Raw genomic sequence first — 56,704 nt, forward strand, 5'->3', positions numbered from 1 at the left:
CCGGAGGCGCGCCGTCCGGGAAGGGGTGTCCCTACCGGACGGCGAGCGTCAACTTGAAGGCACTCCGCTCCTCGCAGCGGCGCTCCCGCTTCCCCGCGGCGGGGGCCTTCAAACCGAACGACGCAAAGGAGGCCTCACCATGTCTCTTCTGAGCAGCATCCTCGGCGGCCGTGGCCGCGGCTCCCAGGGCTTCGGCCACTGGAATCGCGGGCGCACCCGCTATGGCCGCCATCCCATCGGCTATGGCTACGGTGGGCGCGGCAGGGCACCGTCGGGCAGCCTCCTGGGCCGCATGCTCATTGGCGGCCTGACGGCGTATGGCCTGCGCCGCATCTTCGGCGGCCGCCGCTCATACGGGTACTGACCGGACGAAGCGATACAGGAACTCGCCTGTCCGGCCCCCGGGCTGGGGTAGGTTCCTCCCAACTGCCGTCTGCCGTTGGGAGGACTCACCCCATGCCGAAGGCGAAGTACGTGCTGGCCCTGGACCAGGGCACCACCGGAACCCACGTCTCCATCCTCGACTCGAAGCTCCAGGTGGTGGGCCGCTCCTACAAGGAGTTCACCCAGCACTTCCCCAAGCCCTCTTGGGTGGAGCACGACCTGGACGAAATCTGGGCCACCAGCGAGTGGTGCATCGCCCGCGCGCTGAAGGACGCGGGCCTCAACGGCCGAGACATCTCCGCGGTGGGCATCACCAACCAGCGCGAGACGACGGGCCTGTGGATGCGCGCCACCGGCAAGCCGCTGGCGAAGGCGATTGTGTGGCAGGACCGGCGCACGTCGGAGATGTGCCGGCGGCTCAAGGAGCAGGGCGTGGAGCCGCGCGTGCGCGAGGTGACGGGCCTCGTGGTGGACCCGTACTTCTCCGGCACCAAGCTCACCTGGTTCTTCGAGCACCTCAAGGGCGCGCGCGCCCGCGCGGAGAAGGGCGACGTGTGCTTCGGCACCATCGACACGTGGCTCGTCTACAAGCTCACCGGCGGCTCCGCGCACGTCACCGACGTGTCCAATGCCAGCCGCACGCTGCTGATGGATTTGACGACGCTGCAGTGGAGCGACGACATGCGCTCGCTGCTGAACGTGCCGGCCGCGTGCCTGCCGCAGATTCGCGGCTCCGCGGAGGTGTACGGCACCACGCGCGGCATGCGCAGCCTGCCGGACGGCGTGCCCGTGGCGGGCATGGCGGGAGACCAGCAGGCCGCCCTCTTCGGGCAGGCGTGCTTCGAGCCCGGTGAGTCCAAGTGCACGTATGGCACCGGCGCCTTCCTGCTGATGAACACCGGCAGCACGCCGGTGCGCTCCAACTCCGGCCTGCTCACCACGGTGGCGTGGCGGCTGGGCGGAACCGGCACCACCACGTACGCGCTGGAGGGCAGCAGCTTCATCGCCGGCGCCGCGGTGCAGTGGATGCGCGACGGGCTCAAGGTCATCAAGAAGGCACCGGACATCGAGGCGCTCGCGGCCAGCGTGAAGGACTCCGGCGACGTCGTCTTCGTGCCCGCGCTGGCGGGCCTGGGAGCGCCGCACTGGCGCCCCGAGGCGCGCGGCCTCTTCGCCGGTATGGACCGCTCCACCACGGTGGCCCACCTCGCGCGGGCGCTGCTGGAGGGAATCGCATTGCAGATTCACGACCTCGCGGACGCCATGCGCCGGGACAGCGGACGAGACATCCCCGTGTTCAAGGCGGACGGCGGCGCGGCGGCCAACAACCTCCTCATGCAGTACCAGGCGGACATCCTCGGCGTGCCGGTGGTACGGCCGCGCAACCTCGAGACGACGAGCCTGGGCGCGGCGTTCCTCGGCGGCCTGGGCGCGGGTGTCTGGGACAGCACGGACGCCATCCGCCGCGCGTGGAAGGCGGACAAGACATTCAAACCGAAGATGAAGGCCGAGGTGCGCGAGCGACACCTGACCAAGTGGAAGCGGGCCGTGGAGCGGGCGTGATGAAGGCGCGGCACTGGCCCGTCCTCGTGGCCGCCCTGCTCTCGCTGGGCGGCGGCACCGGCTGCCCGGGCAACCCCCAGCCCTGCTTCAGCGGCGGGTCGGCGCAGCGGCCGGAGGGGCACGTCTTCGGCGTGGGCCGGGAGGCGGTGTTCGACGTCGCCCCCAACATCGTCCAGCCGTGCACGGAAGATGGCACCCAGGTGCCCCCGAGGCCGGAGTCCGTCACCGTGGAGGTGAAGGACCCGGAGAACCGGCCCGTGCCCGCCACGGCGGTCCTGAATCCGAGCGGCACGGCGGCCACCATCCGCTTCACGTCCCAGGTGGAGGGGCGCCACCACGTCATCGTCTCCTTCGCGCCGGTGGGCAGCCTCCAGCAGCTGGGTGTCTTCGTGCTGCCGGACCGCCGCAACGAGGCGGCCATGGCGCGACTTCCCGGTGTCCAGGCGTGCCCGCACCTGGACCGCACCACCCGGGGCACCTGGGTGTGCGGAAGCCAGGCCTGGAGGGATACGGGCGCGGTGGCGCAGGTGCTCGGCACCTTGGTGAAGGCCACGGCAGTGGCTGGGGACGTGGTGTGGGTGGTGGATGGCGACCGGGTGCTCCGCTACGTGGACTCGGGCGCCGGCGCGCTCGAGCTCACCGGCACCGAGCCCTACCCTCCCGGCGTGGGGCAGGGCGCGAGCTTCCCGGGGCCACATGCACGGCTCGTGGCTCCGGACGAGTTGGTAGTGCTGAGCGACCGACTGCTGCACCGCTATACCTTCACCGAGGCTGGCGGCATTGCCACCGCGCCCACGACGGCGTGGGTGCGTTCGACGGAGATGGTCCCCTTCGGCAATGACCTGGCGGGCGGGCTGCTGGTGCGCGCGGGCTCGCGGCTGTTCCTCGTGGTCATCGTCCGCGACCGAAACACCTTCGAGCAGCGCACGGAGGCGTGCCCGTACGAGCCGGGCACCGACGGAGCGTACCTGCGCGTCACATCCGAGGCCTGCCACACGCTGGTGGGAGTGCCGGTGGGCTACGAGGACGGCGTGGTGTGGACGAGCACCTTCGACGCCTCGTCGGGATTCTCGATGGAGGTGCTCCACCGCTTCGCGGTCCAGGGCGAGCGGCTGGTGGAGTCGGGAACGCTGGCCCTGGAGGGACAGCTCGTCAGCAATGCCCCCCTGCTGCGCCCGGGCCCCGCGTTGCCGTACCTCTCGGCGATGGGGCTGGGCTCCCTCCAGCCCTTCGCGGTGCCGCGCTGGAATGCCGGGACGGGACGGGTGGAGATGGAGCTGGCGCCGGCCCCGTTGGCAACGGAGCCGCCGCATGTCGGGGAGGACTTCATCTGGCTGAATACCTCCAATGGGAGCGGCCTGGCGGTGTACCCGCGGGCATCCACCCGCTGACGGCTCGGCACAGACGGCTGTCCTCGGGCGCGGGAGCGGGTAGAAAGCGGGCATGGCCTATGACCGCACGCTGCTCGCTCCCGAGGCGCTCCAGTCCTTCCTCGCCCAGCATCCCGAGTGGAAGCACGAGGGCGGGATGATTCGCCGCACGTACGAGGCGCCGTCCTTCCTCGCCGGCATCGCCTTCGTGGAGAAGGTGGCGCAGGCGGCGGAGAAGGCGGACCACCACCCGGACATCGACATCCGCTGGAGGAAGGTGACGCTGGCGCTCGTCACGCACGACGCCGGGGGCCTCACCTTCCGCGACACCGCCCTGGCCGCCGAGGCCGACCGCCTCTTCGCGGAGGTGGTGCGGGCGAAGTGAGGACCAGGACACGCGGAAGACATCGGGAGATGAGCGTGCGTGCGCGGTATGCGATGGCGCTCCTCTGCGCGGCGCTGCTGTGCGGCGCTCCGGCGGCGTGGGCGCAGGAGACGGAGCCGACGGAGGCGCGACCGGAGCGGCTGTACTTCAACCCCGGCTCGCTGCTGGGCTCGGCGCGCGTGGTGGCGCTGGGAGGCGCGTACGTGGGCCTCGCCGAGGGCGCCGCGGGCCTGCCCAGCAACCTGTCCTCGCTGGCGCACCGGAGCCCCACGCTGGAGAAGGACTGGGACTTGGGCGTCACCCTGTCCTGGTTGGATTTGCCCTTCGCCACGGGGCGCAACCGCGACGTGGACAACGACGGGCGGCCGGACGAGTCCGAGGACAGCCGGCAGCTCCTCGGCGGCCTGCTTTTGCAATACAAGCGCTTCGGCATCGGCTTCGCGCTGCGCAACGCCTCGGTGTCCTACTGCGCCACCGTGACGTGCTCCGGAGACTCCGAGCGCATCCGCGTGTCCCTGACGCAGACGGTGCTGGCGGGGGCGGTGGCCTTCGGTCAGGACGACTTCATCCTCGCCATGGGCATCTACGCGGCGCAGGCGTCCTTCCGCCTCTCCTCGGGCGGTGACGACCTGCGCTACGGCGACACGGGCGTGGAGGTGGACATGCTGTACCGGCCCCACGGGCGCGCGTGGCGGCTGGGCGTGACGGTGCGGCCGGAGGTGGTGGCGGACCTGCGGGACGAGGGCGCGGCGCCGGTGCTGGCGGGCCGGCCCCTCTTCAGCGGGGTGGTGGCGCCCGCGGTGCTGTCGGTGGGCGCGAGCTGGCGCTTCGGCGAGGGCGCGGAGCTCTACAACCGCCTGTCTCCCGCGGCGCGGCGGCAGTTGATTATCGAAGGAGATGCGCTGCCGGTGCCGGACGAGGTGCCGAAGGGAGCGCTCGCTGGGCGGTGGCTCGTCACCGCGCAGGTGGACCTCATCTCCGGCGTGGACAACGCGGTGCCGGTGCGCTCGTTCGCGTCCACGGCGGAGCCGGAGCTGGTGGGCGGCTCGGCGGAGTTCGCCCCGCGCCTCGGCGTGGAACACGACACGATTCCCGGCATGGTGCGTCTGCGCGCGGGCGTCTACGTAGAGCCCTCGCCCTTCGACGGCCGGCCGGCGCGGCCCCATGTCACGGGAGGCTTCGAGGTGTTCGTGCTGCGTTACTGGGAGGACTGGGCGATTACGGCGTCCTTCGACCTGGCGCGCCGCTACACCAACGTGGGTCTGTCCGTGGGGTTCTGGCGGTGATGCGGACGGGACTGCTCACGGTGCTGGCGCTGGTGGGCTTCGCGGCCAACTCGCTGCTGTGCCGCGCGGCGCTGGCGGGTGGTGGCCGGCTCATCGACGCGGCGTCCTTCACGGGCGTGCGGCTGGTATCCGGCGCGCTGGTGCTGGCGGTGTTGCTGCGGGCGCGGGGTGGGAAGCACACGGGGGGCTCGTGGCCCTCGGCGCTGGCGCTCTTCGCGTACGCGGCGGGCTTCTCGCTGGCGTATGTGCGCATTCCGGCCGGCGTCGGTGCGCTGCTGCTGTTCGGCTGCGTGCAGGCGACGATGCTGGGAACGGGGCTGGCGCGTGGCGAGCGTCCCAAGGCGCGCGAGGTGGCGGGGCTGGTGCTCGCGCTGGGCGGGCTGGTGGGGCTGACGGCGCCGGGAGTCTCCGCGCCGGACCCGGTGGGCGCGGCGCTGATGGCGGGCGCGGGTGTGGCGTGGGGCGTGTACTCGCTGCGAGGGCGCGGCAACCGCAATCCGCTGGCGGCGACGGCGGACAACTTCCTGCGCTCCGTGCCCATGGCGGCGGCGCTGTCGGGCGTGGGGCTGCTGGTGCGGGGCGCGCCGCATGCGACGGGGCATGGAGTGGCGCTGGCGGTGGGCTCCGGGGCGCTGGCGTCGGGCGTGGGCTACAGCCTGTGGTACGCGGCGCTGCCGCACCTGACGGCGACACGCGCCGCCATCGTCCAGCTCTGCGTGCCGGTGCTGGCGGCGGTGGGCGGGGTGCTGCTGCTCGGGGAGACGGTGACGCAGCGCCTGGTGCTCGCGGGAGCGGCGCTGCTGACGGGCGTGCTGCTGGCACTCTCCGCGAAGGCACCACCCCGCGCGCCCGCGACGGCTGCTTCGCCGAAGTGAGTCACAGAGGTCAGGGCTCTTTCATTTCCCACAAGGCCCCGAGCTCCAACTCCATGGCTTCGAACGGCTCGGCGCGGACGCGGGCATCACCGGACCAGGTGCCCCGCTCCACCCACCGTCCACCGTGCAACTGGAACACCTCCAGCGTCCGCGCGTCCGGGTCCACGAGCCACACGTGCGCGATGCCCTCGCGTGCGTAGATTTCCTGCTTCCGCGTGCGGTCCAGCTTCGAGGTGGACGGAGAGAGCACCTCGCAGACCCAGTCCGGCGCCTGGGTGACGTAAGGGGCTCGGGGCATCGAGGGCATGCGCTCGCGACGCCAGCCCCCGATGTCCGGCACCAGGACATCCCGGCCGAAGTGCAGCTCCGGTTCATCCATGATCCACCAGCCACCGGGCCCGAGCCTCCCACGATGGAAAGCGGTGCCGAGGTCCATGAGCAGTACGGAATGCGCCATGCCATGCGGAGTCATGGGCCGCGGCATGACGATGAGCTCCCCGTCGATGAGCTGCCCGACCACGTTCTCGGGCAGCGCCTCCAGGTCGGCGTACGTCGCCGGGCGCTTCGTCTCCTTGCTCATCTCGGAACTCCCCAGGCCACCAACACCCCACCCTTCCATCATCGACCCTGTCTCCCTGGAGTGGAACCCCACCCTCTACTGCGTGTCCACTACTTCCTACCCGCAGGGTCTGACATCGAAACGCACCCGCCCTCCTCCTCACGTCGGGAAGAAGCACGGGCACTGGCGTTCATGACGTGTCCGGCATCGCCGGCTCGCCTTGCTCCATCAGGCCGTGCCAGCGTCACGCCCATTCGCGCAGGAGGAACCCGTGGAACGACGCACGACGATGCACCGGGGCTGCAACCTGAGCTGGTTCGTGGAGGGCCAGGGGACTCCGGTCGTGCTCATCCAGGGCTCAGGCGTTGGCGCGAATGGGTGGAGGCCTCAGCTCGACGCGCTGACGTCTCGCTTCCAGTGCCTGTGCTTCGACAACCGCGCCTATGGCCGGAGCGTTCCGTCCGCCGAGCCGCTGTCACTGGAGCTCATGGCCGAGGACACCCTCGCGCTGATGGACGCGCAGGGCTGGCAGAGCGCACACCTCGTCGGGCACTCGATGGGTGGGCTCATCGCGCAGTACGTGGCCCGGCGAGCACCGGCGCGCGTACGCAGCCTCGCGCTCCTGTGCACGTTCGCGAATGGCAAGGCGCCGTCACGGCTGACGCCGTGGCTGGTGCGTGTCGGCCTGAGGACTCGCATCGGCACGCGGCGCATGCGGCAGCGCGCCTTCATGGAGATGGTGCTCACCCACGAAGAGCTGGCGGCCGTCGACCCCGATGCCATGGCGAAGAAGCTGGGTACGCTCTTCGACCGGGACCTCGCGGAGTCTCCGCCCATCCTGATGCGGCAGGTGAAGACCATGGCCCGCGCGGACGCACGACCCTTCCTCTCCGCGCTGTCCGCCATCCCCACGCTCGTCGCGAGCGCGGAGCACGACCGCATCGCCACGACCGCATCCGGCCGCGAGCTCGCCCGGGGCATCCCCGGCGCGCGCTACATCGAACTGGGTAACACCGCCCACGCCATGACCCTCACCCGCGCGGCGGAGGTCAACGCCCTGCTCCAGGAGCACCTGGAACGCGCGGAGCAGTCCTTCCGCTCCGCCGCGCGCGCCGCACAGGGCTGACGACGCCCCTCAGCCGCCCTGCTCGCAATAGCCGTAGTTGCAGGACGGCGCCGAGGACGGGCAGTCCCCGGGGCCTCCGCACGGCGTGCAGGACGTGGCGCCGTTGGCCACCTTGTCGAAGAAGCAGCCGCAGCGCAGGCCCGAGGTGACGGGCGACAGCGGCCCCATCTCCGCCGTGCGCTTCACCTTCATCGCGCACTTGGGCACCAGGTGCTTGTTGATGATGGCCTCCAGCAGCCCCTGCTCGAGCTGCGGAGCGGCGAAGCGGCTCACCAGCGCGCCCGACGCCGCCGTGGGCAGCCCGTTCTCCACCCGCGTGTAGAAGTGCACCGGCCCCCAGATGGGGTAGTGCCCGTCGCGCACGTTCGCCTTGTCCTTCGCGAACGGCGTCGAGTCCGGAAGGAAGCCACACTTCTGCCCCCGCGCCTGGAAGGCGAGAATTCGCAGGTTGGAGCGCTCCTCGTCCGCCACGTCCGTGGACAGGATGCCGATGGCCTTCTCTGACGACGTCGCATCCAACAGCAGCTTCATGTTCTTGCGCACGCCGTCACTGCCGCCACGGTCCACGCCCCACCACTTCTCCGCCGGCACGCTGATGGCCCGGGCAATCATCTGCTGCGTACCGGAGCTCGCGTTGCGCACGAAGAAGAGGGACTGGTCCACCCAGGGCGACGCCTTGCCCTGGTTGCCGCCCATGCCGAACGCCATGTACGCCGCCTCGGCGCTGATGCTCTTCTGCGTGGAGTTCACCGGCACCACGAAGGTCATCGGCTGGATGGGGCCCTCGTAGTCGGCAATCTGCACCCCGGCGGGAACGTCGACGCCGCACGTGGAGGCGAAGACGTCCGACACGCCCACGTCCACCAGCACACCGTCCGTCGGCAGCGAGCACTCCTGCGCCGAGCCGTCCGCCTTGAGCAGGATGGCGTAGTTCGCGGCCCGTCCCCCCGAGGCGGGAATGTCCTTCAACACCCGCTTCGACGGGTCCGTGCTGTAGATGGCGGTGACGCCCGTGCACGAGCCCTGGGCCTGGTAGACGATGCTGTACGCGGGCGTGTCCTGGGCGAGCAGCGGCGCCACCACCGAGAGGAACGAGCGGACCGCCGACGAGCCCGCCACGTAGACGACCTGCGTGGTGGGACAGGAGATGGTGGGTGTGTTCGTCTGCGCGTGAGCAGCGGGGACAGCGAGCGCGGCGAGGACGGCCAGCGCGCGCGCCAGGCCGCCAGTGAGCGTGGGAAGTCTCATGGGAGTTCGCAAGAGGAGCGGAAGGAAGAGAACAGAGCGGCTCAGGGAGACCGGGGAACGAGGTCGGGCAGCGGCGCGCTGGAGTTGCACAACCCCAGGCGCGCGCAGTTGTCGAAGGGGATGCATTCGGCCCGCGTGCACTGGTTGAGGAACTGCTCCTCGGTGGAGGCGCTACCGCGGAAGCAGCCCTGCGGCCCGAGCCCCGAGGGCACGCACACGCCCTCCTGGCAGACGGGATAGGTGCCGAAGCGCTCGCAGTCCGTGTCCGTGGAGCACTGCGCGGACTCGGTATCCAGCGCCAGCGAACAGCCCGCGAGCGCCAACAGCAGCGCCGGGACGAGAAGGAGGACGCGAAGCCGGGCGGGGCCTCGCGAGGCGGGAGGAAGGGAAGGCATGGGTGTGTCGCTCGTGAAAAGGTCGATGGCTAGAAGGCACCGGCGACGCCGACGCTGCCGGGGCCCACGCCCAGCGTCACGGACGGGCCGGGAGCCTCGTCGGAGGAGCCGCCGGAGAAGGTCATGAACGCGGAGATGCCGGCCGCCACCACCGTGGCCCCGGTGAAGATGTCGCTGGTGAGCGCCAGCGTCTTCGCCTTGCTGCTGGCGTCATCCAACTGGGCGCGCGTCACGCCGAAGGTGCCCCGCTTCTCCTTCAAGTCGCTGGACGCGCTGCTGGCCATGATGGCGGTGACGCCCGCGCCCACCGCCAGCACGCCGGTGGCCGTCCACATCTTCCAGGGGACGCCACGCGGCTCGGCCTTGGCCGACAGGCCGGGCGTTGGCGACACGGAGGCGGGCACGGGCTCGGCGACGGCGGCGGGCTTCGGCGTGGGCGGCGGCGCGAAGTCGAGCTGCACCCGCACGTTGTCCGTGCCGGCCACGTCCACCATGCGCGTCACCGGCGGCTCACCGGGAAGCTCGGCCGTCACCTTGCGCCGGCCGGCGCTCACCAGGACGGGCTCGGACAGCGGCGTGCGGCCCACGGGCTGGTCGTCCACGGACACCGTCGCGCCGACGGGCTGGGTGACGATGTCCAGCGTCGCCACGCGCGAGCGCAGCCGCTCCACCTCGCGCTGCACCTCGTCGCGGCGCTGGGCGGGGATGTCCGCCTGGCCCTCCTGCAGGTACTGCTGGAAGCTGCGCAGCGAACCCGCGTAGTCCTGAAGCTGATACTGGACCTGGGCGATGCTGTAGAGGAGCCGGTAGCTGGGCGCCAGCTCGTAGGCGCGCTGGAACTCCACCAGCGCCGCGCGGAAGTCGTTCTCCTCGTAGAACTCCTTGCCGCGCTCGTAGCGGCGCTGCGCCTCCTCCATCTGCTGGTTGCGCGCGGAGGGAGTCTTCTTGGCGGGGGCAGCGGCACTGGCGCTGCCCGCGGCCATCGCCACCAGGAGCACCAGGGCGAGCCGCTTGGGATGACACATCGGGATGGGAGTCATGGCTTTTCCGGGGAAGGGTTCTCGCCCTGCTCGGCCCAGGGGTTGTCCGAGTCGAGGGTGCGCCGGGGTGGCTTGCGGGGAGTCGACTTCGCGGGCACTTCGGCGAAGTCCGGCTCCTGCGCCTGGACCTCGGCCGCCTCGCGAGGGGTGCTCTCCACGACGGCGGGACGGCGCGATTCCTGGCCGCGTCGCGAGAGGGTGATGTCGAGCGCCAGGTCGCGGTCGAAGCGCACTTCCTTCACCACGGGCGCGTAGCCGGGAGCGGTGACGCGCAGCGTGTGCACGCTGCCATCCCGGGGGAAGGTGTCCGAGAAGGGATTGCCCGACAGCGGCTTGTTGTCCAGGCGGAGCGAGGCCTTGCGCGGCGTCACCGTCACTTGAAGCTCCACCTCCGTCGGCTCGGCCGAGGCCCGCGGTGCCGCGCCACCGCCGCGCGGAATGACGGTTCCTTCCGCGCGCATCCCCTGCACGGCCGAGGCGGCGACACCCGTGGGCGGAATGAGCGTTCCTTCCGCGGTAGCCCCCTGCGCGGCCTGGGTGCCGACCCCGTTGGGTGGAATGACGGTTCCTTCCGCGGTGGTGCCCTGCCCTGCCTGGGTGCCGGCACCATTGGGTGGAATGACGGTTCCTTCCACACGCGCGCCCTGCGCGGCCTGGGCGCCGACACCGTTGGGCGGAACGGCCGTTCCAACAACCTGGCCCCCGGGCGCGGCGGGCGGAACGTCCCTGTCGCCAGGGCGCAGCGCCACGGCGACGCCTCCCGCCAGCAGGGCTCCAACTCCCATGGCCGCGAGCAGCGCGCCCCGGCCTCGCATCAGCAACCCGGGACGCGTGGGCCCCGTGGGCTGCGGCCCCGGGTCCACGGCCGTTGGCATCTGCGCGAATGCGCCGGTGGTGGGCCGCAACGGACCGGAGCCACGGGACTGCTCGCGCGGAGGGCTGACGCCGCTGGACACGGGAGTGCCCACGACGGGGTTCCCACCGGTGGGCACGGCGGCGCGGCTGATGAGCTGGGACACGTGCTGCGTGCCCACCGGATGCCCGCAGCTCAGCAGGTAGCGGTCCAGGTCCGCCTGCATCTGCCGGCAGCTCGCGTAGCGCGTCGCACGGTCCTTGGCGAGCGCGCGCTGGATGATGCGCTCCAGGGCCTCGGGGACGTCCTCGCGCCGCGCGGCCACGGGGATGAACGGGTCGAAGAGGATGGCGTGCATCAACGCCGCCTCGTTGCTGGCCTCGAAGGGCTTGGCCCCCGCCACCATCTCGTAGAGCACCACGCCCAGCGCGTACACGTCCGTGCGCGCGTCCAGCGGCTCGTTGCGGAGCTGCTCGGGCGCCATGTACGGCACCTTGCCCTTGAGCGTGCCCACCTGCGTCTGCGGCGCCTGGCTCGTGGCCTTGGCGATGCCGAAGTCCACCAGCTTCACGTTCCCGCTGCGCGACAGCAGGATGTTGTCCGGGCTGACGTCGCGGTGGATCATCCGCAGCGCCTCGCCGGTGTCCGGGTCACTGAACTCGTGCGCGAACGTGAGGCCCTCGCACACCGCCGAGGCGATGCGCGCGCACAGGGGATAGGGCACCGTCTGGCCCTGCGCCGTCAGCCGCCGCAAGAGCGCGCGCAGCGTGGGCCCGTCGATGTACTCCATCGCCAGGAAGTACGCGCCGTCCGCCTCGCCGAAGTCGAAAATCTGCACGAGGTTGGGATGGTTGAGCCGCGCCGCGAGCCGCGCCTCGGCGAGGAACATCTCGACGAACTGCGGGTCCTTCGCCAGGTGCGGGAGGATGCACTTCACGACCAGCGTCTTCTCGAAACCACCAGGGCCCGCGGCTCGCGCCCGGTACACCCTCGCCATTCCGCCGTGCCCCAGCTCCGAGACGAGCTCGTATCTCCCCAGCAGGGCCGCGCTGGTTACCGCATCACGAGGGGCCGACACTGTTACCTCTCCGTAAAAATCGCAGATCTGGAATTGGCTGCTTTTTACAGAGTCGTGGCGCGTCAGGGCCAGTCCGTGACTGATGTGTTTACACGCTCGTGACGTTTACACTTTCGTGACAAACACATATCCATCCGCGTGACTGTGTTGTGACATTCGAACCGGATGCGAGTCATTGCACGGATGATCCGCGAGGACGCTGAGCCGCGGGCGCCCGCTCGCCCGCCTGCCGTAAGGCCTCGTAACCCCTTGCCTTTCCTCCGTTCTTCCTGAAGAAGCGACCTCCCATGCCTGCTGAGCCCGCGCACGCCCCGCCCCCCTCATCGCAGGAGGCCGGCGGCCCACCCTTCGACACGGACCGCGCGCTGCTCGCGTGGCTGCGGGCCCATGGTATCGAGCACGTCACGCGCCTGAGCCTCGTCATGCTCGGCCCCCGGGTGGAGGCCCCGCTCGTCCCACAGTTCCGCATGGCTATCGCGGGACGCCGGCTCGTGGAGCTCGCCAGCGCCGAGTCCCAGGCGCGGTGGGCCGCCGAAGTCCAGCCGTCCCCGAAGATGAAGGACGTCCTCCCCCGCCTCGCCTGCCGCTTCCTGGAGGACGAGCGCGCCGCCGCCGAGGACGCCCGCGCCTCCGTCCCCGAGCGCCTGCGCCCCCCCGAGGACGTACGCACCCACACCCTCCACCGCCTCCTCACCGAGCTGCGCGCCCGCCTCCCGGACTCCATTGCTCCCCGCCCGCGCCGCTGGCTGTCCGCGGAGACGCTCCAGCTCGACACCGTGCTGCCGGGCTTCAAGCTCAAGGAGACGCGCTGCTCGGAGCTGCCGCTGGGCGCCGTGGTGGGCTTCATCCTCCCCGAGGCGCGCCTCACGTTCTCGCCCACGGAGGTGAAGGCGGACTGCACCTGCGGCGCGACGGCGTGCGTCCACGTCCTCGCCGCCATCGACAGCGCCCTCCTCTGGCTGCGCCAACCCTGGACGGACGAGTTCGGCGACGTGCTCGAGGAGCTGGTCCGCCCCGCCTGGGAGCGCACCCTGCGGGCCCTGGAGCGCGCCGTCGAGGAGAGCCCCAGCGGCGCATCGGGCGCGGAGCTGACGTGGCGCCTGGAGGTCATCCCCAGCTACGGCGTCGAGCTCGCCCCGTACCTCCACCGGCGCAACAAGAAGGGCCAGCTCAGCGCGGGCTCGCGGCTGACGCGCAAGCGGCTCCTCCAGGAGTACGGCTCGCTGCTCACCCCCACCGACGCGCGCCTCGCCGCGCTGCTACCGGAGACCGCGGCCCCCGCCTCGCGCGAGCTGCTCTTCGAGCTGGCCAACCACCCGCGCATCTTCCTGGAGGACACGGACCAGCTCGTGCGCGTCGAGCGCGCCAGGGTGGGCCTCGTCGCGGAGGACCGGGACGGCACCGTCATCATCGCCGCCGGCGTCGATGGCGCGACCCTGCCTCCCACGCTGCTGGACCGGGTGCGCAAGTCGAAGCCCGAGGAGGCCCTCTTCCTCTGGGACGAGGGCGCGCGCCGGCTCACCGTGCTCGACGTCAGCGCGGAGGTGCGCTCCGTGCTCGGCGTGCTCCAGCGCCACGGCAACGCCTTCCCTCCGGAGAGCCACGGCGCGCTGCTGGACCGCCTCTCGAAATTCTCCCAGCGCCTGCCCGTGGCCATGCCCCGCAGCGTCATGGGCGAGGCCCTGCCCACGCAGAGCCGCCCGGTGCTCCGGCTGGAAGCGCTGCCCGGGGGCAACGTGCGCCTGGAGGTCCGCACGCGCCCGCTGCCCGACAGCCCGGCCTTCATCCCCGGCGAGGGCTCGCGCGACGTGCACATCCGTCGCGGCACCACGCCCTTCCACGCCGTGCGCGACTTCATCCAGGAGCGCGAGGCCGCCGAGCTTCTCCTCACCCGGCTGCCGCTCGACACCGCCCGGCCGGACGAGCTCTTCCCCTATACCTTCATCTTCACCGGCCCCCAGTACGCGCTCACGCTGCTCAAGGTCTGCGCGGCCATGGAGCCCAAACCCGAGCTGGAGTGGACGGGCACGCCCATGCGCCTCGTCTCCGCGCGCGGGCCCGGCGCGCTCAAGGTGACAGTGGAGCGCAAGCGCCACTGGTTCGGCGTGCTGGGCTCGCTGTCCGTGGAGGGCGAGCGCGTGGAGCTGGCGCGGCTGTTGGACGCGGCCCGCCGCAAGGAGCGCTTCGTCCACGTCGCCGCGCAGACCTACGTGGAAGTCGAGGACGCCCTGCGCCAGCACCTGGAGCGGCTGTCGGACCACGCGTACCTCTCGCGCCACGGCCTGGAGGTGGGCCCGTCCGCCGCGGAGGCGCTCAGTGCACTTGGAAGCGCGGGCGCGAAGGTGGAGTCGGACGCCGCGTGGCAGAAGCTGGTGGAGCGCATCTTCGCCGCGAAGGAGCTGCGCCCCCGAGTGCCCTCGGGGCTGAAGACGGAGCTGCGCGACTATCAGCTCGAGGGCTTTCGCTGGCTCACGCGGCTGGCGTCGTGGAACGCGGGCGGCGTGCTCGCGGACGACATGGGCCTGGGCAAGACGGTGCAGGCGCTGGCCGTGCTGCTGGAGCGGAGCAAGCTCGGGCCCGCGCTGGTGCTGGCGCCCACGTCGGTGGCCTTCAACTGGGTGGACGAGGCGAAGCGCTTCGCTCCGTCCCTGCGCATGCACCTGTACGCGGACGCGGAGGACCGTGGCGGCACGCTGGAGCGCCTGGGGCCGAAGGACGTCCTCGTGCTCAGCTACGGCCTGCTCACGCGCGACATCGAGCGGCTCTCCAAGCTGCACTTCGCCACCGCCGTCTTCGACGAGGCGCAGACGCTGAAGAACGCCGCCACGCACCGCTTCCGCGCCGCGCGGGCGCTCCAGGCGGACTTCCGCTTCGCCCTCTCCGGCACGCCGCTGGAGAACCACCTCGGCGAGCTGTGGGCCCTCTTCGCCGTCGTCTTCCCCGAGCTGCTCGGGAGCTGGGAGGCCTTCCGCGAGCGCTTCGCCGCGCCGATTGAGAAGGGCATCGACCCCACGGCCGCACCCGCGCTGGCCCGCGTGCTGCAACCCTTCCTCCTGCGGCGCACCAAGGCGCAGGTAGAGGCGCAGCTCCCGCCGCGCACGGACGTGCGGGTGCCCGTGGTCCTCTCGTCGGCGGAGTGGCAGCTCTACGAGGACGCGCGGCTCGCGGCCCTGTCGGATTTGGAGACGAACAAGGCGAAGCTGCGCGAGCAGGAGCGTCGCATCGAGGTCCTGGCCGCGCTCACCCGGCTGCGCCTGCTGGCCTCGCACCCGCGCCTCCATGACCCGTCCTCCCGGCTGGAGTCCTCCAAGCTGGAGCGCTTCATGGAGCTGGTGCAGGAGCTGCGCGCGGAAGGGCAGCGGACGCTCGTCTTCAGCCAGTTCACCTCGCACCTGTCACTGGTGCGCGAGGTGCTGGACGCGCAGGGCATCCGGTACGAGTACCTGGACGGACAGACGCCGCAGGGCGCGCGGGCGGAGCGGGTGAAGGCCTTCCAGGAGGGGGACGCGCCGCTGTTCCTCATCTCGCTCAAGGCCGGAGGCTTCGGCCTCAACCTCACCGCCGCGACGAGCGTCATCCACCTGGACCCGTGGTGGAACCCGGCCGTGGAGGACCAGGCGTCCGACCGCGCCCACCGCATCGGCCAGGAGCGCCCCGTCACCGTGTACCGGCTGGTGGCGCGCGGCACGCTGGAGGAGCAGATGCTCGCGCTGCACGAGCACAAGCGCGCGCTGGTGGCCGGCGTGCTGGACGGGAAGGACCAGGCGGGCCGGCTCACCACGAAGGAGCTGCTCGCCCTCCTCTCGCAGAAGCTCGCCCCTCCCGCCCCGACGGAGGACGAGCCGACTCCCACGCGGCACTGAGGGAAGGCCGAGGCAACCGCGGCCCGTGGATGGGGAGCGCGCGGGCCCTGCGTGTGGCGCGGCGAGGAGCCGTGAAAGGAACGTTCGTTCCACTCGCATGCGGCGGCTTTGCGCACCGGAGCGGGCAGGCGGGCAGACGGCGCGCAACCCGTTGCTGGCACCGTGTGGCATGCGGACCCTCATGCTCGGCGGAGGGGGTTTTCATCATGCGTCTGGGTGGGCGATGGGCCCGGACCGTCATCGGGATGACGGTGCTGGGTTGGGTGGGGATGGTGACCGGGTGCGGCAGCGGCGAGGTGCAGGAGCCGCCCGACACCGGGGGCTGCATGGGCGTGGATGACTGCTCCGGGAGGCCCGAGCCGCCTCCCGATGAGGACGACGTCCCGCCTCCTTCGGATGAACAACCGCAGGAGGAGGAGCCACAGGACACCAGCCAGGAGCCGACACCGGAGCCACCGCCACCTCCGCCGGGACCTGGCGCCACGCTGTGGCTGGCGCGCGAGGGCACGCCGCAGGACGACCTGGCGCTGGACGCGGCCACGGACGCGAGCGGCGACATCTTCACCGCGTCCGTCCAGGGCATCGATGACCTCGACACGCGCGACCCGACGGACAACAAGGTGTCGCTGGTCATCACCCGGCGCTCGGCGGACGGCGAGACGCGCTGGCAACGCACCTTCGAGGTGCGCGCCCCCGAGACGCCCGCCGAGCTGCGCGCCGACGTCCGCGCCCACGTCGCCGTGGACCCCGCGGGAGGCGTCTACCTGGCCGGCAAGGTGGCCGGGGTCCTGGACCTCGAGACGCGCGAACTGGGCAACACCGCCTTCGTGGCCCGGCTGGATGCGAACGGCAGCCTCGTCTGGGTGAGCACACCCAACGGGACAGGCCTCACCGTGGCGGACCTCGCGGTGGACGCGCAGGGCCACGCGCTGGTGGCCTTCAACGCGCCCGGCTCCACGGACTTCGGCGGAGGCACGCGCGGCTCCGGCGCCGTGGTGGTGACGTACTCGACGGAGGGAGGGGCGGAGCGCGTCCTCGCCATCGGCCGGCCCGAGGGCAAGGAGGACGCCGTCGAGCTACGCACGCTCGCGGTAGATGGACGCGGGCGGATGGCGGTGGGCGGCCGCTACGTGGGCGCGGTGCGCTTCGGCGGCCAGCCCGTGCAGTCCACGCGCGACGGAAGCCCCTTCCTCGCGCTCTACACGGACGGCGCGCTGACGTGGGCCAAGGCGCTGAAGCACGCGCAGGGCACCGTGACGTCGGTGGGCCTGGACGGCCAGGGTGAGGTGGTGGCCACCGGCCCCTTCCTCGGCACCGTGGACTGGGCGGGAAAGAAGCTCCAGGGCCACCCGTACCGCTACAGTCCCTTCCTCCTCTCCGCGCGGCAGGGAGGCCAGGAGCGCTGGAGCCGCAACCTCGGTGACGGGCTCCAGGTGGGCGCGCTCGCGGTGGACACGGCCACGGGCGAGGTGGTGGTGGGCGCCTTCACCTACAACCGCATCGAGGACGGTACGGCCGGCTCGGATGGCCTGGGCTCCTCGCAGCCGGTGGCGCTGCGCTACGACACCACCGGCGCGGCGGTGGCAACACGCCTCTACCTGTCGGACCCGCCCGAGCCCCGAGGCGAACTGGCCGGACTGGAGGCCATGCCCTCCGTGGTGGTGCTGCCCGGAGGCGACGCCGTCCTCTTCGGCCACACGGACCGCGACAGCGACTTCGGCCTGGGCCGCCGCTCCGCCGTGCGAGGCGACGTCTTCCTCTTCCGCGTGAAGCGCTGACCCGCACGCTCGGAGTCAAAGCGCGAGTCCGTCCGGGTCGGAGAGCACCCTCCGCCCGGCACCGGACTCCCGTGGAATTTGCGACAACGGTGGACACGCGACGTTCTTCTCCGCGAGAACCCACGGACCCGCAGGCCTGTTTTGGGGAGGCCGGCAGGGGCCGCAATTCCGTGAAGGAGAAGTCATGTCGAAGAGGTTCACGCTCGTCGCCGGCGCGCTGGCGGGTATGGCCGCGTTGCTGGCGGCCTGCTCGTCCGGAAGCAACACCGAGGGGACTGACGAGCAGTCCGGTATCGAGGGTCAGGCGCAGATCTCCGTGAAGGGGCTGTCCGCCTACGAAATCCAGTCCATGGTGGTGACGGCCTTCCCGGCCAATGTCACCAGGTCGCTGGCGTACTCGCCCGGCGCGGGCGCGTTCACCGGCACGCTGGTGCTGCCCACCGGCACGCAGACGCTGACGGCCAACGGCTATGCCCATGTGGGCAGCGACGGCGGCACGCCGGATGGCGGCCCGGGCCAGGACGCGGGCGGCGCCATGACGGTGGTGGCCACCGGCACCGTGACGGTCGACATCGTGGCGAACACGACGACGGCCGTCTCCATGCGCATCTATGACCAGACGCCGCCGGAGCCGCAGCCGGACATCATGCCGTACATCTACTCGGTGACGGCTTCCAACTCGAACGTGCAGACGAACCAGGCCATCACCCTGTCCGTGGTGGCGGAGGACCTGGACGGGGACCCGCTGTCCTACCAGTGGTCGAGCGAAGACTGCCCCACCAGCTCCTTCTCCAACCCCAACTCGACCACGACGTCCTGGGCGTCCAGCACGTCGGGCGCGTGCACGCTGTCGGTGGCTGTGACGGCGCGCGACCGGACGGTGTCGGACTCCGTGTCGGTGGTGGTCTTCGCGGGCGGCGCGGACGGCGGCAGCACGGGCGGCGCGCAGGTGACGGGTGAGTACATCCAGCGGCCCGAGGTCTACTCCATCACCATCTACGGTGGCGGCGTGCCCTACTCCCAGGTGTACCGCTATGGGCCGTGGGCGAACCTGCCCGACGTGAGCCCGAACCAGCAGTACACCCTGGAGTTCGCCACGGACTTCGGCACGCGCCTGGGCGTCCAGAGCATGAACATGACGGCGTCGTGCGGCAGCCTGACGAGGAACTACGACTCGTGCCCGACCAACACGAACTGTTACAGCAACTACACGTGGACCACGCCGACCGTGACCTCGGGCGGCACGGGCTGCAAGGTGACGGCGACCGCCGCCAACGAGATGCTGACGGACACCTTCTCCGTCGGCGTCCTCGTGCGGTAGCCGGCTGACATCACCGGGCGCTCCTGCAGGAGCGCTCGCGTGCTCGAGGGCCACGGTGCGCGGAGACAATCCGCCCCCCGTGGCCCTCTGTGTTTGGAGCGGGAGTCGAAGCGCCGAGCCGAGGCGTGGCCCCGGCCCCGTGCGCCCGGGATTCAGCGGCGCGAGGTGCGGCGCGTCGAGGTACGCCGAGCGCCACCGCGAGCGGCGCCCCGCTTCACGCCACCACGAGCAGAGGTCTTCCGAGCAGTCCTTCCGGCGGCGGCGGTCTTCCGCGTGGTGGCCTTGCGAGCGCCCCGGGTGGCCTTGCGCGCCCCCGTCTTGCGGACGCCCTTCTTGGCGCGAGCGGTCGTCTTCCCACGCGTGGAGGCGCGCTTCGCGGAGGTCTTCCGCGCGCCCTTCCGGACACCACCAGCGCGAGTGGAGGTCTTGCGGCGCGTCGAGGTGCGGCGCCGAGGAGTCGCGGCGCCGCCCGTGGTGGCGGCGCCAATCGAGGGAGTCGACGCCAGCGCGTCGGTGATCTGCGCATTCACGGAGGTCTCAAAGGCCATGCATTCAGCTCCTGAAGTGAGGACAGCGGGCGATGCATGAACAGGGTACGCCCATTCCCTCACGCGCAGTGCAATGCCTTCCACGCAGATGAACGACAGCGGACGAATGGCAGTCGCACGCCGCTCAGCGCAGCGCGATGCCGTGCTCGCGTCCGAGCTGCTCCACGTCCTCGAAGATGACGCTCAGCCCGCGCTGGTTGGCGAGCTCCCACGCGCGGCGGAGCCACTCCTCGACGCGCGCCTTCTCGCCCCGCAGGGCATATGCCCGCGCCAGGCCGAGCTGCACATCCGCCACCGTGAGCCAGTCCTGGTGGGCCTCGGCGTTGGTCATGGCCTGCTCCAGGTGCGAGAGCGCGGACGCGGAGTCGCCACGTCGGACGTACACATGGCCCAGGGCGGCGTGGGCCTCACGCACGCTCGCCGGGTCCTTCGACTCCTCGGCCATGCGCAGTGCCCGCTGCGAGGCATCGAGCGCCTCGTCGCTTCGGGGCTCGCGCACGGTGAGGACGTGGGCCACGGCGAGCAGCGCGAACACCTGTCCGGTACGGAAGCCCACCTGCTCGCGCAGGCGCAGGCACTCGCGGTGGTACGCGAGCGCCGTGTCCAGGTCCCCGTCCTTCTCGACGAGGTCGGCCAGGTGCCGCAGGGCATACGACTGCATGAGGGCGTCCCCCGACTCCCGCGCGTGCTTCAGGGAGCGCTCGAAGAAGCCACGAGCCCCGGCGGCATCGCCCTGGAACTGGCGGGAGAGGCCCAGGTGGAAGAGCGTCTCCGAGACACCGCGCGCGTCTCCCGCTTCCGAGGCCAGCGTGTGGGCCCGCTCGAAGAGGGCGACCAGGGGCTCCCACTCCCCGCGACCGGCGGACACCTTGTTCCAGTAGTGGAACATGCCCTCCGCATCGAGCGCGGCGGCCAGCGAGCCCCGGTCTCCCGAGGCCTCCGCGAGCTGCCGCGCGCGCTGGAGGACAGCAAGCACGTCGGCCTCGCTCATCTTCGGCTCATGTCGAAGCTGGCGGGTGAGGACACGGCCCAGCTCGGCGGTGAGGCGCGCCTCGCCCGGGGCGTCCTTCAGCAGCCGGGCCCGCTCGATGGCGTAGCGTCCCAGGTCCGCGGCCTCCTGGAAGCGGCTCTCCAAATCGTACGCCTGCATGACGGCGACAGCGGACACGGCGAAGGACGCGGGTTCCGTCGCGCGCCGCGTGCCCCCCTGCTCCGCGCGTCCGGCCGCGCAGGCGGTGATGAACCCCAACAGTGCCACGAAGATACCGCGCCCCATGTCTTCCTCCCCGAGGAGGCACTTCGGCCTCCCATCACCGGGAAGCTACGGAGGTGCGCAGTAGAAAGGACGCTGCTGGGACGAAGCGCGGAACGAAGGGACGAGCCGCGGCCGTTCGGTGACGGAACGCGGCGGGGGCCTCACAGCGGATGGCCGAGCACCTGCTCCAGCCGGGCCCGGTACGTCCGGCTCAGCGTCAGCTCCTGCCCGTCACGCAACACCAGACGGTGGTCCCCGGACAGCGTGGGCGACAGCGAGTGGATGCGGTCCACGTTGACGAGCGCCGAGCGGTGGATGCGCGCGAAGCGCCGCGAGCCCAGCCGCGCCTCCAACTCCGCCATCGTCTCGCGCAGCAGGTGCTCCTCGCGGCCCACGTGCAGGGTGACGTAGTTGCCGGCGGACTCCACCCAGTCGATGTCCTCCACCGGCACCAGCAACGTCTGCGCCCCGGACTTCACCACCAGGCGCTCGGAGGCCGCGGGCGCCGGGCGCAACTCCTGGAGCAGATGCTGGAGCTGCTGCCGCAGGTCCACCGGAGGCGAAGCCAATCGCTCACGGACGCGAGTCAGCGTGCGCTGGAAGCGCTCCACCGTGAACGGCTTGAGCAGGTAATCCACCGCGGCGGCATCGAATGCGCGCACCGCGTGCTGAGGCCACGCCGTGACGAAGACCACCACCGGCGGAGGCGACACGGCCGTCTCCGCGAGCACGCCAAACCCATCCAGCTCCGGCATCTCCACGTCGAGGAACACCAGCGCCGGGCGCTCGCGGGCCATGACGGACAGCGCCTCCTGTCCATCGCCACACTCAGCCAGCGGGTGCAAATCCTTCTCCGGCGCCAGCAGAGCGCGCAGCCGCTCACGGGCCAATGGCTCGTCATCGACGATGAGCGTGCGGACCGTCATGACCGGACGCTCCGGTACGGCAGCGAGAGGGACACGGCGAATCCGCGCGGCGCATTGGCCTCCAGCGTCAGCGCGTGCGCATTCCCATACAACCGCTCCAGCCGAGCGCGCGTGCTCCCCAGGCCGATGCCCTCGCGCAGTCCCTCCACTCCCGAGGACGGAGGACCGACGCCATCATCACGAACCTCCACGGCCAGCCGCTCACCGGAGCGGGCCGCGCGGACCCACACCCGTCCCGGCCCCCGGCGCGGAGCAATGCCGTGGCGAATGGCATTCTCCACCAGCGGCTGGAGCAGCAGCGGTGGCACCAATGCGTCCCGCACCTCGGGCGCCACGTCCACCTCCACCTGGAGCCGGTCGGAGAAGCGGGTGCGCTCGATGTCGAGGTACGGCGTCAGCAGCTCCAGCTCCTCGGACAGGGGCACCTCCTGCCGGCCATCCCGCTCCAGGCTCGCGCGCAGCAACTCACTGAGCTGTCCCACCATGCGGTCCGCCGCATTCACGTCGCGGTGCATGAGCGCGGAGATGGCGTGCAGCGTGTTGAAGAGGAAGTGCGGCCGGAGCTGGCTGCGCAGCAGTTGGAGCTGCGCCTGCGCGAGCTGTGCTTCGAGCTGCGAGGCGCGCACGGCCTCCTCGCGCACCTGCCGCGAGTAGCGCAGGGCCGCGTCCAGCCCCACCACGGAGAGGTACATGAGCAGGTCGAAGTCCGTCGTCTTCGACAGCATGTACGTGAAGTACGTCCACGCGGCGGGCCACCCGCCCGGGGGCGAAATCAGCAACTGGCGCAGGCTCGCGTGCAGCGCCATGTGCGCCGCCGCGAACAGCAGACCCGGAGGGATGTGCAGCGCGAGCTGGACGGGCCAGGGACGTCCGGTGGCGCGCACGCGGCGGGCGACGGCGAGGATGAGCGGAGTGAGGACGGCCCAGCCGTACCACTCGATGGCGCCGACGAGGAACGTCTCGCCGAAGCTGGAGGGCTCGCCCCGCGACGCGCGGTACACGGACAACTGCGCGCCGTAGACGAGCGCCAGCACCGTGTACCCGGCCAGCACCAGCGCGGGCCCGAGCCACCGCCTTGAATCGGCCACCCGCGCCATGTCTCTCAGCCCGCGCGCTGGAGGAACGCGGCGAGCTTCTCGTACGCCACGGCCAGCGGAGGAATGGGCGCGCTCTCGTTGGCCTGGTGGGCCTGGGCCGTCTCACCGGGCCCGTAGTTCACCGCGTCCACGCCCCACTCGCCGAAGCGGGCCACGTCCGTCCACGCCTGCTTGGACGCGGCGGGCAGCCCCGTGAGCTGGAGCAGCTTCTGGAACAGCGGATTGCCGGCCGCCACGGGGCCGCTGGGAGACGCGTCGATGACCTCCACCTCCGCGCGGCCCGCGACGAGCTCGCGCACGTCCGCCTTCGCCTGCTCGATGCTCTTGCCCGGCGCGAAGCGGTAGTTGAGGTTCAGCTCGAACGCCTCGGGGATGACGTTGCGCGCCCGCCCGCCCTTGGCCAGCGTGGCGTTGATGACCTCGTAGAAGGGGAAGCCCGCGACATCCACCTCCACGCGCTGGCGGCCCAGCAGCTCCGCGAGGAACGGCCCCGCCTTGTGGATGGCGTTCTCGCCCTGCCACGGCCGCGCCGAGTGCGCGCTGCGTCCGGTGAAGCGCACCGTCACCTGCATGGAGCCGACGCAGCCCACCTGCACCACGCTGTCTGTGGGCTCCATGGCGATGCCGAACTTCACCTTCGCGAGGTCCGGCCGCTGGGCGAACAGTGGAATGAGGCCGCTCTCCGCGTAGGCGCCCTCCTCGCGCTCGTAGAAGAGGAAGGCGAGGTTGACGGGGAGCGTGTCGCGGCGGAGGTCCTCGGCCAGCGCCATCATCACCGCGAGGCCGCCCTTCATGTCCGAAGCGCCGAGCCCGAAGACGCGCTCACCCTCGATGCGAGGCTCGCGGCCCTGGTCGCTGGGGTGCGCGGGCACGGTGTCCAGGTGGCCGATGAGCGCCACCGTGGGACGCGAGTCCTCCAGGCGTCCGAGGAGCAGCGTGTGCCCCACGCGGAACACCTCCTCGCGCTTGAAGTGCTGGAGGGCCCAACGTTCGACGTGGTCGGCGATGAGGCCCTCGTGGGTGATGGGGCTGGGGATGCGGCACAGCTCGAGCGTGGTGCGAGCGAGCCGGGTGGCCAGTTCGGTGGAAGACATGCGCCGGGCACCATAACCTCATGCCCCCACGAATGCAGTGGCCCTCCCTGGCCGGGGTACGCCAGTGAGCGGACCCTGCCCGCCCACGCCTGACGCATCTCAACGGACGGTGTCGTTCACGTCCTCGAAGAGGGGTGTGTCACGGGGCCTGTTGGCATGTGACAAGGAGTGCGCTGCTGGCATAAAGCCCAGGGCATGTCCGAGACCGCGACCCAGGCCCTGCTGTCCCTCTGCGAGGACCGCCGACGTTGGAAGGCGGAGCTGACCGCGGACGCCGTCCGCAAGCTGCTGGCCGAGGGCGCCGATGTGAAGGCGCGCGACACCACGTATGGCCGGACGGCGCTGCACTTCGCCGTGCAGGCGCCCTACGCGAAGTCCGACCCGCGCCCAGACGTCGAGGTGGTGCGCGTGCTGCTCGAAGCGGGCGCGGACCCCAATGCCCGCGATGCCAATGCCCAGACGCCGCTCCTCCAGGCCATCCCCTACAACGAGGACGAACCCTATGAGGCACACGCGCTGGAGCTCATCCACCTGCTGCGAGCAGCCGGGGCGCGGGTGCCCGACGACGTGACGGACAAAAACGCGGGCGCGTTCTGCATGGGCGGGACACCCCGCATCTACCAGGAGGTGCTCGACGCGGGTGCTCGTGTCGACGTGCGCGGCTACGGAGGGGCGACTCCGCTCCACAAGGCGGCCGGGTACGGGAACGCACCCGTGACGGAGCTGCTGCTCGCGCGAGGCGCCGAGGTGAATCCCACCGATGAGCTCGGCCGCACTCCGCTCGGCCTCGCGCTTCGCGAGCTTCCGAAGCCCTGGGTCAAGGCCAACAGCCGCACCGCGGGCTTCAACGCCGTCATCGCCCTGCTGAAGGGTGCTGGAGGCCAGCCCCACGTCCCCTATGCCCGGAACGAGGCCGACCCCTTCGCGCCCCTCCCCGTCGACAGCGCCGCGCTGCGCGCCGCTTTGCCGAAGGGCCAATTCCCCTTCGAGCACGACGTGGACTCCGCGCAGGAATTCGTCACCGGGATTCAGGCCTACGGCGAGCCCGAGAAGGCCCTGGCCCTCGTCGCGGCGCTGAGGGACACCGTCGGCATTCCTCCCAGGCACCTGCGCCTCGCGGGCCCGCTGGAGCTGAAGCAGCCCTTCTTCCACCACGGCGACCTGGAGGTGGATGGGAACCTCGACATCGACCGGCCCTTCGCCGTGACGGGCAACCTCATCGTCCACGGCTTACTGCAGGACAACGCCAACGACTCGAAGGTCAACGTCCTCGGGGACGTGCGCTGCCACTCGCTCTACACGGATGGGGAGATCAACATCCGGGGCAACCTCCACGCGCGGGACGTCGTCTACACCTACTACAACGACCACACGCTGGCCGCCGATACCATCCACACGCGCGTCGTCATCGAGGACGACCACGGCTTCCTGGCCACCATCAAGGCCGAGCACCACTTCGACCTGACGGCGCACGACCAGGACTACCGCGAGCGCATGGGCGAGCACATCAAGGCGCTGTTCATCGACGAGGTCCTCGAGCCCGAGGAGGAGGGAGAGCCGCTCCGGATTGAAAGGGGCGAGCTCATCGGCCGGCTCAGGCAGGGCCTGCCCGTCTTCCGCGAGAAGGCCTGATACCGGAGACCTCCGCTCACGCGTGCGGAGCCATCTCCTCCTCGAAGCTCGTCACCCCCTCCAGCAGGGACGCGCAGAGGCACGCTGGGCCCTCCAGCGCGGTGAAGCCGTGCGAGCTGTCCTCGGGCTTCATCAACTCCTCGCCCGGCCACACCTCGTGGCCGCCGTCCTCGCGGAAGCCGCCCTCCAGCACGAGGTTCCACTCGCGGCCGTGGTGCGTGTGGCGCGGGTAGCGCACGCCCGGGTTCAGCCGGAGGATGCCGGCCAGCGTCCCCTCGCGCGCGGGGCCCGCCTCCACCGGCATGAGCTCCGAGCCCTCCACCGGCCCCGGCATCCACACCGAGGGGTCGCTGATGGACTCCAGCACCTGGAGCGCCTTCTCCCGAGTCAGGTCGAAGAACGCGGCCACGCGGTCCGCGAACCGGGCCAGCCGTCCGGGGCCCTCCATCCGGGCCATCACCCGCGCGAGCACCTCGGGCGGCGGCTCCACGGGGACGACCAGCGCGGCGAGCCCGTCACGCACGGGCTGCAGCCGCGCCGCCTCTGTCCGGCAGCGGGCACACCCGGCCAGATGCTGCTCGGCCGCCTCGTGGGCCTGAGCATCCAGGGTGCCTAGCGCCCACTCCGGCAGGATGTCGTCCAGGTGCTTCATCGTCACATTCCACCCCACTCCACCCTATCTACGGAATGCGGGTGCGTTTGGATTTCCACCGCCTAGACGGCCACCGCGAAGTCGCGCAGGGCGGCGTTGAGGCTGGTCTTCTGGTCGGTGGACTGCTTGCGCTGACCGATGATGAGCGCGCAAGGCACCATGTACTTCCCGGCGGGGAACTGCTTCTCCCGCATGCCCGGAATCACCACGCTGCGTGCGGGCACCCTCCCCTTGTAGACCTTCTCCTCGAGGCCCGTGACGTCGATGATTTGCGTGGAGGCGGTGAGCACCACGTTGGCGCCCAGCACCGCCTCCTCCTCCACCACCACGCCCTCCACCACGATGGAGCGGCTGCCCAGGAAGGCGCCGTCCTCGATGATGACCGGAGACGCCGTGGGCGGCTCGAGCACGCCGCCCAGCCCCACGCCGCCAGACAGGTGGACGTTCTTCCCCACCTGGGCGCAGCTGCCCACCGTGGCCCAGGTGTCCACCATGGTGCCCGAGCCCACGCGCGCGCCGATGTTGACGTAGCCCGGCATCACCACCGCGCCGCGCTCCACGAAGGCGCCGTAGCGCACCGTGCCCGGAGGCACCACGCGCACGCCCGCCGCCTCCAGCCCCTTCTTCAGCGGCACCTTGTCGTAGAACTCGAAGGGGCCCACCTCCATCACCTGCATCTCCGACACCGCGAAGAACAGGAGGATGGCCTCCTTCACCCAGGCGTTGACCTTCCACCCATCCGCGCCCTTCTCCGCGACGCGCAGCTCGCCCGAGTCCAGCCGCGCCAGCGTCTCGCGCACGGCGGCCACGTGGGCCGCATCCTTCAGCTTCGTCCGGTCCACGAACGCGGCGGACACCCTCTGCGACAGCTCTTCAATGGGCGACAGGGAGGAAGACATGGCGGCCCCTTGAATCACACTTCGTCGCGGCGCGCCGCACCCTCGTGAGGGCGGCCGCGGATGCAACACACGACAGATGCGGCCTCATGGGCGGGCTTCACCCAAACCCACCGGCTCCGCCAGCGGGTGGGTCAGCGTGGGAATCTCTCCGCGCAACCCTCTTTCCGCCTCCACCCGCCGGCCCGCGGCGCGTCCCTCCAGCAACACCTCGCCCCGGGACACGTGCCGCACCCGCGACAACGGCACCTCCACCCAGTGCGGGCTGAAGGGCCAGCGCCGCACGTACAGGTGCTCCTGCCCGATGAGCGCCACGTGTCCCAGCTTCTTCCCGTCCTCGTCCCGCACCCGCATGCCCTGGACGATGGAGCGCCGCTCGTACGGCGACGCCGACTCCGGCCACGCCATGGATGTCTCCTCCCGCACCCTCAAGCTGGGGCCCCACCCGCCCGGAGGCGAGCGCGCGGCCAGCGCCCGTCCCCCTACTTGTGGGACATGCTTGCAACCGAAAATTTTCAAGCTACTTGCGGGAATTACTTACCTTTCGACGCAACCGGCTGGTTCTCCATTCGACAATCATGAGACCCTTGGGTCACCCCCCACCCCCTTCCCGGAGGGCTCATGCGCGCATCCCCCCTGCGCCCGTGGTGCCGTGCCCTCGCTGTGCTCTCGTTGTCCCTTGCCGGCTGCTACGGCCAGGCCTCCCGCGACATGCCAGGCGGCGGCGAGGAAGACCCGCCGATTCAGCAGGACGGCTCGCTCCTGTGCGACACGGACGCCGTTCCGGAGAGCGTGACGCTGCAGGGCATTGCCGAGGACTTCGCGCGGACGGTGCACCCGGCCATGCTGCGCGAGACGTCCGGCTGCATCTCCTGCCACGCCACCACCAGCGGCCGCCTCTTCAAGGTGAGCACCGAGGGCGTGGAGACGTTCTACGCCGCGCGCGCGGGCGGCTTCATGAAGCCGGAGTCCGGCTCGCTGCTGTCGCGCCTCGTCACCCTCGATGAATCGGTGCGCATGCCCAAGGGGCAGCCGGAATGGAGCAAGGAGGAGATCTCCAACGTCGCCCGCATCACCTGCCAGCTCGCGGCGGTGGAGACGCGCCAGCCCCAGACGAAGTCGGACGAGGAGTTCCCCCTCGCCCTCCTCCAGCCCTACACCGGCCCGTCCGTCGCCACGTACGACAACCCCTTCATCGGCTTCGACCAGCTCAAGGGGAAGGTGAAGTCCATCTTCAACGAAGCCTGGGTGCGCAACGGCGAGGACCGCTTCGCCCAGAACGTGGGCCTCTTCGGCGGCGTGGACTACAAGGACCACTTCGTCGAGGCACGCGCGGCCACCGCGGACTTCTTCCTCGGCCTGGATGACCTGTCCCGCGACGTGTGCCTCGTGGCGGCCACCAACAAGACGGGCCCCTTCGCCGGATTGGATTTGGCGCAGCCGCTGGTGGACGTGCCCGCGCCCACCTCGAAGCAGTACGAGATGGAATTGGCCGTGCGCGCGGACGCCACCTCCATCCCCGCCGGGACGCAAATCATCGCCAGCACCGGCCAGAAGTCGGGCACGACGGGCTGGGACCTCTACACCACCGGCAGCCTCGCCACCGCGCAGCCCCACCCCTTCGCCACCAGCAACACGTACCGCTTCACGGTGAAGGCGAAGGGGGACTTGTGCGGCCCGGACCTGCCGCACATGCAGCTCAAGGTGGACGGCGTCGTCGTGAAGGAGTGGGACGTCTCCAACGGCACGGCCTACGCGGACTTCGTGCACAACCAGGTGGTGGCAGCCGGCGGCCACGTGCTGTCGGTGCACTTCACCAACGACTACAACGAGTCCGGCGTCTGCGACCGCAACCTGCACGTGGACGCGCTCAACGTCTACGGCCCCACGGAAGCCTCCACCGGCACGCAGCGCGCGGACGCGGCGAAGGCCAAGGTGGACACCCTCTACCGGCGCATGCTGTACCGCGCCGCCACCGCGCAGGAGCGCGACAACGGCTACGCGCTGGTGAAGGACCTCAACGACATCGAGGTCAACCTCTCCAAGGCGTGGAGCGGCCTGTGCGAGGGCCTCATGCGCGCCCCCGACTTCCTCTTCACCCTGCCGCCTTCCTACGAGGCGCTGAGCGGCAAGGAGCGCGACAGGCTGCTGCTGGTGAAGCTGGCGCAGGACCTCACCGGCCGCCCGCCCACCGCCGCCGAATTCACCGCGCTGGAAGGCGGCACGAAGTCCTGGGAGCAGCTGGTCGACGCGTACCTCGAGTCGCCCGACTTCAAGACGTACTACTTCCAGCGCATGCGGGTGCGGACGGAGAGCGAGGGCACGCCCGACACGGACGAGCCCGCGCGCCTGTGGACGCACCTCGCCCTGGAGGGCAAGCCGTTCCAGGAGCTGCTCACCGGCGACTACTCGGTGGATGACACCTTCAAGCAGGTGGCGCGCGCGCCGGAGCACGGGAAGACGGGCGTGCTCACCATGAAGGGCTTCATCAAGAACAAGCCCGGCCTGCCGCACTACAACTACGCGGCGCGCGTCATGACGGACTTCATGGGCGCCATGTACGAGGTGCCCTCGGAGGTCTTCGACATGCGCGGCGCCGCGACGGCCGCGTCCACGGTGGACCCCACCAGCATCTGCTTCGCGTGCCACCAGACGCTGACGCCGCTGGCGCACCAGCGCCTGCGCTGGGACGACGAGGGCAACTACCGCACCACCGACGTGGACGGGGCGATGCTGGACGACAGCGACCGCGGGCTGGTGGGTGTCTACGCGTACAAGGGCCAGGGCATGGAGGCCTTCGCCACGCAGGCGGTGAAGAAGGAGGCCTTCGTGCGCCGCACCCTCAACGCGCAGTTCGCCCTCTTCTTCGGCCGGGAGATGCGCCACACGCTGGACGAGCGCACCGTCTACAAGCGCCTGTGGGACGTCTCCGCGGAGAGCCAGAGCAACCTGAAGGCCGTGCTCAAGACCATCGCCACCTCGCCCGAGTACCTGCGCCGCTGACCGGAAAGGACTGCCATGAACCGCCGCCAATTCCTCGTGGGCGCCGCCGCCGGTACCGCCATCAGCGCGCTGGACTGGCTCCGCTTCTTCCGGGCCTTCGGTGTCCCGGGAACGAAGAAGGAGCTGGGCATCGCCGAGGCCGCCGCCGCCGAGGCCGCCGAGCCGCACTTCCTCATCTACTGGTTCCAGGAGGGAGGCTGGGACGGGTACAGCATGTTCAACCCCGCCCACACGCCCAACGACGGCATCCGCGTCATCCCCGCGGGCGAGCTGCGCCCCGTGCCCTCGTGGAGCCAGCACCGCTACCGCCCCAAGGGCTACGCCACCTCGCCGCTGGACCCGCCGAAGACGCAGGGCAACATCCAGTACGGCTACCTCGCGCAGGACGGGCTGGAGCTCTTCCCGGACCTCGCGGTGGTGTCCAGCCACAACGGCAACACGTTCCACTCGGGCGGCCGGTGGGAGTACCACTACGGCAGGTACAGCTATTCCCTGTCCGGCAAGCGCGCCCCGGACGAGCGCACCGTCATGCAGGCCTTCTGCGAGGCCTACGGCAACGGCTTCCTGCTGCCGCACGTGTCGTGGCACCGGTGGCTCGCGGACGGTGAGCTGTCCATTCCGTCGTACCCGGACGGCACCGGCTACTACGAGCGGCTGGGCCCGGTGCACGCGCACACCATCTACGGCAAGACGCCGGCCGCCATGCGCGAGCGCCTATCCTCGTTGGGCAGCGTGACGCAGGGCCAGCGCGACTCGCGCATCCGCCAGTTCACCGACAACCTGCAGCAGAACTTCCTCGACTCGAAGAACAGCGAGTCGGTGAAGGCCTTCGCCTCGGCGCTGGAAATCCACCGCTCGCTCACCGCGGGCGGCACCATCAACCTGGACCCGAAGACGCTCTTCACCAACACCGCGCTGAGAAGCGAATTCGGCATCACCGCCGCGGACGAGAACACGGACTCCTCGTCCATCAACGGCAACCCCGCCCGCTCGAAGGAGACGCCCAACACCAACGTGCAGGCGCTGATGACCTACGAGCTGATGACGAAGGGGCTGTCCATCGGCTTCTTCATCGAGAACCGGGGCCTGCGCCACTTCGACACGCACCGGGACCGGCGCTTCATCATGAACAACAAGGGCCAGTCGGACCAGCGCGACATCATGAAGAAGAACCTGTGGGCGCCGCTGAAGACGCTGGTGTCCAAGCTCAAGTCCACGCCGTACGGGACGACGGGGAAGAGCTACTACGACTTCACCACCATCGTCCTCGCCTCGGAGATGGGGCGCACCATCTCCGGCGACGTGGAGTCCATCATCGCCAACGCCACCATCACGGACGCGCAGAAGTACACCGACATCATGGCGCAGGACTGCTGCCAGCACTGGCGCGTCAGCAGCGCGGCGTTCCTCGGCGGCACGGTGCTCGGGAACAGGCAGTATGGGCGCGTGGGCGGCACGTCGCTCGAGGGCATCCCCATCATGCCGGACGGCACGCTGGACCCGGCGTATGCCCCGGACACCGGCCTGCTCATCCCCGGCCGCACGAAGAGCGCGAGCAGCTTCATCACCGACTCGGGCCACGTGTACTCGACGGCGCTGTACCTCTCCGGGCTGGACCCGGCCGCGCTCAAGGCCGCGGGCAAGGGACGCAACGACAGGCCGGCGCTGAAGTTCATCAAGCGCTGAAACGCAACGCGGCCGGCAGCCCGGGCGGGGCGTGCCGGCCGCGAGCCTGGAGTCCTTCAGCGGATTACCTCCCCAGCGCCTTCGCCACGGCGTCCACGACTTCCTGCTCGGTGGGGAACGCCAGCGTCTCCTTTCGGATGACCACCTTGCCGTCGACAGAGACTTCGTAGCTTCCCGACGGTCCTGTCTTCAGCTCCGCATCCAGGTCCAACTCGTCCTTCAGTACGGCCGCCGCACGGGCGGCCCGGGGCTTGTAGCCTCAGGAATTGCAGTACGTAATCGACACCTTCGGGTCGGCCATGAGGGCCTCCTTTGCGTGTGCAGGGAGCGCACGGCGCGTGCGCTCCCGGGTTTGAATTAGTGCACAGCCGGACGTCGTGCCAACCCGCCTGCCTGCCAGGCCACTCCGGCGGACTCCGTGCGGCGGGGCGATGCGCAGGTCCTCCTACTGGGAGAATCCCGGAGTCTTGGAAACGGACTGAGGGTGGATTCCCCCGGCGGTGGGGCCGCGGCTAGGTTGCGCCGCGTCATGACGGACTTCCGTGAGCGCGTAGCCGCTGTGTACGACGCAGAGACGTTCCGCCGCGAGGGCCACAGACTGGTGGACACCCTGGCGGGCTATCTCGCCGGGACGGAGCGCGGCGAGGGGCCGGTGCTTCCATGGGCCGCGCCCGCCGTGAATGTGGACCGCTTCGCCGCCGCCTTTCCGGAGGAGCCTCACGGCGAGTTCTCCGACCTGGTGGCGCGAGTGCTGTCGGGCTCGAACCACCTGCACCACCCGCGCTACGTGGGCCACCAGGTGACGGCGCCGGTGCCGCTGGCGGCGCTGTGCGACGCGGTGTCATCGCTGCTCAACAACGGCATGGCCGTGTACGAGATGGGCCCGGTCTCCACCGCGATGGAGCGCAACGTGCTGCGGTGGATGGCGGCGCGGCTGGGGCTGCCGGAGGGCACGGATGGTGTGCTCACCTCGGGAGGCTCGCTGGGCAATCTCACGGCGCTGCTCGCCGCGCGGCAGGCGAAGGCGGGCTACGACGCGTGGAACCAGGGCGCGCACGCGGGCCCGCCGCTCACGGTGCTGGTGCCGAAGACGACGCACTACTGCGTCTCGCGAGCCACGCGCATCATGGGCTGGGGCGAGGGTGGCGTGACACCCGTCGCGGTGGACGAGAAGTTCCGCTTGCGTCCGGAGTCGCTGGACGCGGCCTTCAAGACGGCGACGCTGGCGGGGCGCAAGGTGATTGCGGTGGTGGCGAGCGCGGGCTCCACGGCGACAGGAGCGTTCGACCCGCTGGAGCCGGTGGCGGACTTCTGTGAGAAGCACGGGCTGTGGTTCCACGTGGATGGGGCACACGGTGCGTCCGCGGTGCTGAGCCCCATGCACCGGCACCTCGTGCGCGGCATCGACCGGGCGGACTCGGTGGTGTGGGACGCGCACAAGGGACTGCTGATGCCGGCGCTGGTGACGGCGGTGCTGTTCCGCGACGGGGCGCGCTCGTTCGAGGCCTTCGCGCAGGAGGCGAGCTACCTGTTCCACGGCGACGGTGAGCTTCCCTGGAGCGACGTGGCCCAGCGCACGATGGAGTGCACCAAGGAGATGATGGCGCTGAAGGTGTACGCCTGCCTCGCGGTGCTGGGGACGCGGCTGTTCTCCGACGCGGTGACGGAGTCGTATGAGCAGGCGAAGCGGTTCGCGAAGCGCCTGACGGCGGCAGGGGACTTCGAGGTGGCGGTGGCGCCGGACTGCAACATCCTCTGCTTCCGGCACACGCCGTCACACGTGCCGCCGGAGGAGTGGGACGCGTTGCAGGCGCGGCTGCGCGAGCGATTGGTGACGCGCGGGGACTTCTACCTCGTGCAGACGAAGCTGCCGAAGGGCGTGTACCTGCGGGTGACGCTCATCAACCCGCTCACCACGGATGCGGACCTGGACGCGTTGATGGAGGCCCTGCGGGCAGCGGCGCGGCGGTGAACCTGCTGTCCTTTCATCCGCGGATGCGGGCTCTGGGCACCGGGCCTCGGGTTTGCCTGAAATCGCTCCGCGAAAACGGGCAACTCCACTGCCCATCTGGACTCGCTGACGCGGCCCTACGCGTGCTTCCCGGAGATCGGCGGGCGCGCAGCAGCGCGGGCAGCAGCACAGGGCCTGGCCAGCCGAGCGAGCGTGTCACCGGAACGCATCGACGATGAACGCGGCTGCGACAGAGCCGTCGAGAATCGCGGTTCCAGGCTTGGACTCGGGCAGCTTCCTCATCTGGTCATAGCCGAGCCGCGCCACCGCGCAGATGGGGACTTTCTCTCCATTTGGTGACTGCGCCTCGTAGTACCGGATGACGGCCTGCGGGCCGCCCGTCCAGACCTGCCCGTACAAGCGGCTCGTCGCGGCGAACGGGCCGAACTCCTCCCTCGTGACACTCTCAATCGGTCCGTCGTAGAGCGTGACGCGCCGGCTCTCGGTCTGGTTCGCGTCGAGGTCCACCATCACGCTGTCCCCCACGCGCAGCCCCATGTAGCGAATTGCCTTCTTTGATTCTTCCGGGCACTCCTGCGGACCTGGACTGCCGTCGGGGCGCAACGCGACGCCGCTCCCCGTGCAGCCGGGCGACGTAGCGAACAGGACGATGGCGCTGAACAGGAGGGCTCTGGGGGTCGGCATGAGCGGCACTTCTACTTCTGGACGAGCGTGCGTTCCAACTTCACGAACACCTGGAGGAGGCCGTCTCCTCGGAAGATCTGGAGCGCGAGGTCAGTGAGCTGCCCGTCGTCCGTCAGAAAAGCGCTCTTGTCCGCGACGACCGCGATCCGGCCCGTTTCCCCAGGAACAATCGTGGCCCGGTCCATGCGGAGCGCGAAGGGTCGAGCCGTAGAGAGGGTGAAGTCACGGGTCAGGTAGGCACCGTCGAACTCCCACGGACCGCCGTAGTACATGTTCTTCAAGGTGACGAGCGCCGCCGCCTTGCCGGGGCCTTCGAAGACTTCGACGACCATGTCCATGTCCTGATTCTTCGGCCGGTAGACGAACCTGCGGCGAAAGGGCGTCTTCTTCCGCTGTTCGTTGACGAGGAGCGTCGCGTAGGCGTGATCGACGGAGTTCTCTTCCTTGCGGTAGCGCTCATTCTCTTCGTCTTGCTCGCGTCGACGAGCTGCTCGAATCGCAGCGTCGTGACGAGCTGCCCCTTCACGTAGATGGAGTGCGTGCCATCGCTCGGGTGCTCGGAGAGCATGATGGGGCGCACGGCGGGCTTGTCGCGCTCATCGCTGGCGCGAGCGGCTGATGACGCCACGAGGACAGCAAGCACGCCATACCTCAAAAGTGGGATGGGACTCATAGTCCAGCCAACCTACCAAGGTGGGTTTGAGCGCGGCAATCTCTGTGCATCTCGCCTGAGGGGTGTCGGTGTTGCCCTGTTCTGGCGGACCAAAGAATCGCTGGACCGCTCGTGCACCCGGCGCAATCTCTACTGGCGCGGAGAGTAAAAGGCTGACGTGCGGCGGAGCCAATCCGGCCGGATTGAGGCGACAACCCGCCAGTGACTTCTTCGAGATTTCCGTGAGCGGAATTTTCAGCGAAAATCGGCGCACGCTGCCGACGCCCGAAGCTGCTGCCCGCGAGAACATTGACGCCGCGCTCCAGCGTGCTGGTTGGCACGTCCAGGACTTCGCCAAGCTCAACCACACCGCCGGGCTCGGCGTGGCCGTCCGCGAGTTCCCCCTGGCACGCGGCCACGGCAAGGCCGACTACGCCCTCTACGTGGCCGGAAAGCTGGCCGGTGTCATCGAGGCCAAGAAGGAGGGCACCCTCCTCACCGGCATCGAGGTGCAGTCGGAGAAGTACGCGAGCGGCGTGCCTCCCCTCATCCCCGCGCACGTCGTCCCGCTGCCGTTCCTCTACGAGAGCACGGGCGTGGAGACGCAGTTCACCAACCGCCTGGACCCGGAGCCGCTACCAGAACCGGAGCCCGGCGAGGCCGAGACGACAGCGGACCCATGGAAGTCCTACGCATGCATCCAGGCATGTAAAGCAGGAGGAAACGCGGTGGAGGACTTCTGCAGGGCGCTGCCTGACAGGACGAAACGGCAACAGAAGATCAAGGCGGCGTGTTGGGGCGCGTGCCATGCAGGGAAGGCAGCATGCATCGTGTTCTGCCGGGCCTACTTCGGTCCGCCGCGAGAGCCGTGAGGTCATGACCATGCCTCATGAAGAGAACTGGCGCCCGAAGGTGTCCCGCATCGACGACCCCATTGCCGAAGACCACTGGGAGTACGTCACCTCCAAGGGAGAGAAGCGCGTCTCGCGGCTGATGATTGGGCGACCGGTGCACTACCCCGAGGAGCGACTCTGGTACTGCCCCGTGCTCATTGAGGGCTACACCCGCCCCCGAATCAAGCCCATCTTCGGTAGCGGGCCGGTGGATTCCCTCATGAACGCGATGACGTTCGTCAGGGGGTTCTTCGACGCCCATTCGGAAGTCCTGCCCGGAGTGAAGCCGCGAAGCAGCAGGCCTCCTCGCTCGGCTCGCAATGCCCCCTCGTCCTCTCGGGAGGTGAAGCCTCGGAAGGATGGCGCGAGGAAGCTCCCTGTCAGTCCACGGAAGTGAGGTTCTCGGCCCGGAAGCCGTCCCCCTCTTCTCCCCTGTCGAAGTACGCCTTGACCGGATGGTGCCATTGAGGGTCGTAGCTCACCGTCACCTCGACGGATGACGCGTCCAGGCCCTGCGCCACCTCGTCGAAGAGCTCCTCGATGGTCGGCGCGGTTGCCTCGGAGACTCCTGGCGTTGGCAGGGGTCCTTCACCGACATAGGCCACGGAGACGACCTGCGTCCCGTTCACCTCGACGCGCCAGGGGCCTCTACCAGGTGCGAAGCCCGTCACGGTGTAGTCGAATCGGTAGTGATTCGGGCGCACCGCTTCCCAGGCCCTGCGCTCGGAATCCAGTTCCAGTTCCTCCTGCGCACTGTCCCCACACCCGAGGGTCCCGATGATGAGTGCCCCGGTGAGGACCCGGATGACGGCGCCCCTGCTCCAGCCAGACCGCTTCATGCTGTGTTCTCCGCGACGCATTGGCGGCCGGCCCCGCGCGCAACATGCCACTGAGTGCCAGAGCGGGCTGTCGTGGTCAATGGCGGCGGGCCATGAGTCATCGCGAGCCACTCGGGTTGGGAAGGCGAATCAGGCAACCGGTGCGACAGGGGCCGGGAGCACCGCGCGCTCGCGCAGGCCCACCAGCGCGCCTATTCCAAACCACGCGCCGAGGATGGGACTGACGCCCATGCCCACCAGTGGGACGGGGAAGGCTCCGAGGCAGGGCGCCAGCGCCGAGAGCACGAAGTAGACGGCGAGCCCGATGGCCGCCGAGCGAGAGGCCTCAGCCTGCCCCGCAGCAGCAGCCAGTGGCGACAGGACCGCGCCTGCCAGCGTCAGCACCGCCAGCACCGCCAGGATGGGAGATGTCTCCAGCGCCAGGCCGATGATGCCCTCGACCTCGGGCACGGGTAGCAACGGGTCCGGGCGGAAGAGCGCGACCAGCGCCGCCGCCACGGGGATGACCGATGCCATGAGCCTGAAGGCGACAGGCAACCGGAGCGTGAACAGCACCGCGATGACCGCGCCGGCCAACGCCACCGCCTGCGAGGCATCTGGCTGGAGGGCCAGGATGATTGCAATGACAGACACCGAGGCCCACAGCGGGCTTCGCCGTGCCACCACGCCCGTCCACGCGACCACTGTCAACGGGAGGAGCAACTCGGCGGCATTGAGCCGTACAGGGCCGATGACGACCCAGCGGTGCACACCCGCGGGACCGCTGCTGAAGAGCGTGGCCATCAACACGGCCGGAGCCAGCAGCAGGACAATCCGAGCAATGCGCGGCGTGGCCATCCTCGTCATCACGAAGGCGATGAGAGCGCCAGCCACCCACACGCCGACGTTACGAGCCCACACGGACGCGTAGACATCATGAACAGCGGCCACGATGCAGCCGACGAGGACCGCGACACCCGAGGTCGCGGCGAACAGGACCGCCGCACGTCCCAACGATGAATTCAATTCAATCCCTCCGCACGCAGCTTGACGATGGCCGCCGTGACACGGCCGATGAGGTCATACGGGATGGGCTTGGAGTACGGGAAGTTGACGGAGTCCTTCGCCGCTCGATGGGGCGCGAGCTCCGCTTCGAGGGCGTCGTCCAGCTTGGGAATCGGATAGAGGCCGACGTGGTGCTTCCAGCCCGCGAAGTGCACGGCGTACCGGCCGCCGAGCATCACCGCCGGCATGCCGTAGCGAATCTTCTCCTCGCCCCCAGGCACGTTGCTCCGGATGGCCTTCCGGACCTTCGTGAGGATGCGCTGCACGTCCTCGGGGAAGGACGCGATGTACTCGTCGACGGTCTCGAACTTCGCTGCCATGACCTGCCTCCCGGTGGGCGCGGCTCGGTTGGAGAGGGCTCTCGTCCCGCGGGAGGTGTTCCATTTCTTCGGGGCTTGCTGGATTTAAGAACGAAGCCCCGGTCAATGATGCCCCAGCAGTCCCGATGCATACGAGCCTGCCAGGGTGCGCGGGCGCAATCCCTGTCATACGCTGCCGCCATGGTCCTCCGTTGGCTCCAGCGTCTCTTCCGCTCCGACAAGGAGACGGGGCCCCCCTTCGTCGTCCTGCGCCAGCGTGAGGTGGCGCTCCCCTTTCCCGTCCAGACGCCCTGGAACGCGCAGGGTCCGCGCCGGAGGGACTCGCCCCGGTGCAAGGACTGCAACGCACCGCTCGTCGAGGCAGTCCTCACCACGGGAGGGCCGGACGGAGACCCCGAGCTCTGGCGCGAACATCCCCTGGCCGTGGACGCATGGCGTTGCGACGCGTGCGAGACCTTCATGGTGCCGCGCTTCCTCGAACCCGAGGAGGTGACCACGCTGGGGACGGAGGGCGCGCGCCACGGGCAGGGCGGCCGGCTCGACGAGGCCGAGCTGGCCTTCCGGCGCATCTGCAACAGCTGGCCCCAGTTCGCGCCGCCGCGCCTCAACCTCGCCTCGGTGTACCTGGAGCGAATCAAGGCGGAGTCCCTCGGCGAGGCACGGACGCACGTCATCCGGCAGTACACCTCCATCATCGAGCACCACGTCCAGGACGCCCTACGCGGAGAGCACCTCCCCTCCCTGTCCGGAGCGATTCGCCTCCTGGCCGCCGCGCACCTCGCCCTGGACGTCACCGCCGCGGCGGAGGCCGCCATCGACGCGGGGCTCAACCACCCCTCGGCCACGGACCAGGACCGTCAGGAGCTCGAAGCGCTGCGCGACTGGGTCCGGCGCCGCGGGGACCTCTACGAGCGCGGCTCGGAGGCCGTGGAGCCGTACATGCACGTGCACGGGCAGGAGCCGCGTCCCCTGGATGCGAAGGGCCGCCGCCGGGTGGAGCTCGGCGTGGAGGACCTGCTGAAGCACCAGCGCGCGAACCCCGAGAGCTGGCAGGCCCTGTGGCTGGCCGGCAAGGGGTTCCAGGCGCTCGGCGACACGGCGAGGGCCGCGGAGACGTTCGGCAGGGCGTTCGCCTTCAAGCGGGACCAGCCCGACGTCGCGCGCGAGTACGCGCTGCAGCTCCTGCGGCTGCAGCGCTTCGAGGAAGCAGAAGACGCGACGCGGGCGGCCTGCGCGGCGGCCCCGTCCGACGCCGGGCTCGTGGCCAACCTCGCGCTGGCCCAGCTCCTCCGAGGTCTCCTGGAAGAAGCGGAGGCCACGGCCTCGCGGGCACTCTCCATGGAGACCGGGGACACGGTGACGCAGGCGCTGCTCGGCGCCATCCGCGACGTGAGAGCCGGCCGGCGCCCCGCACCGCGCACCATGGAGGAGCTCGAGCGGCGCCGCTGAAGCGCGAGCCCGCGCGGGCCCGCCGTCCTCACGACGGCAGCTCGACGGTGAACTCGCTGCCCGCGCCCGGCTCCGACTTGAGCGACACCCTCCCGCCCAGCACGGACACCAACTCGCGCACCAGCGTCAGTCCCAGCCCCACGCCGGGCTTGGACTTGTGGTCCAGCGACTCCAACTGCTGGAAGGGTTCGAACACGCGCGCTTGAGCATCCAGCGGAATGCCCGGGCCGCTGTCGCGCACCCGCATCCGCCTCGCGTCCGGCACCACCTCCACCGCGACGTGGATGCCGCCCGCCTGCGTGTACTTCACCGCGTTCATCACCAGGTTGAGCAGCACCAGCTGCGCCATGCGCGGGTCCGTCTGCGCCAGCGCCTGCCCCGCCGGCCTCGCCAGCGCGAGCTTCAGCCCCTTCCGGTCCGCCTCGCCGCGCACCTCGCCCAGCACCTCCTCCGCCAGCTCCACCAGGTCCACCGGCTCGCGCCGCACCACCAGCCGGCCCTCCTCCAACTGGTTGTACTGGAGCACCATCTCCGTCATGTCCCGCAGCCGCAGCGTGGAGCGCGTCATCCGCTCGAACATCTCCGCCGCCTTCGGCTGGAGCGGACCCACCTCCCTCAGGAAGGCGTGCTGCGTGAGCTGCAACACCGACAGCGGAGTGCGCAGCTCGTGTGACACCAGTCGCAGCAACGTGCTCCGCGACTCGCTGGCCCGCTCCGCCGACTCACGCGCCGAGCTCGTGGTCTCCAGCGCCGCCTCCAACTGCCGCTTGCGCAGCCCCAGCTCTCGCGCGAGGCCCTCCACGTCGGACGTGCGCGCGTCCAGCGCCCCCTGCAGCACCTCGCGCGTGCGCTTCACCACCGCCAGGTTCGACACCCGCGCCAGCAGCTCCTCCGCCAGGAAGGGCTTCACCAGGTAGTCTTGCGCCCCCGAGCGCAAGAGGTCCACCCGCAGCGCGTCATCCGCCCTCGCGGTGAGCATGAGGACCGGCGTGGCCTCCAGCCCCTCCCTCGCGCGCACCTCGCGCACCAACTGGTCCCCGCCCATGCGCGGCATCATCAAGTCACTGACGATGACGTCCGGCCGCAGCGACTCCGCCAGCCGCAGCCCGTCCTCTCCGTCCGACGCCGCGGCCACCCGGAAGTCCTGCGCCAGCGTCTCCGTCACGAAGCGCCGCATCTCCCGCGTGTCCTCCACCACCAGCACGGAGGGACGGTACGGGTCCTCTGGCACTGGCATCGCCACCGGCTCCTCCGCCTTGGAGCGCAGCACGTCCAGCTCCGCCCGGGCCAGCGGCGGCAGCGACTCCGGCTCCGGCATGGAGCGCAGCTTCGCTTCCGGCGGGGCCAGCAGCGGCAGGTTCACCACGAAGCGCGCGCCTCCCCCCGGCCGCTCCTCCACGTGGAGGTGCCCGCCATGCAGCGTCACGAAGTCGCGCGCAATCGCCAGCCCCAGCCCGGTGCCGCCGAACTCGCGCGTGGTGCTGGTACCGCACTCCCCCTGGCGGAAGCGCTCGAAGATGACCTCGCGCAGCTCCGGCGGCACGCCCGGCCCGCTGTCCTCCACCACGAGCCGGCCCCACCCGGCCTCCGCGCTCAGCGCCACGCGCAGGGTGCCGCCCTCCGGAGTGAACTTCACCGCGTTGGAGAGCAGGTTCAGCACCACCCGCTGCACCTGCTCCGCGTCCACCTGGGCGGGGAGCATTCCCGGTAGCTCCAGCTCGAAGCGAAGCCGGCGCTCCGCCACCAGCCCCTCGAAGTTCTCCGCGCACAGGCGCACCAGCCGCGCCAAATCCGTCTCCGCGTAGGACGCCTGCAGCTTCCCCGCGTCCAGCTTCGCCACGTCCAGCAGCGCATTCACGTGCCGCATCAGCACGCGCGCGTTGCGCCGCACCACCTCCAAATCCCGCCGGTCCGCCGCGGACAGGCCGCCCCGCTCCAGCAGCCGGTCCACCGGCCCCACGATGAGCGCCAGCGGCGTGCGCAACTCGTGGCTGACGTTGGCGAAGAAGCCGGTGCGCTGCGCCTCGGCCTCCTTCAGCTTCGCGTAGAGCGCCTCCAATTCGCGGCTGCTCGTCTCCAGCTTCACGCGGCGCTCCTCGGACAGCCGCGCGGCCTCCACCCCCTTCGCCACCTTGCGGCGGAAGGGCAGCAGGTACAGGCCCGTGGCCACCGACGCCACGGCCGTCACCCCCTTCACGCCGCCCGCCAGCCAGTAGGCCGAGTACCAGACGTTCCACACCTCCATCAGGTGCGTCAGCCCGCACGCACCGATGAAGACGCCGAAGGAGAGAATCATCCCCCCGAAGGGCAGCCGCAGCCGCCGCACCAACTGGAACAGCGACACGGAGATGAAGAGGTACGCGGCGCCAGTGAGCACGTCGGACAGCACGTGCAGCGCCACCAGGTCCGGCTTCCACAGGTAGCAGTGCCCGTGCGGCATGAACCAGGCACCGTAGAAGAAATCCCTCAGCCCCTCTGCCAGTCCCTCAATGGCCCCTGGCGGGGCGGCCGCGGACAGACTTCCGTGGCCCGCGTGTCCCATTGGGTCATTCATTGGCGCGCTCCGCGCTTGCCGCACGGACGGAGGACCCCCTGGCCCCCTCTCCGCAGGCATCAGTGTATTTCATGCAAACCGGGCCAGGAGCGTCACTCCCACCCCTTCGCAACACGGTGGCTGCTGGACATTCGCCCCGGCGGGGGAAATGGGGTAGAGGCGCGAGCCGCCATGCTCGTGTCGCTCGTCATCCCCGTCTACAACGAGATTCCCACCCTCGCGGAGCTGCTGCGCCGCTGCATCGCCGTCGACTTCCCGAAGGAGCTGGTCCTCATCGACGACTGCTCGAAGGACGGCAGCCGCGAGTTCCTGCGCCAGCTCTCCGAACAGGGGGTGGCCCTGCTGGGTGGCACGCCGTGCAACCGCAACGAGGTGCGGGTGCTCTTCCAGGAGACGAACCAGGGCAAGGGCGCGGCGCTGCGGCGCGGCTTCACGGAGGCCACCGGGGACATCGTCATCGTCCAGGACGCGGACCTGGAGTACGACCCGCGCGACATCCCCCGTGTCATCCAGCCCATCCTCGACGGGGACGCGGACGTCGTCTTCGGCAGCCGCTTCACGGGGACGCCGCGCCGCGTGCTGTACTTCTGGCACACGGTGATGAACAAGACGCTCACCACGCTCTCCAACATGACGAGCGGGCTGAACCTCACCGACATGGAGACCTGCTACAAGGCCTTCCGCGCCGAGGTGCTGCGCTCCGTGGACGTGGAGGAGGAGCGCTTCGGCTTCGAGCCGGAAATCACCGCCAAGGTGGCCCGCGGCAATTGGCGCGTCTTCGAGGTGCCCATCAGCTACCACGGGCGCACCTACGAAGAGGGCAAGAAGATTGGCTGGAAGGACGGCGTGCGCGCCCTCTACGTCATCTTCAAGTACGCCGTGAAGCGCTGACGGCGCGCCCGCCCCGCGCGAAAGGCCCTGCTCGCACGAATGGCTCGAGCAGGGCCCTCCTCCATCACCTCATGCGTGCGCACTCGCGGGCTCGCCGTGGAGGGGCGGCTGGGGCGTGCCACCCGTGAGCAGGCCCTTCGCCGCCTCCACCGCCTCGTGCGTGCCCGTCAGCGCGAGCACGTCACCGGCGCGCAGCACCTCCTGGGCAGTGGGCACGGACACGCTCTCCTCCCCGCGCTGGATGGCGAGCACCGTCGCCCCCGTCAGCCCGCGCAGATTCAACTGCGCCAGCGTGCGGCCCACCGCGGGGCTCGCGTCCTCCAGCCGCACGGGCACCGGCTCGCCCAGGCCGGGCAGCAGCTTGGGGACGTCATCCAGCGCGTGCTCCTCCGAGCCCGGCTCCTTCGAGTGGGACTGCGCGGCCAGCGCCGCCACCACCACCTGCGCCCCCGCGCGCACGTGCCCGTGCAGGTTGGTGGCCCCGCGCCAGAAGGCGACGCCGAGCGCCACCAGCAGCGCGAGGATGATGAGCGGTCCCGTCGCGCCCCGGAGGAACGGCTGGGTGATGGCCACCACCGGTACGCCGATGAGCAGCACCGTCACCACCCGCAGCGTGACGATGAGCAGCCGGCGAGGCGCCGCCGCCAGGTCCACCCTCCCATCCGTCCTCGGTGGGAGCGCGGCCTCCGCCAGCAGCGTGCCGAGCCGGCGCGCCAGCGTGAAGATGCCCACGATGAACGGCGCGGCGAGCACGACGTCCGCCGCGATGAGGAGGGAGCCCACCAACTGCCGGCTCATCCCCGTGCGCTCCTCCACGAAGGCGGACACCTTCCCCGCCGCCAGCGACGTGCCAATCACCAGCAGCACGAGCATTGCCGCATCCACCAGCAACAGCCGCACGGTTCGCCGCACCACCGCACCCCGCGTCTGGCTCGGGGGCGCTTCGCGCAGCTGCTCCACCCAGGTGCCATACAGCGTGGCGAACGTCTGCAGGGGCTTGGGCAGCTTGCGGTCCACCCAGAGCGCCACCGGGCCGGACGCCTTGATGAGCATGGGCGTGGTGAGCGTCGTAATCGCGGAGACGGCCACCGCCACCGGGTAGAGGAACTCGCCCGTGGCCTTCAGCGACAAACCGAGCCCCGCGATGATGAAGGAGAACTCGCCAATCTGCGCGAGGCTCATCCCCGCCTGCACGGACGTGCGCGTGCCGTTGCCCGTGAGGAACGCGCCCAGCGTGACGCCGAGAATCTTCCCGAGGATGACGACGACGGTGAGCACCACGATGGCCGGCCAGTACTGCACCACCAGCGCCGGGTTGATGAGCATGCCCACCGACACGAAGAAGATGGCCGCGAACATGTCGCGCACCGGCTGCACCAGGTGCTCCACCACCTTCTCCTCGCCGGACTCCGCCACCAGCGAGCCCGCGAGGAACGCGCCCAGCGCCACCGAGTAGCCGAAGGCCTGCGCCAGCAGCGCCACCGCGAAGCAGATGCCCACGCTCGCCACCAGCGTCGTCTCCGGCCGGTTGAGCCGGACGACGGCGCGCACCGCGCGGGGGATGATGAAGAGCCCCACCACCACGAGCCCCACGAGGAACGCCACGAGCCGCCCCGTCGTCAGCGCGAGAGCGCCCATGGACAGGCCCGCGCCGGTGGAGATGGCCGTCAGCGTGGCCATCAGCAGCACGGCGATGAGGTCCTCGACGATGAGCACGCCCACCACCAGCTCCCTCAGCCGGCCCTTGATGCCCTGCTCGTCAAAGGCCTTGGCGATGATGGTGGTGCTGGAGATGGCGATGAGCGCGCCGGTGAAGATGCTCTCGCGCGACGTCCACCCGAAGGCGCGGCCCACCACGAAGCCGAGCCATATCATGATGGCGCATTGGATGACGGCGGTGAGGCCCGCGGTGAAGCCCACCGCGAACAGCTTGCGCAGGCTGAACTCCAACCCGAGCGAGAACATCAGCAGGATGACGCCCAGCTCCGAGAGCGTCGTCACCACCTCGGAGTTGGCCACCAGGGGAATGGGGACGTAGGGGCCGACGACGAGGCCGGCGAGGATGTAGCCGAGGACGACGGGCTGGCGCAGCTTCTGGAAGAGGACGGTGGTGACCGCCGCCACGCACAGGACGATGGCGATGGCCTGGAGGACCTCGTGGGCTCCGTGCATCAAGACACCTCCGCGCCGCGTTGGGCGCGTACAAGCAAACAGGGATGAAGGCGATGGACCCGGAGGCGCGAGCGTCAGGTGGACGACCCGGCCGGGGCACATGAAAGGGAGGGCCCACACGCGGCCGTCACGCGGAGGGCCATGCGAGAGCACCGGGCTGGAACGGCACGCGTGGTGCCGTCACGTCCTCACGCGAGAGCGGGAGGTCCGCGCAGGGGGCGGGTGACGAGAGGTGGCTGGTCCGCGAGCCCGCTCCGCGCGGACACCGGCGCCACCGGGTAGCGCACCCAACGGGCGATGGCCGTGTCCGAGGGCTCGCGCCGCATCCGGCTCCAGCGCGGCACCGCGAACGGAGCGGGCGGGAAGCGCCCGCGCGCCGGGCCCCAGCTCGGGTGCGAGGGGACGAGGGATGGCCCGTCTTCGCATGCGGCCCAGGTGTCGAAGCCCGCGCCGTGGAAGCGCAGACACGGCGGCTGTCGCGAGGGGGCAGCGGTGACACCTCGCAGCCCCTGCGTCTCCGTCCCCACTCCGGCGTCGCACGGGACGAGCCACGCCATGGCCGCCTCGGCCTCGCTGGCCGGCGCGACCTCCGCCACCGCGAGCCGGGGCCCAGGCTCCCCAGGCTCCCCAAGCTCCGGAGACGCCCCCGAGAGCAAGCCGCCCCCGAAGACCACCCCCAACGCCACCAGGAGCGCCCCCAGCCAGACGGCGAGCCACGGCCACCGCGCTCCGGCGCCGGACCTCCGCGAGCTGTGGCCGAGAGCACGCATTCTTTCTCCAGTTATTACGCGGCCCTCCAGCGAGTAAAGCCCTCCCGACACCCGCTGTAGGTCCATATCACCCCGTCCCCGGGGACATCCCCCGTGTCCGCTGGAGCACAACGCCCTGCCCCCGGGCCCCACTCCAGCGGCGGCCAGCCAGGGGCCTCGGGTCAACCCACTGCCCCAACCTTCTTTGGGGCCTTACGTTCCCAACGTGCTTTCACGATTCTTGCTCTACGGGTGCACGGGGTGGGTGTTGGAGGTGCTGTTCACGGGCGCCGGCTCGGCCCTTCAGAGAGACCGGAGCGCCACCGCGCGCACCTACCTGTGGATGCACCCCATCTACGGAGGCACGGCCCTGGCGCTGGAGGAGGTCTCCGCCCGGCTCAAGCCCCTGCCCCGCCCCCTGCGCGCCCTGGCCTACACCGCCCTCATCTTCGCGGCGGAGTACGGCACGGGCTGGGCCCTGAAGAAGCTGCTCGGCCGCTGCCCGTGGGACTACTCGCCGCACCGGTGGAGCGTGCACGGCCTCATCCGCCTGGACTACGCGCCTGCCTGGTACCTCACCGCGCTGCTGTTCGAGCCCGTGCGGGACGCCCTGCTCCACGTCACCAGCGAGGCCCTGCGCCACACGCCTGAGTACCGGGAGGCCGAGGCTGCTGGAATATTGCCGGAGGGCGCGCTTCCCGAGGGGACGCCAGAAGAAGCCGGGGTGGTGGCCCGCCGCTTCGAGCACGCGCAGTCCGAGTCCGCCCCCCTGCACTGAGAGCCGGGGCGGCGCGCGTCCGCTGGCCGACTGCTGTCCAACCTGAAGTGGAAGCAGCTTCCGGCTTTTCTTCCTCCGTGTTGCGGCGCGTAGTACCTTCCGTCGCGTCTTCCCTGTCGCTGTCGGGGAAATTCCGCAGCCTCTCCGAAAGTTTCCGCCCCCGTATGTTTGACTGGCTTCACACCCTCTTTTCGCGTGACCTGGCCATCGACCTCGGCACGGCGAATACCCTCATCTACATTCGCGGCCAGGGCATCGTGTCCAACGAGCCCTCCGTGGTGGCCGTGCAACAGGACGCGCGCGGGGGCAAGAAGGTCCTCGCGGTGGGCAAGGAGGCCAAGGAGATGCTCGGGCGTACCCCGGGCAACATCGTGGCCATCCGTCCGATGAAGGACGGCGTCATCGCGGACTTCGAAATCACCGCGGCGATGCTGCGCTACTTCATCCAGAGCGCCCACAACCGCAAGACGCTCGTCAATCCGCGCATCATCATCGGCATCCCCTCCGGCATCACCGAGGTGGAGCGCCGTGCGGTGCGCGAGGCGGCGGCCAACGCGGGCGCCCGCGAGGTCTACCTCATCGAGCAGCCCATGGCCGCGGCCATTGGCGCGGGTCTGCCGGTGACGGAGCCCAGCGGCAACATGATTGTCGACATCGGTGGTGGCACGTCCGACGTCGCGGTCATCAGCCTCGCCGGCATCGTGTTCGCCAAGAGCGTCCGCATCGGCGGCGACAAGCTGGATGAGGCCATCATCCAGTACGTCAAGCGCAAGTACAACCTGCTCATCGGCGAGCGCACGGCCGAGCTCATCAAGATGGGCATCGGCACCGCGTACCCGACGGACGAGGTCATGACCATGGAGATCAAAGGTCGCGACCTGGTGGCCGGCGTGCCGCGCACGCTCACCGTGTCCAGCGACGAGGTCCGCGACGCGCTCGCCGAGCCCGTCAACGGCATCGTCGAGGCGGTGAAGCTCACGCTCGAGCGCACCCCGCCGGAATTGGCCGGTGACATCGCCGACCGCGGCATCGTGCTCGCCGGTGGCGGCGCGCTGCTGAAGAACCTGGACACGCTGCTGCGCGAGGAGACGGGCCTGCCCGTGTTCCTCGCCGAGGACCCGCTGTCCGCGGTGGTGATTGGCGCGGGCAAGGCGCTGGAGTCGCTCGACATCCTCCGCCAGGTCTGCCAGCCGGGCTGACCTCTTCAGCACGGTGCTCACGGCCACGGCGCCGCGCTCTTCCGCGAGACTTCGCGAAGGGCCGGCGCCGTTTGCTTTTCAGCGTCATCCTCGCGGCCGTTTGACAGTCACGCGGGTGGTGGACTGTGGTGGCTCGCATGAGCCCACACTCCCTGCGTCACAGGCTGTCCGGACTTGCCGCCGCCGCGCTGCTGATGGCCTCCCCCGCCCTCGCCGACTGGTCCGCGGATGCGACCACGAAGGTGTCGCCCTCGCCCGGACAGAAGGCGCCTCCGGAGATGAAGGGTCGCCTCTACGGGCGCAAGGGCCAGCTCCGCATGGACACGGAGGTACCGAGCCCTCAGGGCAAGGGCCCGGGAATGACCATGTCGGTGCTGTTCGACTTCGACAAGCGCACCGGCACCACGCTGATGCACGCGCAGAAGATGGCGACGGTGCGCAACCTGGACCAGCTGCCCATGAAGCTCCCCGGCTCCTGCGTGGGGAAGGCGCAGGACTACGACGCGTGCTTCGTGGAGCAGGGCTACAAGAAAACGGGCACCGAGAAGGTGAATGGCCACCCCACCACCGTGTACGAGGGCTCGCCGCCGGGCATCAACGGCAAGCCGACGCGCCAGAAGATGTGGCGGCCCACGGACCTGGCCGACGTCCCCTACGTGCGCGCGCAGACGTTCGGTGACAACGGGCAGGTGACGGAAATCAACCTCACCAACATCCAGCAGGGGAAGCAGCCCGACTCACTCTTCACCGTGCCCGCTGACTACCAGAAGGTGGAGGGCTCCTCGACGATGCCTCCCATGGGCGGCCTCAAGCCCGAGGACCTCCAGGGCAAGACGCCCGAGCAGATTCAGGAGCTGATTCGCCAGCGCATGGGCCAGGGCGCGCCGCCGTCGCAGGGTGGCGGACAGAAGCCCTGAGCCTCGAACGGGCCGCTGCCCGGGAGCGCACACTCGCGGGGCCTCCGCGTTGAGGAGGCCCTCCCTCGTGGGCAACCTTCCGCCATCTGCGGGGGCACTGCGCGCCTTCCGCGCGGCGGGAGGCCCGGCCCATGAACCGAAGAGAGTTCCTCGATGCGACGCTCGCGCTGATGGTGGCCCCAGGCCTCGCCAGCGCGGCGGGCGCGTCGCCGTCCTCGTCCAAGCCGCAGCCCATGCCCCGACGGAAGCTGGGCCGCACCGGGCAGGCGGTGTCCTGCATCGGCCTGGGCGGCTTCCACATCGGCAAGCAGAAGGATGAGGCGGAGAGCCTCCGCCTCATCCGGGGCGCGCTCGACGGAGGCATCACCTTCCTCGACAACTGCTGGGACTACAACGACGGGCAGAGCGAGCTGCGCATGGGCAAGGCGCTGCGCGATGGCTACCGCGCGAAGGCATTCCTGATGACGAAGCTCGACGGCCGCGACAGGAAGACGGCCGCGACGCAGATTGACGAGTCGCTGAAGCGGCTCCAGACGGACCACGTGGACCTGCTCCAACTCCACGAGGTCATCCACGCGAATGACCCGGAGCGCGCCTTCGCGAAGGGCGGCGCCATTGAGGCCATGGTGGAGGCGAAGAAGGCGGGCAAGGCGCGCTTCCTCGGCTTCACGGGGCACAAGTCCCCGGCCCTCCACCTGAAGATGCTGGAGGCGGCGAAGCAGCACGGCTTCCGCTTCGACGCGGTGCAGATGCCGCTCAACGTCATGGACGCGCACTACGACAGCTTCGAGAAGCAGGTGCTGCCGGTGCTCGTGCGCGAGGGCATCGGCGTGCTCGGGATGAAGCCCATGGGGGACCCGTTCATCCTCGACAGCAAGACGGTGTCGGCACCGGAGTGCCTGCGCTACAGCCTGTCGCTGCCGGTGAGCGTGGTGATTACCGGCATCGACTCACAGGAGCGGCTGGAGCAGGCGCTGTCCGTGGCGCGCGGCTTCAAGCCCCTGTCGGAGGCGAAGGTGAAGGCGCTGCTCGCGAAGACGGAGCAGGCCGCGAAGGATGGCGCGTTCGAGAAGTACAAGACGAGCCACCACTTCGACGGCACGGTGCAGAACCCGCAGTGGCTGGGGTAGCGCGCGTCAGGGCAGGCGGTGCTTCGCGTAGAGCCCGTCGCGCCACTCGACGAGGTCCGGGAAGCGCGCGGCGAGCGCCGGGTGGCTCCAGACTTCGCGCGTGCCGGGGCCGATGTCGAGGTAGCGCGCGTCGAGCGGGACCACGAACTGGAGAATCGCCGCCCCTTCGATGTCGGCATAGGTGAAGCCGCCCGCGAGGTAGGGCCGGCCACCGAGCTCGGCGCGGAGCTTCTCGAGAGCGGGGACGACGGTCTGCTGGATGGCGGCGTCCACGTCGGAAGCGGCCTGGTGCTTCCGGGCGATGAAGCGCACGCCCATCCTCGCGGACGGCGCCATCAGCCCCTTGAGGAAGCCGGGGATGAACGCGGGCAGGCTCTCCATCTGAGCCTTCCGGTTCTGGAGCAGCCCCATGAGCACGTGCGCGCGGGCCACCTTGAGGGCGGCGTCGCTCGTCTCCTCCCAGCGGGCGATGAGGTCCGCCGACTCCGGAGGAAAGAGCGGCGCGCCCTGCCCCGTGGCTTCCGCGCGCTTCGCGATGTTGAAGGAGCCGGTGATGGCGCCGCCCTCGTCGAGCATCATGGGGACGGAGGGGTGCACGCCCTTCGGCGTGCGCCATCGCAGCAGGGGCTCGCCCATCAGCGGCGTGTGCTCGCGGTAGCGGTAGGAGACCCGATGGTGGTCCAACGCCCAGAGGGCCTTCTCCGTCCACCCCGAGTACCGCAGTCCATAGATTGTGCGCATACGGCCTGGGACAGTACGCCGTCAGGCCTCCCGCCCCAAGCCCGCGTCACGCCCGCACCACGGTGACACGCCGTCCGGACGGCGTCTGGGATGGAGCGGCCCGGGTGCGCTCGGCGATGGGCGGCTGTCCACTGCGCCGGTCGAAGATGACCAGCCATCCCGTGTCGAGCCCCAGGCTCGCGAGGTACCCATCGAGCTGTGCCAGCCCCTCGTCCAGCGGGTCCTTCTCGCCGTCACGCCAGACCTTGAGCTCCATGGCGAGCGTGTCCGGTCCGTAGCGCAGGCACAGGTCCATGCGCCCCGTGCCCACCGCATACTCGCGCTCCAGCGTGCCACCGCCATTGGCCACCCGGTGCAGGAAGGCCATGAGCACCAGGTGCGGCGCAATCTCGTGGTAGTGCGCGGTGCCCAGCAGCGGCTGGCCGTGCTGACGCCAGAACGCGAGGAACGCCTCCATGAGACGCTCCATGTCCAGGCGGCCATCGGCGCGACGCCAGGGCGTGGAGGTCTGCGGCGGGAGCGAGGCCACCGCCGTGCTGGAGAGCACGCGAGGGATGACCTCCCGGTAGATGGGGTTGGCCACTTCCAGCCCGCCCCCCGGTCCCATGCGCACCAACCCCAGGTCCTGCACGAAGCGCAGGTCATCCTCGGGCACGTCCCCCAGTGCGAGGCCGGCGAGCATGGGCTCCAGGATGCGACGCACCCGGGGCTCGCGCAGGCGCTCGGCGAGGCTGTCCAGGTGCGTCTCTCGCCGTTCGATGAGGACCTTCTTCGCCTGCTCGATGTCGGCGCGACGCACGGGCTGGGAGATGTCGGTGACGAACTCCTCGACCGCCACCTTCGCCAGCGCATTGACGAGCCAGGGCTGCCCTTGCGTCAGCTCGAAGGCGAGTGCGAGTGCGTCGGACTCGAAGCGCTGACCGGTGTCCTCCGTGTGCTGGGTGTAGAGCTCGGCCACCTCCTCCGCGGTGAAGTTGCGCAGGGTGAGGGAGCGGACCTTGATGTTGAAGGGGCTCGCGGTGCCCAGGCGGTCCTCGTCCCCGGTGGCTATCTTGTAGTCACGCACGTCTCGCAAGCCAATGAGTGCCAAGGACACGGGGAAGCCCGAGGGACGGTTGCGGTAGCCGCTGCGAAGCTGGCGCAGCACCGAGACGAGCACCTCGTCACGGAGCGCGTCAATTTCGTCGAGGAAGACGACCAGGGGCCGTGGAGCGGCCTGGGCCCATGACGTGAGCGCGGAGCCGATGCGCCGGCCCGGAGGTGCCTCCGGAAACCGAGGGGGACGCAGCCCCTCCGCGAGCTGAGTGTCCGTGGCACTCTTCCAATCGTCGAGGATGGCGAGTTCGGCGGCGCCGATGTCGGTAGGGAAGGCGCTCCCTACCTCCATGGAAACGAGGGCGGCCACATGCTGGCCCCCGGCAGTGAGCTCCTGCGCGAGCGACAACAGGGCAGTCGTCTTCCCCACCTGCCGGGGGGCATGCACCACGAAGTAGGTCTTCTGCTCGATGAGCCGCTGCACTTCGGGCAGGCGCCGCAAGGCTGGCAGCATGTAGTGGTCCGCGGGGTCACACGGACCCGCGGTGTTGAACCAACGAGGCATGGGTAGAAGCTACTACCACCACTCCGGCGGCCTGGCCTCGTTGGGAGGGCACGATTGCCAGGAAGCCGGCGTCACCCTCCACAGAGCCCGCAGTCCAGCAGGCAGTCGCGGTAGCTCACACCCAGGCCACAGGACTCGGTGGGCTGGCACTTGCCGTCACCACACTGGAAGACGTCCGCCGCCCGCATCCGCGTGGTGAGCGCCCGGTACCGGACTCCATCGTGGTAGCAGTAGCCGTAGTAGGGGCTCAGCAGGCGCAAGTCACAATTCAGCTCGCAGTTCCCCACGGGCTCTATCGGCGGGCAGTTGTCCTCCATCTGGAACGGCCCCGGAGAGAGCGCGCACTCGCGCAGCGAGCTCTTGCGTCCCGACAGCAGCCCCTGGTCGCTGCCCACGTACACCCCCTGTCCCGTGAAGAGGTTGCCGAAGAAACAGGCCTCGTGCTCGGGGAACGCCATCACCTCCGTGAAGGGCGTGGGAATGGGCTGCCCCCGGCTGTTCTCTCCCAGCACCGAGATGGCCATGGAGATGCCCCGCTTGTTGGTGTGCGCCGCCAGGCACGCCGACACCACCTGCTGCTCCGCCGTGGTGGCCTTCTGCCCCTGCGCCCAGTCCGGCGCGAGCCCCAGCAACCCGTACCACTTATACATCCGCCCATTGCGCGGGTCCGTGTAGCTGCGCACCTGCCCCACCGGCACCGCGCAGCGCACGATGTACCGCATCACCATGTCCGCGAGCGCCGCATTGCTCTGGAACCACGTGCCGAACTGCGCCGACGACAGGCCATTGAACGACAGTCCATTGAATGACAGTCCATTGAACGACAGTCCATTCGCCGACAGCCCGTTGAACGACAAGCCATTGAATGACAGTCCGTTCGCCGACTCCATTTCCTGCTCGACGGAGGCCACTGCATCTGCCGCGTCAGGCTCTTCCACCGGCCCACAACCCACTCCGGCCGCCAGCAACGCCACCGCGAACAGACCCTGCATGTGTCTGGACCGCATGCGCTCCCCCATCGTGAATCGTTGACGTCCGGGGACCTTCAGGTCGCGCTGCCGTGTCGAACGGTGCCGTCCCCTTGAAGGCTTTTCGCACCAGCCCTTGAAAGAGGTTCGTGAACCCCGACCACCGTGCAGGTCAGCGTCGGGAGCGGGACAGCGAGGGCGTGGGGAAACCGACGCTCACGTGTCGTACCACTAGTACCGCCGCCGCATTTCCCCCGAGCTCCGGCCGGTGGCACCACTGCCCACCGGCCGGGAGGGACTTCGCGTCAGCGGTAGTACGGCGAGACAGCCGCGGAGATGCGCGCCAGCAGGTCCTCCGTCTGCAGCCGCTCGTCACCGCTCAGCGACGGGAGCTGCGCGGTGAGCGTGCCCTGCGCCTCGCGTAGCAGCGAGTAGGAGGCCAGCGTCTGCTGCGTCTTCAGGATGTCCACCATGACACGGCGGGAGGTGTAGCCGCGCACGCCGTCCGAGTTGAGCAGGATGTTCTTCACGTCCGCGAGCACCAGCGGCAACAGGGCGGACGAGTTGGGCGGGTTGGCGGTGAAGAGACCTCGGTCCGCCGCCGGGTCCAGGTACAGGCGCGACAGCAGGCGCCGCGCCACCTCATCCGCGCGGGAGGCGTAGCGCGCCGGAGCGCCCGCGGGAATCCGCAGCGGAGGCCGCACCTGGGCCAGGGCGAGCTGGTACGCCCGGGCCTGCGTCTGCGCGTCGCCCGCGCGGACGAACTGCAGCACGGGGTTCACGTAGGAGCTGACGTACGTCTTGAGCCGGTCCAGGTCGAACGGCGCGTACATCATCTCCGTGAGGAACGAGTGCAGCTCGGGCGCGTACCACTTCCCCAGCGGGTCATCGAAGCGGTCGTGCTGGTTGCAGAACGGGTCGACGCGCAAGTCCTGGTCCGTACAGAACGGGAGCGTGGGCAGCTCCGAGGACAGCCCATACAGGTAGCGCACCGCCTCCACATCGTAGGGCCCGGGGTTCTCGCCATACTCGGCGTCCGCGGCGTCGGGGTAGTCCATCACCGACGTGGAGCGCAGCGTCGAAGGCCCACCGTCGTACACGAGCGAGCCCGCGAAGTTGTGGCGCAGGCCCAGCGTGTGGCCAAGCTCGTGCAGCACCACGTTGGTGAGGCGCGCCTCCACCCGCTGCTTCCGCGTCTCCGGCGCGAGTCCCTCCATCCCGGCCAGCGCGCCTCCCCTGGGCAGCGCCAGGTCGCACAGCGGGCGGGCCTGCATGCCGCCCCAGGTCATGCGCAGGGACTGGGGCGACAGGGCGCTCCCCTTGCCCGTGAGGCCGCTCACCTCGTCGGGAGGGGTCTCCAGGTCCGCCAGCCACAGCCACATCGTGGGCAGGTAGACGCTGGCGCCGCGAATCTCATCGGTGTTGGGGTTGGTACGCCAGTTGGCGAAGGCGAAGAGAGCTTGCTCGTCCGTGTCGAAGATGAGGACGTTCTTGTCGTCGTCCGCGAAGCTCTGCGTGTCGTTCGCGACGACGGCCTCCAGCACCTTGAAGCCGAACACCTGGTTCCAGTTCTCGATGCCGCGCTTCACCGCGCCCACCACGTCGTACTGCTGGAAGCGCGGGTCGCTCTGCACCGTGAGGATGCTGGGGGTGATGTACCAGCGGATGGGCTTCATGCCCGGGTGGATGTTCCACTTCGCCGGCGCCTGCTCGGTGAGCCCGCCCTGGTTGGGGACGTAGCGCTCGTCGCCGAGGAAGTAATAGTCCACCTCCGGGCGCGGGGTGGGCGTGAAGCCCGGGCTCGCGCTGTACTTGCGCAGGGCGATGGAGAGCGTGCCGGAGCTGCGGTACGGGTTGTTCTCCAGGAAGTGGTGCGCGAGGTCATCCGGCACGTCCATGTAGCCGGTGTAGACCTGCTCGAAGGAGATGCCGTCCGTCAGGGTGCGGAAGCGCTGCGCGAAGCTCAGCTCCACCTGGAACTGGATGCGGCTGGCGCCGAGCAAGTCCCCCACCACACCGAAGTGGTTGAGGCCCGCCGTGGGGTCGATGAGCACGTACTGGTCCGAGCCGCGCATGCGGTTGAACGGGCCGTAGTCGGTGACGATGGGGTACGCCTCCACCAGCACGTCCGGGTCGAACACGTCGCTCACCGCGAGGCCATCACGCACGTCCAGGACGAAGAGCTTCCCGTTCTGCTCCTTGAAGCTCACCACGCGCGTGCCCAGTGAGGTCGCCGCGCTGTAGAGCACGGCGCCCGGGTGGGCCTGCTTGAGGTACGCGGACATGAACCACTTCTGTGAAAGCTCACTGCGGCGGATGGCCAGGTAGAAGCTGGTGCCGGAGTCGTCCACGACGCCCTGGAGCCGCTGCTGCGCTTCCTGCTTCCGGGCCTCGCTCACCGCGCGCGGAACGGCCACGAAGGCCGAGTCCAGCGAGATGGGCAGCCCGTCGGCGGGGGCCTCCGTCACTTCCGGCGTGGGCTCGGAGCTGCCGCAGCCGGTGCTCAGCGACAGGGCCAGGGCCGCGGCGCCCAGCCACGCGCGGCGCAAGGGGACTCGACTTCTCGACATGGATGCCTCCAAGGTGCGGGACACGCGAAATGCGCGGCCCGGCAGTGGAGGAACGGCGTCTTTTTCCGAGCTTCCCTTCCGAGGCCTCTCGCCACCGGATGGCATCCGCCAGGCAATGACTCCAGCCAGGCACCGATATGCCTTCAGCGGGAGCGCGTTGCACCGCGCCCACGGCGTCGTGCTGGCGCAGCTCCTGCGCGGGCACCCGGGAGCCTCGCGCCCGGGTGCCGCCGCGCGGTGACGCTCAGTCCATCAACTGCTGCGCGAGGTACACGTGGTGCAGCGCCCAGCGGCGCGCGTTGAGCAGCGGGTCCGCGTCGTTGGAATGGCCGCCGTCGGTGTTCTCGTAATACAGGTACGGCAGCCCCAGGGCCTCCAGCCGGGCCGCGAACTTGCGCGCATGGCCCGGGTGGACGCGGTCATCCTTCGTGTTCGTGGTGATGTACGGCTTGGGGTAGCGCACGCCCGGCTGGACGTTCTGGTAGGCGGAGTACTTCGCGAGGAACGCAGCGTCGCCTGGCACCTCCGGGTTGCCGTACTCGCCCACCCACGACGCTCCGGCCGGCAGCTTGTGGTAGCGCAACATGTCGATGAGCGGGCTCTCGATGACGGCCGCGTTGAAGAGCTCCGGGTGCTGCGTCATGGCCACGCTGGTGAGCACGCCACCGT

The 56,704-nt window shown here is 70.0% G+C and carries 49 protein-coding genes and 1 pseudogene (1 of these 50 cut by a window edge); 22 read left to right on the top strand and 28 right to left on the bottom strand.

The genetic code is table 11. The features are described from left to right. Positions 1-139 precede the first annotated feature (139 nt). The 6 genes from ACVTJA_RS47500 (at position 140) to ACVTJA_RS47525 (ending at position 5,863) form a co-directional block, all read left to right on the top strand. On the top strand, positions 140-364 hold the full coding sequence (locus ACVTJA_RS47500) for a hypothetical protein (protein WP_465830880.1): 225 nt from the start codon (positions 140-142) through the stop codon (positions 362-364). A 92-nt stretch (positions 365-456) separates the two neighbouring features. Further along, positions 457-1,947 (top strand): glycerol kinase GlpK, encoded by a 1,491-nt coding sequence (gene glpK, locus ACVTJA_RS47505; protein WP_465830882.1) that lies wholly within the window; start codon positions 457-459, stop codon positions 1,945-1,947. Beyond that, on the top strand, positions 1,947-3,338 hold the full coding sequence (locus tag ACVTJA_RS47510; RefSeq protein ID WP_465830884.1) for a hypothetical protein: 1,392 nt from the start codon (positions 1,947-1,949) through the stop codon (positions 3,336-3,338). The genes glpK and ACVTJA_RS47510 overlap by 1 nt, the downstream gene beginning before the upstream one ends. 52 nt (positions 3,339-3,390) lie before the next feature. Continuing rightward, a complete protein-coding gene (locus ACVTJA_RS47515; RefSeq protein WP_206724034.1) occupies positions 3,391-3,702 on the top strand; it encodes a 4a-hydroxytetrahydrobiopterin dehydratase in 312 nt (103 codons plus the stop codon). 53 nt (positions 3,703-3,755) lie between these two features. Further along, positions 3,756-4,988 carry a hypothetical protein gene (locus tag ACVTJA_RS47520; protein ID WP_465840694.1) on the top strand — a complete coding sequence of 411 codons (1,233 nt, stop codon included), beginning with the start codon at positions 3,756-3,758 and terminating at the stop codon, positions 4,986-4,988. Then, positions 4,988-5,863, top strand: coding sequence for a DMT family transporter (locus ACVTJA_RS47525; RefSeq protein WP_465840696.1), 876 nt, complete (start codon positions 4,988-4,990; stop codon positions 5,861-5,863). The genes ACVTJA_RS47520 and ACVTJA_RS47525 overlap by 1 nt, the downstream gene beginning before the upstream one ends. Positions 5,864-5,873: 10 nt before the next feature. On the opposite strand, the gene ACVTJA_RS47530 is transcribed toward ACVTJA_RS47525, so the two are convergent. Then, the gene (locus ACVTJA_RS47530) at positions 5,874-6,443 is read right to left on the bottom strand and encodes a Uma2 family endonuclease (RefSeq protein WP_465830885.1); all 570 of its coding nucleotides are present in this window, start codon (positions 6,441-6,443) and stop codon (positions 5,874-5,876) included. A gap of 250 nt (positions 6,444-6,693) precedes the next feature. On the opposite strand from ACVTJA_RS47530, the gene ACVTJA_RS47535 reads away from it, so the two are divergent. Continuing rightward, a complete protein-coding gene (locus ACVTJA_RS47535; protein ID WP_465830887.1) occupies positions 6,694-7,548 on the top strand; it encodes an alpha/beta fold hydrolase in 855 nt (284 codons plus the stop codon). Between the two features lie 9 nt (positions 7,549-7,557). On the opposite strand, the gene ACVTJA_RS47540 is transcribed toward ACVTJA_RS47535, so the two are convergent. The 4 genes from ACVTJA_RS47540 to ACVTJA_RS47555 are packed head-to-tail and all read right to left on the bottom strand — an operon-like array spanning position 7,558 to position 12,162. After that, positions 7,558-8,796: a hypothetical protein gene (locus tag ACVTJA_RS47540; protein WP_465830889.1), complete on the bottom strand. Its 1,239-nt coding sequence runs from the start codon at positions 8,794-8,796 to the stop codon at positions 7,558-7,560. Positions 8,797-8,837: 41 nt separating this feature from the next. Next, the gene (locus tag ACVTJA_RS47545; RefSeq protein WP_465830891.1) at positions 8,838-9,191 is read right to left on the bottom strand and encodes a hypothetical protein; all 354 of its coding nucleotides are present in this window, start codon (positions 9,189-9,191) and stop codon (positions 8,838-8,840) included. A gap of 29 nt (positions 9,192-9,220) precedes the next feature. After that, entirely contained in the window at positions 9,221-10,231 is a 1,011-nt protein-coding gene (locus ACVTJA_RS47550; protein WP_465830893.1) for a PEGA domain-containing protein, read from the bottom strand. Continuing rightward, entirely contained in the window at positions 10,228-12,162 is a 1,935-nt protein-coding gene (locus ACVTJA_RS47555; RefSeq protein WP_465830895.1) for a protein kinase domain-containing protein, read from the bottom strand. Before ACVTJA_RS47555 ends, ACVTJA_RS47550 begins: the two co-directional genes overlap by 4 nt. Before the next feature lie 287 nt (positions 12,163-12,449). On the opposite strand from ACVTJA_RS47555, the gene ACVTJA_RS47560 reads away from it, so the two are divergent. The 3 genes from ACVTJA_RS47560 to ACVTJA_RS47570 all read left to right on the top strand — a co-directional run bounded on the left by ACVTJA_RS47560 (position 12,450) and on the right by ACVTJA_RS47570 (position 19,124). Further along, positions 12,450-16,025, top strand: coding sequence for a DEAD/DEAH box helicase (locus ACVTJA_RS47560; protein ID WP_465830896.1), 3,576 nt, complete (start codon positions 12,450-12,452; stop codon positions 16,023-16,025). Positions 16,026-16,231: 206 nt separating this feature from the next. Next, positions 16,232-17,803, top strand: a complete 1,572-nt coding sequence (locus tag ACVTJA_RS47565; RefSeq protein ID WP_465830898.1) for a hypothetical protein — start codon at positions 16,232-16,234, stop codon at positions 17,801-17,803. Between the two features lie 184 nt (positions 17,804-17,987). Continuing rightward, a complete protein-coding gene (locus tag ACVTJA_RS47570) occupies positions 17,988-19,124 on the top strand; it encodes a hypothetical protein (RefSeq protein WP_465830900.1) in 1,137 nt (378 codons plus the stop codon). 152 nt (positions 19,125-19,276) lie between these two features. On the opposite strand, the gene ACVTJA_RS47575 is transcribed toward ACVTJA_RS47570, so the two are convergent. From ACVTJA_RS47575 to dapE, 5 genes are all read right to left on the bottom strand, one after another. Then, complete coding sequence (locus ACVTJA_RS47575; protein ID WP_465830902.1) at positions 19,277-19,672, bottom strand: cell envelope biogenesis protein TolA; 396 nt, start codon at positions 19,670-19,672, stop codon at positions 19,277-19,279. A 124-nt stretch (positions 19,673-19,796) separates the two neighbouring features. Then, positions 19,797-20,948, bottom strand: a complete 1,152-nt coding sequence (locus ACVTJA_RS47580; protein ID WP_465830903.1) for a tetratricopeptide repeat protein — start codon at positions 20,946-20,948, stop codon at positions 19,797-19,799. 140 nt (positions 20,949-21,088) lie between these two features. After that, positions 21,089-21,853: a LytR/AlgR family response regulator transcription factor gene (locus tag ACVTJA_RS47585; protein ID WP_465830905.1), complete on the bottom strand. Its 765-nt coding sequence runs from the start codon at positions 21,851-21,853 to the stop codon at positions 21,089-21,091. Continuing rightward, entirely contained in the window at positions 21,850-22,941 is a 1,092-nt protein-coding gene (locus tag ACVTJA_RS47590) for a sensor histidine kinase (RefSeq protein ID WP_465830906.1), read from the bottom strand. The genes ACVTJA_RS47585 and ACVTJA_RS47590 overlap by 4 nt, the downstream gene beginning before the upstream one ends. 14 nt (positions 22,942-22,955) lie before the next feature. Continuing rightward, positions 22,956-24,044: a succinyl-diaminopimelate desuccinylase gene (dapE, locus tag ACVTJA_RS47595; RefSeq protein ID WP_465830907.1), complete on the bottom strand. Its 1,089-nt coding sequence runs from the start codon at positions 24,042-24,044 to the stop codon at positions 22,956-22,958. Positions 24,045-24,239: 195 nt separating this feature from the next. Between dapE and ACVTJA_RS47600 the strand changes: the two genes are divergently transcribed. Next, positions 24,240-25,676, top strand: coding sequence for an ankyrin repeat domain-containing protein (locus tag ACVTJA_RS47600; RefSeq protein ID WP_465830909.1), 1,437 nt, complete (start codon positions 24,240-24,242; stop codon positions 25,674-25,676). A gap of 16 nt (positions 25,677-25,692) precedes the next feature. Here ACVTJA_RS47600 and ACVTJA_RS47605 read toward each other — a convergent pair whose 3' ends face one another. From ACVTJA_RS47605 to ACVTJA_RS47615, 3 genes are all read right to left on the bottom strand, one after another. After that, positions 25,693-26,328, bottom strand: coding sequence for a dimethylsulfonioproprionate lyase family protein (locus ACVTJA_RS47605; RefSeq protein WP_465830911.1), 636 nt, complete (start codon positions 26,326-26,328; stop codon positions 25,693-25,695). Positions 26,329-26,390: 62 nt separating this feature from the next. After that, positions 26,391-27,215 carry a 2,3,4,5-tetrahydropyridine-2,6-dicarboxylate N-succinyltransferase gene (locus ACVTJA_RS47610; RefSeq protein ID WP_465840698.1) on the bottom strand — a complete coding sequence of 275 codons (825 nt, stop codon included), beginning with the start codon at positions 27,213-27,215 and terminating at the stop codon, positions 26,391-26,393. Positions 27,216-27,311: 96 nt separating this feature from the next. Next, positions 27,312-27,632: a hypothetical protein gene (locus ACVTJA_RS47615; protein ID WP_465830912.1), complete on the bottom strand. Its 321-nt coding sequence runs from the start codon at positions 27,630-27,632 to the stop codon at positions 27,312-27,314. Between the two features lie 213 nt (positions 27,633-27,845). Between ACVTJA_RS47615 and ACVTJA_RS47620 the strand changes: the two genes are divergently transcribed. Next, positions 27,846-30,227 carry a carbohydrate-binding domain-containing protein gene (locus tag ACVTJA_RS47620; RefSeq protein WP_465830913.1) on the top strand — a complete coding sequence of 794 codons (2,382 nt, stop codon included), beginning with the start codon at positions 27,846-27,848 and terminating at the stop codon, positions 30,225-30,227. A 15-nt stretch (positions 30,228-30,242) separates the two neighbouring features. Continuing rightward, positions 30,243-31,913 (top strand): DUF1501 domain-containing protein, encoded by a 1,671-nt coding sequence (locus tag ACVTJA_RS47625; protein WP_465830915.1) that lies wholly within the window; start codon positions 30,243-30,245, stop codon positions 31,911-31,913. 64 nt (positions 31,914-31,977) lie between these two features. On the opposite strand, the gene ACVTJA_RS47630 is transcribed toward ACVTJA_RS47625, so the two are convergent. After that, positions 31,978-32,214, bottom strand: a complete 237-nt coding sequence (locus ACVTJA_RS47630) for a SelT/SelW/SelH family protein (protein WP_465830916.1) — start codon at positions 32,212-32,214, stop codon at positions 31,978-31,980. A gap of 228 nt (positions 32,215-32,442) precedes the next feature. On the opposite strand from ACVTJA_RS47630, the gene ACVTJA_RS47635 reads away from it, so the two are divergent. After that, positions 32,443-33,885 carry a pyridoxal phosphate-dependent decarboxylase family protein gene (locus ACVTJA_RS47635; RefSeq protein WP_465830917.1) on the top strand — a complete coding sequence of 481 codons (1,443 nt, stop codon included), beginning with the start codon at positions 32,443-32,445 and terminating at the stop codon, positions 33,883-33,885. 195 nt (positions 33,886-34,080) lie between these two features. Here the strand turns inward: ACVTJA_RS47635 and ACVTJA_RS47640 are convergent, their stop codons facing one another. The 3 genes and pseudogenes from ACVTJA_RS47640 to ACVTJA_RS47650 all read right to left on the bottom strand — a co-directional run. After that, a complete protein-coding gene (locus ACVTJA_RS47640; protein ID WP_465830918.1) occupies positions 34,081-34,569 on the bottom strand; it encodes a serine/threonine protein kinase in 489 nt (162 codons plus the stop codon). An 11-nt stretch (positions 34,570-34,580) separates the two neighbouring features. After that, positions 34,581-35,066, bottom strand: a complete 486-nt coding sequence (locus tag ACVTJA_RS47645; RefSeq protein WP_465840700.1) for a DUF2381 family protein — start codon at positions 35,064-35,066, stop codon at positions 34,581-34,583. Continuing rightward, a pseudogene (locus ACVTJA_RS47650) lies at positions 35,048-35,242 on the bottom strand (DUF2381 family protein); the annotation flags it as partial. The gene ACVTJA_RS47645 and the pseudogene ACVTJA_RS47650, both read right to left, overlap by 19 nt. 221 nt (positions 35,243-35,463) lie before the next feature. Here ACVTJA_RS47650 and ACVTJA_RS47655 point away from each other — a divergent pair. Both ACVTJA_RS47655 and ACVTJA_RS47660 read left to right on the top strand, forming a co-directional pair. Next, a complete protein-coding gene (locus ACVTJA_RS47655; protein WP_465830920.1) occupies positions 35,464-36,093 on the top strand; it encodes a hypothetical protein in 630 nt (209 codons plus the stop codon). 10 nt (positions 36,094-36,103) lie between these two features. Further along, complete coding sequence (locus ACVTJA_RS47660; RefSeq protein WP_465830921.1) at positions 36,104-36,511, top strand: hypothetical protein; 408 nt, start codon at positions 36,104-36,106, stop codon at positions 36,509-36,511. Here ACVTJA_RS47660 and ACVTJA_RS47665 read toward each other — a convergent pair. From ACVTJA_RS47665 to ACVTJA_RS47675, 3 genes are all read right to left on the bottom strand, one after another. Further along, positions 36,495-36,953 (bottom strand): DUF6174 domain-containing protein, encoded by a 459-nt coding sequence (locus ACVTJA_RS47665; RefSeq protein WP_465830923.1) that lies wholly within the window; start codon positions 36,951-36,953, stop codon positions 36,495-36,497. The genes ACVTJA_RS47660 and ACVTJA_RS47665 overlap by 17 nt on opposite strands. A 129-nt stretch (positions 36,954-37,082) precedes the next feature. Then, complete coding sequence (locus tag ACVTJA_RS47670; RefSeq protein ID WP_465830924.1) at positions 37,083-37,958, bottom strand: hypothetical protein; 876 nt, start codon at positions 37,956-37,958, stop codon at positions 37,083-37,085. Further along, on the bottom strand, positions 37,955-38,317 hold the full coding sequence (locus ACVTJA_RS47675; RefSeq protein ID WP_465830926.1) for an iron chaperone: 363 nt from the start codon (positions 38,315-38,317) through the stop codon (positions 37,955-37,957). Before ACVTJA_RS47675 ends, ACVTJA_RS47670 begins: the two co-directional genes overlap by 4 nt. A gap of 180 nt (positions 38,318-38,497) precedes the next feature. On the opposite strand from ACVTJA_RS47675, the gene ACVTJA_RS47680 reads away from it, so the two are divergent. Beyond that, positions 38,498-39,766, top strand: coding sequence for a hypothetical protein (locus ACVTJA_RS47680; RefSeq protein ID WP_465830927.1), 1,269 nt, complete (start codon positions 38,498-38,500; stop codon positions 39,764-39,766). A 28-nt stretch (positions 39,767-39,794) separates the two neighbouring features. Here the strand turns inward: ACVTJA_RS47680 and ACVTJA_RS47685 are convergent, their stop codons facing one another. Next, a complete protein-coding gene (locus tag ACVTJA_RS47685; RefSeq protein ID WP_465830928.1) occupies positions 39,795-42,320 on the bottom strand; it encodes an ATP-binding response regulator in 2,526 nt (841 codons plus the stop codon). Between the two features lie 171 nt (positions 42,321-42,491). Here ACVTJA_RS47685 and ACVTJA_RS47690 point away from each other — a divergent pair, with 171 nt between their 5' ends. After that, entirely contained in the window at positions 42,492-43,211 is a 720-nt protein-coding gene (locus ACVTJA_RS47690; RefSeq protein ID WP_465830930.1) for a glycosyltransferase family 2 protein, read from the top strand. Positions 43,212-43,280: 69 nt separating this feature from the next. Here ACVTJA_RS47690 and ACVTJA_RS47695 read toward each other — a convergent pair whose 3' ends face one another. Together ACVTJA_RS47695 and ACVTJA_RS47700 are read right to left on the bottom strand one after the other, a co-directional pair. Continuing rightward, positions 43,281-45,383, bottom strand: a complete 2,103-nt coding sequence (locus ACVTJA_RS47695; protein ID WP_465830932.1) for a monovalent cation:proton antiporter family protein — start codon at positions 45,381-45,383, stop codon at positions 43,281-43,283. Positions 45,384-45,571: 188 nt separating this feature from the next. After that, entirely contained in the window at positions 45,572-46,153 is a 582-nt protein-coding gene (locus ACVTJA_RS47700) for a hypothetical protein (RefSeq protein ID WP_465830933.1), read from the bottom strand. A gap of 205 nt (positions 46,154-46,358) precedes the next feature. Between ACVTJA_RS47700 and ACVTJA_RS47705 the strand changes: the two genes are divergently transcribed. The 4 genes from ACVTJA_RS47705 to ACVTJA_RS47720 all read left to right on the top strand — a co-directional run bounded on the left by ACVTJA_RS47705 (position 46,359) and on the right by ACVTJA_RS47720 (position 50,156). After that, positions 46,359-46,910: a putative ABC transporter permease gene (locus ACVTJA_RS47705; protein WP_465830934.1), complete on the top strand. Its 552-nt coding sequence runs from the start codon at positions 46,359-46,361 to the stop codon at positions 46,908-46,910. A 164-nt stretch (positions 46,911-47,074) separates the two neighbouring features. After that, positions 47,075-48,109 (top strand): rod shape-determining protein, encoded by a 1,035-nt coding sequence (locus ACVTJA_RS47710; protein WP_011556714.1) that lies wholly within the window; start codon positions 47,075-47,077, stop codon positions 48,107-48,109. Between the two features lie 137 nt (positions 48,110-48,246). Beyond that, positions 48,247-49,026 carry a LolA family protein gene (locus tag ACVTJA_RS47715; protein ID WP_465830936.1) on the top strand — a complete coding sequence of 260 codons (780 nt, stop codon included), beginning with the start codon at positions 48,247-48,249 and terminating at the stop codon, positions 49,024-49,026. A 131-nt stretch (positions 49,027-49,157) separates the two neighbouring features. After that, positions 49,158-50,156, top strand: a complete 999-nt coding sequence (locus ACVTJA_RS47720) for an aldo/keto reductase (protein ID WP_465830938.1) — start codon at positions 49,158-49,160, stop codon at positions 50,154-50,156. Between the two features lie 6 nt (positions 50,157-50,162). Here the strand turns inward: ACVTJA_RS47720 and ACVTJA_RS47725 are convergent, their stop codons facing one another. The 5 genes from ACVTJA_RS47725 to ACVTJA_RS47745 form a co-directional block, all read right to left on the bottom strand. Further along, positions 50,163-50,897 (bottom strand): glutathione S-transferase family protein, encoded by a 735-nt coding sequence (locus ACVTJA_RS47725; RefSeq protein WP_465830939.1) that lies wholly within the window; start codon positions 50,895-50,897, stop codon positions 50,163-50,165. A gap of 46 nt (positions 50,898-50,943) precedes the next feature. Continuing rightward, complete coding sequence (locus ACVTJA_RS47730) at positions 50,944-52,497, bottom strand: hypothetical protein (RefSeq protein ID WP_465830940.1); 1,554 nt, start codon at positions 52,495-52,497, stop codon at positions 50,944-50,946. A gap of 71 nt (positions 52,498-52,568) precedes the next feature. Then, entirely contained in the window at positions 52,569-53,504 is a 936-nt protein-coding gene (locus tag ACVTJA_RS47735) for a hypothetical protein (protein WP_465830941.1), read from the bottom strand. Between the two features lie 266 nt (positions 53,505-53,770). Continuing rightward, a complete protein-coding gene (locus ACVTJA_RS47740) occupies positions 53,771-56,035 on the bottom strand; it encodes a zinc-dependent metalloprotease (RefSeq protein WP_465830943.1) in 2,265 nt (754 codons plus the stop codon). A gap of 244 nt (positions 56,036-56,279) precedes the next feature. After that, positions 56,280-56,704: the final stretch of a prolyl oligopeptidase family serine peptidase gene (locus ACVTJA_RS47745; protein WP_465830944.1), read on the bottom strand. Its footprint extends 1,654 nt past the window's final position; the window shows 425 of its 2,079 coding nt (coding positions 1,655-2,079); its start codon lies beyond the right edge, outside the window — the gene reads right to left on this strand; the stop codon is at positions 56,280-56,282.

The organism is Pyxidicoccus sp. M6 (assembly GCF_055568925.1).

What these genes read in the sequence shown, in the direction of transcription:
- ACVTJA_RS47500 (WP_465830880.1), top strand. Translation starts at nt 140, where the DNA reads ATGTCTCTTCTGAGCAGCATCCTCGGCGGCCGTGGCCGCGGCTCCCAG.
- glpK (WP_465830882.1), top strand. Translation starts at nt 457, where the DNA reads ATGCCGAAGGCGAAGTACGTGCTGGCCCTGGACCAGGGCACCACCGGA.
- ACVTJA_RS47510 (WP_465830884.1), top strand. Translation starts at nt 1,947, where the DNA reads ATGAAGGCGCGGCACTGGCCCGTCCTCGTGGCCGCCCTGCTCTCGCTG.
- ACVTJA_RS47515 (WP_206724034.1), top strand. Translation starts at nt 3,391, where the DNA reads ATGGCCTATGACCGCACGCTGCTCGCTCCCGAGGCGCTCCAGTCCTTC.
- ACVTJA_RS47520 (WP_465840694.1), top strand. Translation starts at nt 3,756, where the DNA reads ATGGCGCTCCTCTGCGCGGCGCTGCTGTGCGGCGCTCCGGCGGCGTGG.
- ACVTJA_RS47525 (WP_465840696.1), top strand. Translation starts at nt 4,988, where the DNA reads ATGCGGACGGGACTGCTCACGGTGCTGGCGCTGGTGGGCTTCGCGGCC.
- ACVTJA_RS47530 (WP_465830885.1), bottom strand. Translation starts at nt 6,443, where the DNA reads ATGAGCAAGGAGACGAAGCGCCCGGCGACGTACGCCGACCTGGAGGCG.
- ACVTJA_RS47540 (WP_465830889.1), bottom strand. Translation starts at nt 8,796, where the DNA reads ATGAGACTTCCCACGCTCACTGGCGGCCTGGCGCGCGCGCTGGCCGTC.
- ACVTJA_RS47545 (WP_465830891.1), bottom strand. Translation starts at nt 9,191, where the DNA reads ATGCCTTCCCTTCCTCCCGCCTCGCGAGGCCCCGCCCGGCTTCGCGTC.
- ACVTJA_RS47550 (WP_465830893.1), bottom strand. Translation starts at nt 10,231, where the DNA reads ATGACTCCCATCCCGATGTGTCATCCCAAGCGGCTCGCCCTGGTGCTC.
- ACVTJA_RS47560 (WP_465830896.1), top strand. Translation starts at nt 12,450, where the DNA reads ATGCCTGCTGAGCCCGCGCACGCCCCGCCCCCCTCATCGCAGGAGGCC.
- ACVTJA_RS47565 (WP_465830898.1), top strand. Translation starts at nt 16,232, where the DNA reads ATGCGTCTGGGTGGGCGATGGGCCCGGACCGTCATCGGGATGACGGTG.
- ACVTJA_RS47570 (WP_465830900.1), top strand. Translation starts at nt 17,988, where the DNA reads ATGTCGAAGAGGTTCACGCTCGTCGCCGGCGCGCTGGCGGGTATGGCC.
- ACVTJA_RS47575 (WP_465830902.1), bottom strand. Translation starts at nt 19,672, where the DNA reads ATGGCCTTTGAGACCTCCGTGAATGCGCAGATCACCGACGCGCTGGCG.
- ACVTJA_RS47580 (WP_465830903.1), bottom strand. Translation starts at nt 20,948, where the DNA reads ATGGGGCGCGGTATCTTCGTGGCACTGTTGGGGTTCATCACCGCCTGC.
- ACVTJA_RS47585 (WP_465830905.1), bottom strand. Translation starts at nt 21,853, where the DNA reads ATGACGGTCCGCACGCTCATCGTCGATGACGAGCCATTGGCCCGTGAG.
- dapE (WP_465830907.1), bottom strand. Translation starts at nt 24,044, where the DNA reads ATGTCTTCCACCGAACTGGCCACCCGGCTCGCTCGCACCACGCTCGAG.
- ACVTJA_RS47600 (WP_465830909.1), top strand. Translation starts at nt 24,240, where the DNA reads ATGTCCGAGACCGCGACCCAGGCCCTGCTGTCCCTCTGCGAGGACCGC.
- ACVTJA_RS47605 (WP_465830911.1), bottom strand. Translation starts at nt 26,328, where the DNA reads ATGAAGCACCTGGACGACATCCTGCCGGAGTGGGCGCTAGGCACCCTG.
- ACVTJA_RS47615 (WP_465830912.1), bottom strand. Translation starts at nt 27,632, where the DNA reads ATGGCGTGGCCGGAGTCGGCGTCGCCGTACGAGCGGCGCTCCATCGTC.
- ACVTJA_RS47620 (WP_465830913.1), top strand. Translation starts at nt 27,846, where the DNA reads ATGCGCGCATCCCCCCTGCGCCCGTGGTGCCGTGCCCTCGCTGTGCTC.
- ACVTJA_RS47625 (WP_465830915.1), top strand. Translation starts at nt 30,243, where the DNA reads ATGAACCGCCGCCAATTCCTCGTGGGCGCCGCCGCCGGTACCGCCATC.
- ACVTJA_RS47635 (WP_465830917.1), top strand. Translation starts at nt 32,443, where the DNA reads ATGACGGACTTCCGTGAGCGCGTAGCCGCTGTGTACGACGCAGAGACG.
- ACVTJA_RS47640 (WP_465830918.1), bottom strand. Translation starts at nt 34,569, where the DNA reads ATGCCGACCCCCAGAGCCCTCCTGTTCAGCGCCATCGTCCTGTTCGCT.
- ACVTJA_RS47660 (WP_465830921.1), top strand. Translation starts at nt 36,104, where the DNA reads ATGCCTCATGAAGAGAACTGGCGCCCGAAGGTGTCCCGCATCGACGAC.
- ACVTJA_RS47665 (WP_465830923.1), bottom strand. Translation starts at nt 36,953, where the DNA reads ATGAAGCGGTCTGGCTGGAGCAGGGGCGCCGTCATCCGGGTCCTCACC.
- ACVTJA_RS47675 (WP_465830926.1), bottom strand. Translation starts at nt 38,317, where the DNA reads ATGGCAGCGAAGTTCGAGACCGTCGACGAGTACATCGCGTCCTTCCCC.
- ACVTJA_RS47680 (WP_465830927.1), top strand. Translation starts at nt 38,498, where the DNA reads ATGGTCCTCCGTTGGCTCCAGCGTCTCTTCCGCTCCGACAAGGAGACG.
- ACVTJA_RS47685 (WP_465830928.1), bottom strand. Translation starts at nt 42,320, where the DNA reads ATGAATGACCCAATGGGACACGCGGGCCACGGAAGTCTGTCCGCGGCC.
- ACVTJA_RS47690 (WP_465830930.1), top strand. Translation starts at nt 42,492, where the DNA reads ATGCTCGTGTCGCTCGTCATCCCCGTCTACAACGAGATTCCCACCCTC.
- ACVTJA_RS47695 (WP_465830932.1), bottom strand. Translation starts at nt 45,383, where the DNA reads ATGCACGGAGCCCACGAGGTCCTCCAGGCCATCGCCATCGTCCTGTGC.
- ACVTJA_RS47700 (WP_465830933.1), bottom strand. Translation starts at nt 46,153, where the DNA reads ATGCGTGCTCTCGGCCACAGCTCGCGGAGGTCCGGCGCCGGAGCGCGG.
- ACVTJA_RS47710 (WP_011556714.1), top strand. Translation starts at nt 47,075, where the DNA reads ATGTTTGACTGGCTTCACACCCTCTTTTCGCGTGACCTGGCCATCGAC.
- ACVTJA_RS47715 (WP_465830936.1), top strand. Translation starts at nt 48,247, where the DNA reads ATGAGCCCACACTCCCTGCGTCACAGGCTGTCCGGACTTGCCGCCGCC.
- ACVTJA_RS47720 (WP_465830938.1), top strand. Translation starts at nt 49,158, where the DNA reads ATGAACCGAAGAGAGTTCCTCGATGCGACGCTCGCGCTGATGGTGGCC.
- ACVTJA_RS47725 (WP_465830939.1), bottom strand. Translation starts at nt 50,897, where the DNA reads ATGCGCACAATCTATGGACTGCGGTACTCGGGGTGGACGGAGAAGGCC.
- ACVTJA_RS47730 (WP_465830940.1), bottom strand. Translation starts at nt 52,497, where the DNA reads ATGCCTCGTTGGTTCAACACCGCGGGTCCGTGTGACCCCGCGGACCAC.
- ACVTJA_RS47735 (WP_465830941.1), bottom strand. Translation starts at nt 53,504, where the DNA reads ATGCGGTCCAGACACATGCAGGGTCTGTTCGCGGTGGCGTTGCTGGCG.
- ACVTJA_RS47740 (WP_465830943.1), bottom strand. Translation starts at nt 56,035, where the DNA reads ATGTCGAGAAGTCGAGTCCCCTTGCGCCGCGCGTGGCTGGGCGCCGCG.